General features: G+C 69.0%; 42 protein-coding genes and 2 tRNA genes. 42 read left to right on the top strand and 2 right to left on the bottom strand.

Going from position 1 to position 44650, the window contains the following annotated elements; translation table 11 throughout:
- Nucleotide 1 precedes the first annotated feature (1 nt).
- From VFI59_10355 to VFI59_10390, 8 genes are all read left to right on the top strand, one after another.
- A tRNA-Val gene (locus VFI59_10355) sits at nt 2–73 on the top strand.
- A 68-nt stretch (nt 74–141) separates the two neighbouring features.
- On the top strand, nt 142–546 hold the full coding sequence (locus VFI59_10360; protein HET6714099.1) for a cyclic nucleotide-binding domain-containing protein: 405 nt from the start codon (nt 142–144) through the stop codon (nt 544–546).
- Nucleotides 547–725: 179 nt separating this feature from the next.
- Nucleotides 726–797, top strand: a tRNA-Val gene (locus tag VFI59_10365).
- Between the two features lie 95 nt (nt 798–892).
- Complete coding sequence (locus tag VFI59_10370; GenBank protein ID HET6714100.1) at nt 893–1645, top strand: ABC transporter ATP-binding protein; 753 nt, start codon at nt 893–895, stop codon at nt 1643–1645.
- Nucleotides 1646–1649: 4 nt separating this feature from the next.
- On the top strand, nt 1650–4217 hold the full coding sequence (locus VFI59_10375; protein ID HET6714101.1) for an FtsX-like permease family protein: 2568 nt from the start codon (nt 1650–1652) through the stop codon (nt 4215–4217).
- 31 nt (nt 4218–4248) lie between these two features.
- Complete coding sequence (gene thrS / locus VFI59_10380; protein HET6714102.1) at nt 4249–6198, top strand: threonine--tRNA ligase; 1950 nt, start codon at nt 4249–4251, stop codon at nt 6196–6198.
- Nucleotides 6199–6208: 10 nt separating this feature from the next.
- Nucleotides 6209–6697, top strand: a complete 489-nt coding sequence (locus VFI59_10385) for an HIT domain-containing protein (protein ID HET6714103.1) — start codon at nt 6209–6211, stop codon at nt 6695–6697.
- Nucleotides 6690–7514, top strand: a complete 825-nt coding sequence (locus VFI59_10390; protein HET6714104.1) for an alpha/beta fold hydrolase — start codon at nt 6690–6692, stop codon at nt 7512–7514. The genes VFI59_10385 and VFI59_10390 overlap by 8 nt, the downstream gene beginning before the upstream one ends.
- 45 nt (nt 7515–7559) lie before the next feature.
- Here VFI59_10390 and fusA read toward each other — a convergent pair whose 3' ends face one another.
- Nucleotides 7560–9644 carry an elongation factor G gene (gene fusA, locus VFI59_10395; GenBank protein ID HET6714105.1) on the bottom strand — a complete coding sequence of 695 codons (2085 nt, stop codon included), beginning with the start codon at nt 9642–9644 and terminating at the stop codon, nt 7560–7562.
- Nucleotides 9645–9741: 97 nt separating this feature from the next.
- Between fusA and VFI59_10400 the strand changes: the two genes are divergently transcribed.
- From VFI59_10400 to VFI59_10425, 6 genes are all read left to right on the top strand, one after another.
- Nucleotides 9742–10266, top strand: a complete 525-nt coding sequence (locus tag VFI59_10400) for a hypothetical protein (GenBank protein ID HET6714106.1) — start codon at nt 9742–9744, stop codon at nt 10264–10266.
- Nucleotides 10263–11156 carry a phosphatidylinositol mannoside acyltransferase gene (locus VFI59_10405; GenBank protein ID HET6714107.1) on the top strand — a complete coding sequence of 298 codons (894 nt, stop codon included), beginning with the start codon at nt 10263–10265 and terminating at the stop codon, nt 11154–11156. The genes VFI59_10400 and VFI59_10405 overlap by 4 nt, the downstream gene beginning before the upstream one ends.
- 4 nt (nt 11157–11160) lie before the next feature.
- A complete protein-coding gene (locus VFI59_10410; GenBank protein ID HET6714108.1) occupies nt 11161–12243 on the top strand; it encodes a glycosyltransferase family 4 protein in 1083 nt (360 codons plus the stop codon).
- 6 nt (nt 12244–12249) lie between these two features.
- Nucleotides 12250–12816, top strand: coding sequence for a LemA family protein (locus tag VFI59_10415; GenBank protein HET6714109.1), 567 nt, complete (start codon nt 12250–12252; stop codon nt 12814–12816).
- Nucleotides 12817–13722 (top strand): M48 family metalloprotease, encoded by a 906-nt coding sequence (locus tag VFI59_10420; protein ID HET6714110.1) that lies wholly within the window; start codon nt 12817–12819, stop codon nt 13720–13722.
- A gap of 135 nt (nt 13723–13857) precedes the next feature.
- Nucleotides 13858–14919, top strand: a complete 1062-nt coding sequence (locus VFI59_10425; protein HET6714111.1) for a DUF3048 domain-containing protein — start codon at nt 13858–13860, stop codon at nt 14917–14919.
- Between the two features lie 17 nt (nt 14920–14936).
- Here the strand turns inward: VFI59_10425 and VFI59_10430 are convergent, their stop codons facing one another.
- A complete protein-coding gene (locus VFI59_10430; protein HET6714112.1) occupies nt 14937–15653 on the bottom strand; it encodes a hypothetical protein in 717 nt (238 codons plus the stop codon).
- Nucleotides 15654–15784: 131 nt separating this feature from the next.
- On the opposite strand from VFI59_10430, the gene pdxS reads away from it, so the two are divergent.
- From pdxS to VFI59_10570, 28 genes are all read left to right on the top strand, one after another.
- A complete protein-coding gene (gene pdxS, locus VFI59_10435; protein ID HET6714113.1) occupies nt 15785–16666 on the top strand; it encodes a pyridoxal 5'-phosphate synthase lyase subunit PdxS in 882 nt (293 codons plus the stop codon).
- A gap of 15 nt (nt 16667–16681) precedes the next feature.
- Nucleotides 16682–17248: a pyridoxal 5'-phosphate synthase glutaminase subunit PdxT gene (gene pdxT / locus VFI59_10440; protein HET6714114.1), complete on the top strand. Its 567-nt coding sequence runs from the start codon at nt 16682–16684 to the stop codon at nt 17246–17248.
- An 18-nt stretch (nt 17249–17266) separates the two neighbouring features.
- The gene (locus VFI59_10445) at nt 17267–18019 is read left to right on the top strand and encodes a YebC/PmpR family DNA-binding transcriptional regulator (protein HET6714115.1); all 753 of its coding nucleotides are present in this window, start codon (nt 17267–17269) and stop codon (nt 18017–18019) included.
- A gap of 172 nt (nt 18020–18191) precedes the next feature.
- Nucleotides 18192–18704 (top strand): crossover junction endodeoxyribonuclease RuvC, encoded by a 513-nt coding sequence (locus VFI59_10450; GenBank protein HET6714116.1) that lies wholly within the window; start codon nt 18192–18194, stop codon nt 18702–18704.
- The gene (gene ruvA / locus VFI59_10455) at nt 18701–19270 is read left to right on the top strand and encodes a Holliday junction branch migration protein RuvA (GenBank protein ID HET6714117.1); all 570 of its coding nucleotides are present in this window, start codon (nt 18701–18703) and stop codon (nt 19268–19270) included. Before VFI59_10450 ends, ruvA begins: the two co-directional genes overlap by 4 nt.
- 1 nt (nt 19271) lies before the next feature.
- Nucleotides 19272–20288 (top strand): Holliday junction branch migration DNA helicase RuvB, encoded by a 1017-nt coding sequence (gene ruvB, locus VFI59_10460; GenBank protein HET6714118.1) that lies wholly within the window; start codon nt 19272–19274, stop codon nt 20286–20288.
- A gap of 81 nt (nt 20289–20369) precedes the next feature.
- The gene (gene yajC, locus VFI59_10465) at nt 20370–20723 is read left to right on the top strand and encodes a preprotein translocase subunit YajC (GenBank protein ID HET6714119.1); all 354 of its coding nucleotides are present in this window, start codon (nt 20370–20372) and stop codon (nt 20721–20723) included.
- A complete protein-coding gene (locus VFI59_10470) occupies nt 20720–21517 on the top strand; it encodes an HD domain-containing protein (GenBank protein ID HET6714120.1) in 798 nt (265 codons plus the stop codon). The genes yajC and VFI59_10470 overlap by 4 nt, the downstream gene beginning before the upstream one ends.
- Nucleotides 21514–23643, top strand: a complete 2130-nt coding sequence (gene secD, locus VFI59_10475; GenBank protein ID HET6714121.1) for a protein translocase subunit SecD — start codon at nt 21514–21516, stop codon at nt 23641–23643. Before VFI59_10470 ends, secD begins: the two co-directional genes overlap by 4 nt.
- A complete protein-coding gene (gene secF / locus VFI59_10480) occupies nt 23640–24749 on the top strand; it encodes a protein translocase subunit SecF (protein ID HET6714122.1) in 1110 nt (369 codons plus the stop codon). Before secD ends, secF begins: the two co-directional genes overlap by 4 nt.
- 28 nt (nt 24750–24777) lie before the next feature.
- On the top strand, nt 24778–25299 hold the full coding sequence (locus tag VFI59_10485; protein HET6714123.1) for an adenine phosphoribosyltransferase: 522 nt from the start codon (nt 24778–24780) through the stop codon (nt 25297–25299).
- 61 nt (nt 25300–25360) lie between these two features.
- Complete coding sequence (locus tag VFI59_10490) at nt 25361–27628, top strand: bifunctional (p)ppGpp synthetase/guanosine-3',5'-bis(diphosphate) 3'-pyrophosphohydrolase (GenBank protein ID HET6714124.1); 2268 nt, start codon at nt 25361–25363, stop codon at nt 27626–27628.
- Between the two features lie 2 nt (nt 27629–27630).
- Entirely contained in the window at nt 27631–28077 is a 447-nt protein-coding gene (gene dtd, locus VFI59_10495) for a D-aminoacyl-tRNA deacylase (GenBank protein ID HET6714125.1), read from the top strand.
- Between the two features lie 47 nt (nt 28078–28124).
- Nucleotides 28125–28748, top strand: coding sequence for an MBL fold metallo-hydrolase (locus VFI59_10500; protein HET6714126.1), 624 nt, complete (start codon nt 28125–28127; stop codon nt 28746–28748).
- Nucleotides 28748–30031 (top strand): histidine--tRNA ligase, encoded by a 1284-nt coding sequence (gene hisS / locus VFI59_10505; GenBank protein ID HET6714127.1) that lies wholly within the window; start codon nt 28748–28750, stop codon nt 30029–30031. The genes VFI59_10500 and hisS overlap by 1 nt, the downstream gene beginning before the upstream one ends.
- Nucleotides 30028–31839, top strand: coding sequence for an aspartate--tRNA ligase (gene aspS / locus VFI59_10510; protein HET6714128.1), 1812 nt, complete (start codon nt 30028–30030; stop codon nt 31837–31839). The genes hisS and aspS overlap by 4 nt, the downstream gene beginning before the upstream one ends.
- Before the next feature lie 28 nt (nt 31840–31867).
- Nucleotides 31868–33109, top strand: a complete 1242-nt coding sequence (locus VFI59_10515; protein HET6714129.1) for a replication-associated recombination protein A — start codon at nt 31868–31870, stop codon at nt 33107–33109.
- 73 nt (nt 33110–33182) lie between these two features.
- Nucleotides 33183–33557, top strand: a complete 375-nt coding sequence (locus VFI59_10520) for a DUF948 domain-containing protein (protein ID HET6714130.1) — start codon at nt 33183–33185, stop codon at nt 33555–33557.
- Entirely contained in the window at nt 33554–33805 is a 252-nt protein-coding gene (locus tag VFI59_10525; GenBank protein ID HET6714131.1) for a hypothetical protein, read from the top strand. The genes VFI59_10520 and VFI59_10525 overlap by 4 nt, the downstream gene beginning before the upstream one ends.
- Nucleotides 33806–33854: 49 nt before the next feature.
- Nucleotides 33855–36455, top strand: a complete 2601-nt coding sequence (alaS, locus tag VFI59_10530; GenBank protein ID HET6714132.1) for an alanine--tRNA ligase — start codon at nt 33855–33857, stop codon at nt 36453–36455.
- Nucleotide 36456: 1 nt separating this feature from the next.
- Entirely contained in the window at nt 36457–36915 is a 459-nt protein-coding gene (gene ruvX, locus VFI59_10535; protein HET6714133.1) for a Holliday junction resolvase RuvX, read from the top strand.
- Nucleotides 36916–36951: 36 nt separating this feature from the next.
- Nucleotides 36952–38016, top strand: coding sequence for an endolytic transglycosylase MltG (gene mltG / locus VFI59_10540; protein ID HET6714134.1), 1065 nt, complete (start codon nt 36952–36954; stop codon nt 38014–38016).
- Nucleotides 38017–38026: 10 nt separating this feature from the next.
- Nucleotides 38027–38875, top strand: a complete 849-nt coding sequence (gene aroE / locus VFI59_10545) for a shikimate dehydrogenase (GenBank protein ID HET6714135.1) — start codon at nt 38027–38029, stop codon at nt 38873–38875.
- Between the two features lie 101 nt (nt 38876–38976).
- On the top strand, nt 38977–39693 hold the full coding sequence (locus tag VFI59_10550) for a hypothetical protein (GenBank protein ID HET6714136.1): 717 nt from the start codon (nt 38977–38979) through the stop codon (nt 39691–39693).
- 32 nt (nt 39694–39725) lie between these two features.
- Entirely contained in the window at nt 39726–41411 is a 1686-nt protein-coding gene (locus tag VFI59_10555; GenBank protein HET6714137.1) for an ATPase, T2SS/T4P/T4SS family, read from the top strand.
- Between the two features lie 7 nt (nt 41412–41418).
- Nucleotides 41419–42579 (top strand): type IV pilus twitching motility protein PilT, encoded by a 1161-nt coding sequence (locus VFI59_10560; GenBank protein HET6714138.1) that lies wholly within the window; start codon nt 41419–41421, stop codon nt 42577–42579.
- 12 nt (nt 42580–42591) lie between these two features.
- The gene (locus VFI59_10565; GenBank protein ID HET6714139.1) at nt 42592–43803 is read left to right on the top strand and encodes a type II secretion system F family protein; all 1212 of its coding nucleotides are present in this window, start codon (nt 42592–42594) and stop codon (nt 43801–43803) included.
- A 228-nt stretch (nt 43804–44031) separates the two neighbouring features.
- Nucleotides 44032–44535 carry a type II secretion system protein gene (locus tag VFI59_10570; protein ID HET6714140.1) on the top strand — a complete coding sequence of 168 codons (504 nt, stop codon included), beginning with the start codon at nt 44032–44034 and terminating at the stop codon, nt 44533–44535.
- Nucleotides 44536–44650: the final 115 nt, after the last annotated feature.

Here is a 44650-nt window from a genome sequence, read left to right on the forward strand (position 1 = left end):
CGGGCGCTTAGCTCAGGGGGAGAGCGCTTCCTTGACGCGGAAGAGGTCAGAGGTTCAAATCCTCTAGCGCCCACCGGTGGAGCCCGCTGCTCACAGCGGGTGTGGCACGCGTTGTCGACGTCTACCGCGAGGAGAGCACACGTGATCGACGCCGCGCGACTCCGATCCGTGCCGCTCTTCGGGGATCTCGACGAGTACGACCTCGCCCACGTGGCTCGGTGGGTCGTGGAGGTCCGGGCTGAACCCGGCGAATCGCTGATCGAGCAGGGAAGCATGCCGTACGAACTCTTCGTCATCGAAGAGGGAACGGTCGACGTGGTTCGCGACGGGGAACCCTTGGCGACGCTCGGGGTGGGAGATGTCGTCGGCGAGATCGCGCTGCTCGCGCGGCACCGTCGGATGGCCTCGGTGGTCGCCCGGACCCCGGTCCGCGCCCTCGCGCTGCACGTCGATGCACTGCAGGAACTCACCGAGGAGATGCCTGAGTTGGGCGACGAGCTTCGCGCCTTGATGGAACGGCGACGCGCCGAGAACGACCCAGGCTGAGCGCTCCCCGCGGCATTGCACCGACCTTGCGGATGTCGTGTCATCGTGAAACACTCCGGTCTTCGATGGGTGTCCGGGCTCCGGCTCGGGCTGACGGCGGCACGACGCGGGCACGTGCCGCCGTCACTTCGTTCGGGCTCGGCCCCGGTCGGCGCTCATGTTGCTATCGTGGCTGACCCGGGCGCGTAGCTCAGCGGGAGAGCGCTCGCCTCACACGCGAGAGGTCGCAGGTTCAAAACCTGCCGCGCCCACCGGATCCGACGACGCACACGAGTACAGGGTGGTCGTTGCCTGCGCCTTCGATAGGGTGAAGTGCGAACCGTTCCCGACCGCGAAAGGCTCTGCGATGGATACCGCTCTGCCCTCCGCGCCAGTCGGCGCAGCTGCCCGCGCCGATGAGTTGCGCAAGCTGTACGGCGAAGGCGATGCCGCCGTCGAAGCCCTGCGAGGCATCTCGATCGAGTTCGCGCGGGGGGCGTTCACGGCGATCATGGGGCCATCGGGCTCGGGGAAGTCGACCCTCCTGCACTGCCTGGCCGGACTCGACAGCCCGACGTCGGGCAGCGTCTGGATCGGTGACGTCGACCTCACGACGCTGAGCGAGAAGCTGCTCACCGCCCTGCGCCGGGACAAGGTCGGGTTCGTCTTCCAGGCCTTCAACCTCGTGCCGACGCTCACGGCGTCCGAGAACATCACGCTGCCGCTCGATATCGCAGGGCGCGACGTCGACGGCGCCTGGTACGACCAGGTGGTCGACACCATCGGGCTGCGCGACCGGCTCACGCATCGACCCAGCGAGCTCTCGGGCGGCCAGCAGCAGCGCGTCGCCGGTGCCCGTGCGCTCGTGAGCCGGCCGGAGATCGTGTTCGCGGACGAGCCGACCGGCAACCTCGACTCGCGCTCGGGCGCGGAGCTCCTGGGATTCTTCCGCGAGGCGGTCACGACATACGGTCAGACGACCATCATGGTCACGCATGACGCGAACGCCGCGAGCTATGCCGACCGTGTCGTGTTCCTGGCCGATGGGCACGTGGTCGACGAGATGCGGGAGCCGACCGCCGCGAGCGTCCTCGACCAGCTGAAGTCGCTGGAGTCGTAGCGCCGTGTGGCGAGCGACCTTCAAGAGCCTGCTCGCGAAGAAGCTCCGGTTGGTGCTCACGGCGGTCTCCGTCGTGCTCGGCATCGGGTTCGTCTCGGGCACCTACGTACTGACCGACACGATGAACGCGGCGTTCGAGGAGCTCTTCGCCCAGACGTCGGGTGCGTCCGACGTCGTCGTGCGCTCGGCCTCGGCCTTCGACTCCACGGCCGCGGGTCCCGGAGGCGGCAGCGGCAGCGACGACCGTGAGCCGTTGGCGGAGAGCGTGCTCGACGAGGTGGCGGCCGTGCCCGGCGTGGCGATCGCGGTCGGCGATGTGCAGGGCTACGCCCAGATGGTCGATCCGGCGACCGATGAGGTGATCGGCGGGGTGGGCCCTCCCACGATCGGCACGAACTGGAACGAGCTTGCCGATGAGATCTTGTCGCTGCGCGGAGACAGCGTGCCGCCGACCGGGCCGGACGAGGTGCTGATCGATGCCGCCACGGCCAGCAACGCAGGGTTGGAGATCGGCGATCGCATCCGCATCCTGTTCCAGGGGCCGCCGCAGGAATTCTCGATCGTGGGCATCGCGGGCTTCGGTGAGGCCGACAACCTGGGCGGCGCCACACTCGCGGTGTTCGACACCGAGACCGCCCAAGACGTGCTCCGCAAGCGAGGCGTCTTCGATGCGATCAGCGTGGTCGGCGACGAGGGCGTCGCGGCGTCGAAGCTGCGTGCCTCGGTCGCCGCGGTGCTGCCCGAGGGAGCCGAGGCCGTCACGTCGACCACCGTCGCCGACGAGGCGTCGCAGATCCTGCAAGAGGGTCTCGGATTCTTCCGCACGGCCCTGCTTGTGTTCGCGGCCGTGGCGCTCTTCGTCGGGTCGTTCATCATCTTCAACACGTTCTCGATCATCGTGGCGCAGCGCACGCGTGAGCTGGCCTTGCTCAGGGCGCTCGGGGCGTCGAGGCGACAGGTCGTGGTCTCGGTCGTGGTCGAGGCATTCGTGGTCGGGCTCGTCGCCTCCGTGGTGGGCATACTGGCGGGTATCGGCATCGCGATCGGGCTCCAGGGCCTGCTGGGCGCCTTCAACATCGACCTGCCGAGCACCGCGATCCAGCTGCTGCCACGCACGATCATCGTCTCCCTCGTGCTTGGGGTGGTCGTGACCGTGGTCGCCTCGGTGCTGCCCGCCCGCAGAGCGGGCTCGGTGGCGCCGATCCAGGCGCTGCGCGAGGCCGCCGACGCGCCGCCTCCGCGGGGCCTCGTCGGGCGCCGGCTCGCGATCGCGGTGGCCGTGACCGCTCTGGGGGCCGGCACCCTCGCCTATGGGCTCTTCGGCGCCGAGACCAACGGCGCATCCGTGGTGGGCGCGGGCGCCGCGATCACGTTCATCGGCGTCGCGATGCTCTCCCCGCTGGCCGCCAGGCCGATCGCCGGTGCCCTGGGCGCCCCGATCAAGCGGCTGTCGATCCAGGCGCGTCTCGGGCGCGAGAACGCGATGCGAAGCCCGAGACGGACCGCCTCTACGGCGACCGCCCTCATGATCGGCCTCGGCCTCGTGTCGATGGTGGCGATCCTGGCCTCGTCGCTCAAGGCGTCGTTCGACGCCGCGCTGACGGAGACGCTGAAGGCGGACTACACGCTTTCGACGAGCTCGTTCACATCGTTCAGTCCGGAGGTCGCCGCCCGAGTGGCGGCCCTGCCGGAGGTCGGCGCCGCGTCGGTCTTCCGGCAGAACGGGTTCCGGGTCGACGGGGCCACGTCGTTCGTGACCGCGGTCGACCCCACGACCGTGGAGGAGGTGGCCACCCTCGATGTCTCCGGGGGCTCGGTCGCGTCGTTGTCCGAGGCCACCGAGACCGTGCTCGTGCATCGCGAGCTCGCGCAGGACAACGGATGGGCGCTCGGTGACGATCTCCCAGCCGAGTTCGGCTCATCCGGCGACGTGCCGCTCACGATCGTCGGGATCTTCGACGAGAACCGACTGGTGGGCGACTATGTCATCTCGCTCGAGTCGTACGAGGGGCTCTACAGCGAACAGCTCGATTCCTTCGTCTTGGTGAAAGCCGCCGAGGGGGTGCCGCTCGACGAGGTCGACGCTGCGATCCAGGAGGCGGTCGCCGAGTTCCCCAACGTGCAGGTGCAGGATCAGGCCGCGTTCCGCGAACAGCAGGCGGGGTTCATCGACCAGCTGCTCGGCCTGGTCACGGCGCTGCTCGCGATGGCGATCGTGATCGCGCTCTTCGGCATCGTGAACACGCTCGGGCTCTCGATCTACGAACGGACCCACGAGCTGGGATTGCTCAGAGCGGTTGGGATGAGCCGGCGACAGGTCAAGCGCATGATCCGGTGGGAGGCGATCATCATCGCCGTCTTCGGTGCCGTACTCGGCGTCGCGATCGGCGTGCTGTTCGGGTGGGCGCTGCAGCAGGCGCTGCGGAACGAGGGCGTCACCGAGTTCGTGGTGCCGGTGGGCCAGCTCGTCGTCTACCTGATCCTCGCCGGGCTCGCGGGGGTGCTCGCGGCGATCTGGCCGGCCCGACGGGCGGCCAAGTTGAACGTGCTCGAAGCGATCTCCTACGAGTAGGGGAGGCGCGCGCGGTCGCTATCATGCCCGCATGCCGACCCTGACACTGCCTGAGGGGGTGCACGTCGAGCTCCCCGACGGGGAGCCGGTCGGGGCCGCGCTGCCGAAGGGCACGATCGCGTCACGCGTCGACGGGACGTTGCGCGACCTGTCGTACACGCCTGACGACGATGCGTACGTCGAACCGATCTCGCCACACTCCGATGACGGCCTCCACGTGCTGCGTCACTCCACCGCGCACGTGCTCGCACAGGCTGTCTGGGACCTGTATCCGGGGGCGAAGTACGCGATCGGGCCCGCCGTCGCCGACGGCTTCTACTACGACTTCGAGCTGCCCGAACCGGTGCACGCCGGCGACCTCGCGAAGATCGACCGTCGGATGCGGCAGATCGCGAAGCGGAACCAGCGCTTCGTCCGCGAGGAGGTCTCGCGCGACGAGGCCATCGAGCGCCTGCGAGATCAGCCGTTCAAGGTCGAGATCATCGAGGGCATCGGGGACGACCCCGAGACGGCGGGCGAGACCGGCGCCGGGGAGGTCGTGTCGCTCTACTCGAACGACGGATGGACCGACCTGTGCATGGGCCCGCACGTGCCGCACACGGGCATGCTCGGGGCGTTCAAGCTCACGAACGTGGCCGGCGCCTACTGGCGCGGCGACGAGAAGAACCCGCAGCTGACCCGCATCTACGGCACCGCGTGGGCGACCCAGGACGATCTCGATGCCTACCTGCACCGTCTCGAGGAGGCCGAGCGACGCGACCACCGCAAGGTGGGGGCGGACCTCGACCTGTTCTCGTTCCCCGAGGAGATCGGGTCGGGACTCGCCGTGTTCCACCCCAAGGGCGGGCTCGTGCGACGGCTGATGGAGGACTACTCGCGTCGGCGGCACGAGGAGGCCGGCTACGACTTCGTCTACACGCCACACATCACGAAGTCGATCCTGTTCGAGATCAGCGGACACCTGTCGTGGTTCGCCGACGGCATGTTCCCGCCGATGGAGCTCGACGGCGGCACGCAGTACTACCTGAAGCCCATGAACTGTCCGATGCACATCCTGATCTACAAGAGCCGAACCCGGAGCTACCGCGAGCTGCCGATGCGGCTCTTCGAGTTCGGCACGGTGTATCGCTACGAGCTCTCGGGCGTGGTCCACGGGCTCACGCGCGTCCGCGGGATGACGATGGACGACGCCCACATCTTCACCACGAAAGAGCAGGTGGGGGAGGAGCTCAGGTCGGTGCTCACGTTCGTGCTCGACCTGCTGCGTGACTACGGGCTCGACGACTTCTACATGGAACTGTCGACCCGCCCCGAGGGGAAGGCGGTCGGCACGCAGGAGGAGTGGGACGAGGCCACCGAGACGTTGCGGCAGGCCGCCGAGGCGATGGACGTGCCGCTCGTGATGGACCCGGGCGGTGGCGCCTTCTACGGGCCTAAGATCAGCGTGCAGGCCAGGGACGCGATCGGACGCACGTGGCAGATGTCGACGATCCAGGTCGACTTCCAGCTGCCGCAGCGGTTCGAGATGGAGTACTCGGGCGACGACAACGCCCGGCATCGGCCGGTCATGATCCACCGAGCGCTGTTCGGCTCGGTGGAGCGGTTCTTCGGCGTGCTGACCGAGCACTACGCGGGCGCGTTCCCGCTCTGGCTCGCACCCGAGCAGCTGCGGTTCGTCCCGGTCGCCGACCGGCACGTCGAGCACTGCGAGAAGCTCGCCGCCCGGGCCGAGGACGCCGGACTGCGAGCCGTCGTCGACGACTCCAAGGAAAGCGTCGGCAAGAAGATCCGCGCGTCACAGCTCGCCAAGACCCCGTACACGCTCGTGGTGGGTGATCAGGAGCTCGAGTCCGATGCGTACACCGTTCGCGACCGAGCCGGCACCGAGTTCACCGGCGTGACCTTCGATCGGGTCGTCGATGCGCTCGTCGCGGAAGACTCGAGCCGCGCGCTCGAACAGACCGATTTCGGATCGCCCTGAGGGAGTGATCGTGGATCACCTGTGGAGCCCATGGCGCATGCAGTACATCGCCACGGCCCGCGAGGAGCTCGAGGAAGACGGCGGTTGCGTCTTCTGCGCCGTGCCGGCGCGAGAGCCCGAGCGCGTCCTGGCGCGGAGCGACCTAGCCTATGTGGTGCTGAACAAGTTCCCGTACAACCCGGGGCACATGCTGATCGTGCCCATGCGCCATACCGGTGACGTCGAGGACCTCACCCCGGACGAGAACGCCGAGCTGCAGGTGCTGCTGCAGCGGTCGATCCGAGCGCTGCGCGAGGAATCGGAACCGCATGGGTTCAACGTGGGGATGAATCTCGGGTCGACCTCAGGGGCGGGCATCCCCGATCATCTGCACTGGCACCTCGTGCCCCGGTGGAACGGCGACACGAACTTCATGCCGGTCGTCGGGGAGGTCCGGGTGCTGCCCGAGCTGCTCGCCGACACCGCTCGCCGCCTCGGCCCGAGGTTCGCCGATGCGTGAAGGCGAGGATGGCTTCGCCGACCTGCCCCACGGTGGACGGCTCCACTACGAGATCGCCGGCGACCCGGCGAGCCCCGCCGTCACCCTGCTGCATCCGGGATTGTGGGACGCGCGGACGTGGGACCCGCACTTCGAACGGTGGGCCGAGCGGCTCCGCGTGATGCGCTACGACCAGCGAGGGTACGGGGGATCGTCGAGGCCAGACGGCTCCCCCTACTCCCACGTTCGCGACCTCGTGGCGCTCCTCGACCATCTGGGCATCGAGCGCACGGCGCTGGTGGGCTGCTCGATGGGCGGGGGGCTCGCGATCGACGCCACGTTGACGGTGCCCGAGCGTGTCTGGGCCCTCGTGCCGATCGCTCCCGGGCTCGGCGGGTTCGAGGACAACGAGGAGGAAGAAGCCTGGTGGGACGAGCTGGCTCCCCCGATCGACGCGGCGATCGAGGCGGGCGAGTACGAGCGCGCGCAGGACTTGTTGCTGGAGATCTGGGCGCCGTTGGGGGTCGACGACCCGGCGGGAGCACGCATCAAGCAGATCGCCCGAGACAACATCCACGAGATGACGATGGACGAGTCAGCCGAAGAGTCACTCGATCCGCCCGCTGCGCTGCGACTCGCCGAGATCGACGTGCCGACCCTGGTCGTCGACGCGTCGAAGGACCCGCCGGACATGCGGCGCGCATCGCAACTCATCGCGCGCGAGGTGCTGGACGGAAGGCTCGTGACGATCGAGGCCGACCACGTGGTGAACCTTCGCGCCCCGGGTGCGTTCGACGATGCGGTGCTGCCGTTCCTGGAAGCGCACGCGCCGGAGTGAGCAGCCCGACCTGGCTCGTGTCGAACGTGCTCGTCGCGTGCTGAGCTACTTCTTCTCGGCCTTCGCCGCCTGGTACTCGTCGATCACCTTCTGCGCGAGGTGTTGCGGCATCTCTTCGTAGTGGGAGAACGTCGCCGTGTAGGCACCTCTCCCGCCGGTCATCGATCGCAGGTCGATCACGTAGCGCGCCACCTCGGCCTGAGGCACCTGTGCGTTGATGCGCGACTTCCCGCCGCCGACCTGGTCCATGCCGGCGATCTTGCCGCGCTTGGAGTTCAGGTCACCCATGATGTCGCCCGTGTAGGACTCCGGCACGACCACCTCGAGGTCGACGATCGGCTCGAGGAGCGCGACGCCCGCCTGCTCGACCGCGTCCTTCAACGCCATCGAGCCCGCGATCTGGAACGCCATGTCGCTCGAGTCCACCGGGTGGAACTTCCCGTCGACGAGCGTGACCTTCAGGTCGACCATGGGGTTCCCGCTGATCACGCCATCGGCCATCGTCCTGACGATGCCTTTCTCGATCGACGGGATGAACTGTTGCGGGATCGCGCCGCCGAAGATCTTGTCCTCGTACACGAACCCCTCGCCGTGGCCGAGCGGCTCGATCTCGATGTTGCAGACGGCGTACTGACCGTGACCGCCCGTCTGCTTCACGTGGCGGCCGAGGCCCTTCGCGCTGCCCCGGATCGTCTCGCGGTACGCGATCTTCGCGGGGGCCGTCGTCACCTCGACGCCGAACTTGCGCTTGAGGCGTTCGATCATCACCTCGAGATGGGCCTCGCCCATGCCGTGCATCACGGTCTCGTGCGTCTCCTCGTTCCGGGAGACACGAAGGGTCGGGTCCTCCTCACGCAATCGCGCGAGACCGGTCGCAAGCTTGTTCTCGTCGCCCTTCGTCTTCGGAGCGATCGCGTACGCGAGCAGCGGCTCGGGCAGGTCGAGAGCCGGTACGTGCACCGGCGCATCCTTCGGGGCGAACGTGTCGCCGGTGTGGGCCTGTTGCAGCTTCGCCACGGCGCCGATGTCGCCGGCCGTGACCTCCGGGACGGAGTCGTGCTCCTTCCCGACGAGGGTGAAGAGCTGGCCGATGCGCTCGTCGATGCCCTGGGTCGCGTTGTGGAGGGTGGAGTCGGGGCGCACGGCACCGCTGAAGACACGGAACATCGTGATGTGGCCGACGAACGGGTCCGACAGGGTCTTGAACACGAACGCGGTGAGGGGGCCGGACACGTCGGTCGGCCGTTCCGACTCCGCGCCGTCCTTCGCGAACACCGTGACGGGGGCGCGATCGAGCGGCGACGGGAACTCCTCGACGATGAAGTCCAGCAACCGGTCGATGCCGATCGCCTTGGCCGCGGACCCTACGATCACGGGCGCGAGGCGCGCGTTCGCGAACCCCAGTTTGGCGCCCGACACGATGTGCTCCTCGGGCAGCGTGCCCTCCTCGAGGTACTCCTCGATCAAGGCGTCGTCGGACTCGGCGACAGCCTCGATCAACTTCTCCCGGGCCGGGTCGGCCATCGCATGGATCTCGTCGGGCCACTCCGACTCCTCGGCCTTGGGGCCCGACGGGTAGACGTCGGCCTTTTCGTGGAGCAGGTCGGCGACCCCTTCGAACTCGTGCTCGGCGCCGATCGGCAGTTCGAACGGCGCGACCTGGTTCCCGAACGCGGCGACGAGCTGATCCAAGGTGGACTGGAAGTCGGATCGCTCCCGATCGAGCTTGTTCACGAAGATCGCGCGAGGCAGCCCAGCCTCGACCGCGAGCTCCCACGCGACCTCGGTCTGCACCTCGACGCCGTCGACCGCGGAGACGACGACGATCACGGCGTCGGCGGCCCGGATCGCGGAGCGCACGTCGCCGATGAAGTCGGCGTACCCGGGGGCATCGAGCATGTTGATCTTGACGCCGTTCCACTCGATCGGTGCCATCGAGAGCGAGACCGAGATGCCCTTGCGCTGCTCGTCGGGGTCGTGGTCGCTGACGGTGTTGCCGTCCTCGACGACGCCCATGCGCGTGATCGCGCCGGCCGCGAACAGCATGGCCTCGAGCAGGGTGGTCTTTCCCGACCCCCCGTGGCCGACCAGCAGGACGTTGCGGATATCCTTCGCGTCGTAGGTCTTCAACGCGCGCTCCTTCAGCTTCGGCGGGTCATCAGGTGGGCGAGGTCTGGGCATCCTACCCAAGTGGCGAGTTGCTACGCTCGCCCGGTCCTCGCCCATGGTGCGATTCGAACGACAACCGCCGGGCACCGCGATCACCCGCACGACCCTGTCGGTGGGCGCGCTGCTCGCCGCCCTGGCGGCATGGCTCGTGGTCGCCCGGGAACCGGAGCTGGCCGCCGTCGCGGCGCTCGGGTCGGGGGCCCTGCTCCTGCTCGGTGGTCACCGAGCGAACCACGGAGCGGGCGGGCCCACCGACCGCATGCTCGACGAACTGCTCGACCGCGTCTGGGACGGTGCGGTGCTCGGCTCGATGGCGTGGGTCGCGAGGACCGAAGACCCGAGCCTGGCGATCGCGACCCTCGCGGCGCTCTGCCTGAGCGGGCTCTCGGCGTACGTGCGCGCTCGAGGCGCATCGCTCTCCTACAGCCTGGAGGAGAGCCATCTCACGAGGGGGTTGCACTACGCCCTCGTCGTCGTGGGCCTCGGCTTCGACCTGACCTGGGTGATCTGGGTGGCCGTGAGCGTGTCCGCGCTCGCCGTGGTAGTGCGCACGTCGCAGGTCGCCCGCGAGGAGCGCGGATGACGTCGGGCGACGAGACCTGGCGAGAGACGATCGCGTTCCTCGTCTACGGCTCCGTGGCCTGGCTCGCGCGGGTGCTACCGAAAGACGTCGGACGACGGCTGTTCCGCCTCGGGGGCAAGCTCGCGTTCGAGCTCGCCCCCGGGACCCGGGCCGTGGTGGCGCGCAACCAGGCGCAGGTGCTCGGTCGCGCACCGTCCGATCCCATCGTTCGTGCCGCGACGCGGGAGGCGTTCGACGCGTACGCGCGGTACTGGTTCGACTCGTTCCGGTTCGCCGTGATGCCGCCCGATGAGGTGGCCTCGCGGTTCGAGTCCGTCGACGCCGACCATCTGTGGCATGCGCTCGATGAGGGAAAGGGCGCGATCGTGGCGCTTCCCCACGTCGGTAACTGGGACGCCGCGGGTCCGTGGCTGCGCTCGCTCGACCGGCCGATCGTCGCGGTGGCCGAGCAGCTGCGGCCACCTCGCCTGTACGAGCTGTTCGTCGCGAATCGAGCAGCGTTCGGTGTCGAGGTGGTCGGCTTGGGAGACGAGGGCATCGCCAGGACCCTCGCCGGCAAGCTCGCCGACGGCTACATCGTCGCGCTCGTCGCCGACCGCGACCTGACCGGCCGTGGCGTGGTGGTGACGATGTTCGGCAGGAAGCGTCGCCTGCCGGCAGGACCCGCGCTGCTGTCGATCACCACCGGGGCGCCACTGATCGTCACCCCCGTCTTTCAGACCCAGCGAGGGTGGCGATGCGTGATGACGCCGCCGCTCACGGTCGACGCGACGGGCGACCGCCGTGCCGACGTCACCGCCCTCACTCAGCGCATGGCCGAGGCGTTCGAGCGCGCGATCGCCTCGGCGCCGACCGACTGGCACATGTTCCAGCCGGCCTGGGAGGACTGACCTCATGCGCGTGGCACTCGTGTGCGCTTACGACCTCGACGCGCCCGGCGGCGTGCAGGTACACGTCGGCGAGTTGGCCGACCAGCTGCGGACACGAGGACACGAGGTGGCGGTCCTCGGACCCGGGCGGGGAGGCCTGGGGAAGCCGATCCGCGTGTCGTATCGAGGCACGGTGGCGCCGATCGCCCCGTGGCCCGCGGGCGTGGAGCTGGCCCGCCGGACCTTCGAGGGGTTCGCTCCCGACGTGGTGCACGTGCACGAGCCCTTCACGCCGAGCGCCTCGATGTGGGCGACGATGGCCGCGACCGTGCCGGTCGTGGCGACGTTCCACGCGTGGCTCGATCGCTCTCGCATCTACGAGGTGGCCGGACCGCTGCTCCGGCGTGTGGGGCGCCGGCTGGCCGCGACGATCGCCGTCTCGGACGCTGCCGCGGACTTCGTCCGTCGAGCGATGCCTGATCTCGAACCGGTGGTGATCCCGAACGGGGTGGCGGTGGCGCGATTCGCGGACGCGACACCGCGTGTGTGGCCGTTCGGAGCCCGCATCGTGTGGGCGCATCGGCTCGACCGCCAGAAGGGGTTCCCGGTGTTGGTCGAGGCGTTCACCCTGCTCGCCGAGGACCGGTCCGACCTGCTCCTGACCGTCGTCGGCGACGGGGCGGACCGCGCAGCGGTGGAGCGCTTGTCGCCGTCGACGCGGTCCCGGGTAGCGATGCTCGGCCGGCTCGACCATGGCGACGTGCCCTCGGTCCTCGCCGAGGCCCGGGTGGCTGTCGCCGCAGCCACCGGTCAGGAGAGCTTCGGCTACTCCGTCGTGGAGGCCATGGCCGCCGGGGTCCCGGTCGTCGCCACCGACATCGAGGGCTATCGACAGGTCGCGACCGATGACCTCGACGCACTGCTCGTGGCGCCAGGCGACGCCGGTGCCCTCGCATCGGCCATCGGCCGGGTCATCGACGACGAGGACCTCGCGCGGCGGCTCGCGGCGGCGGGTCGCGAGAGGGCGGCCACCTTCGACTGGGGCGTCGTGGTCGATCGCATCGAGGACGTCTATCGGTCGGCCCTCGACGGACCGTCGCTACGATAGGGCTCCATGTCACCGGTCATCTGGGTCGTGCTCGGGCTCGGCGTCGTCGCCCTGCTGGCGCTCGTCTGGCTCTACAACCGACTGGTGCGCCTGCGCACCCGCGCCGACGATGGATGGGCGACGATCGACGTGCAGCTGCGACGCCGGTACGACCTGATCCCGAACCTGGTCGAGACGGTGCAAGGGTACGCGACCCATGAGCGCGAGCTCTTCGAGCGCGTCACCGAGGCGAGGACCCGGGCGATCGCGGCCGCCGGCGTGCCCGATCAGGTCACCGCTGAGAACGCCGTGACCGCCGGCCTCGGGCGGCTGATGGCGGTCGTCGAGGCGTACCCGGAGCTCAAGGCCGATCAGCACTTCCTCGCCCTGCAGGAGGAGCTCGTCGGCACCGAGTCGAAGATCGCCTACGCGCGTCAGTTCTACAACGACCAGGTCCGGCGCCTCAACACCGCGATCGACACGTTCCCGTCGAACCTCGTCGCGAACGCGTTCGGCTTCCGGGAGCGGGCGTTCTTCGACATCGACGACCCCGTGAGCGAGCCCGTGCACGTCGACCTCGGGCGGGACGAGTAGATGCACGAGCAGATCGCGGCGAACAAACGGAAGTCGGTGCTGCTCGTGGTCGGCGCGTTCGTCTTCTTCGGCCTCGTCGGCATGGCGCTGGGCTATGTCTTCGGCACCGGCGTGACCGGCCTCGTGGTCGCGCTGGTGATCGCGACCGTGCTCTCGGTCAGCTCCTACCTCTACGGCGACCGGTTGGTGCTCGCGTCGTCACGGGCGCGGGAGGTGACCGCGCAGGACGAGCCGCGCCTGCACAACCTCGTCGAGGGGCTCGCGATCGCAGCGGGCATCCCGAAGCCGCGGATCTACGTGGTGCCCGAGCAGGCCCCCAACGCGTTCGCGACCGGGCGCGACCCTGAGCACGCCTCGATCGCGGTCACCCAGGGCCTGCTCGCCACGATGAACCGCGTGGAGCTCGAGGGCGTGATCGGCCATGAGCTCGCCCACGTGCTCGACCGAGACATGCTGCTCGGCACGATCGTCGCCACGCTCGTGGGCGCGGTCGTGCTGATGTCGGAGTTCCTGATGCGCTCGTGGTTGTGGGGCGGCATCGGCGGGCGTCGTGGCAACGACAGCAACGGAGGTCCGGCCACGCTGATCCTCTTCGGCATCGGGTTCGCGCTGATGGTGATCGCGCCGCTCGCGGGGGAGATCATCAAGCGCGCCGTGTCGCGCAATCGGGAATTCCTGGCCGACGCGCAGGGCGCGATGCTGACCCGCTATCCCCCGGGACTGGCGGCGGCCTTGCGCAAGATCGCCGCGTCCCCGACGGCGATGCACTCGGCGAACAACGCCACCGCGCATCTGTGGCTCTCCCAGCCCTCCCGCATCGAAGGTGAGAAGCTCGGGCCGTTGGAGCGGATCTTCGCGACGCACCCTCCGATCGCCGAGCGGATCCAGCGTCTGGAGGAGATGTGACGTTCGTGTCGAACTGCTCCTAGGTGTTTGGAACACCTCGATCCCGGGTCTAGCATCGCTGTGCCGATCCCCGTCGGGGGTCGATCCCACTCGCTCATCATTCCGACACGATCCGTCCCAGGAGGTCCCCTCACCGTGGCTCTCACCTCACGCGGCAAGGCACTCGTCGCCGGCGGCGCGGTCGTCGCCGTGCTCGGCGGCGGCATGGCGGCGCTGGCGCTGTCAGGGAATGCCCCTGCGCCGATCCAGAAGGCGCTGAGCGACATCGGTGTCGCTCCCGAGCCGATCGAGCCCTGCCCGCTCACCGGCGAGATGCTTCCCGGCGACAAGCAACCGCCGAACCGTCCGGTGCTCGCGGTGAAGGTCGAGAACACCCCCGACGCACAGCCGCTCGCCGGCTTGCAGGGCGCCGACATCGTCTACGAGGAGGTCGTCGAGGGGGGCATCACGCGCTTCGTCGTGCTGTTCAACTGCGACGAGGCCAACCGGGTCGGTCCGGTACGCAGCATCCGCACGACCGATCCCGAGATCCTCGCGCCGTTCAGCGAACACCCGCTGCTCGCGTTCAGCGGCGGGTCGAAGGGCGTCCGCGCGGTCGTCGAGGACGCCGGCATGACGGCGATGGACGAGGACAGCGCCGCCAAGGCGTTCACCCGTGACGACGCGCGCATCGTGCCGCACAACCTGTTCACGTCGACGAAGCCGCTGTGGGCCAAGGGGAAGTCGCTCGCGAAGGGTGAGCCGGCCCCCGCCTCGCCGTTCGTCTACACCGACGACGTGCCCACGCCGAGCAAGAAGGCGCGGCGCGCAACCGTCGTGTTCTCCGGTCTCGCGACCGCCGAGTGGCGCTGGTCCAAGGGACAGTGGGTCCGCTACCTCGACGGGTCGCCCATGACGCTCGAGAGCGGCGATCCGATCACCGCCGACAACGTGGTGATCCAGGTCGTGAAGACGACCGAGAGCGAGTTCCACGACGTCGCCGGCTACCCGTCGCCCGAGGTGCACACGGTCGGCAAGGGGAAGGCGTGGGTCCTGCGCGACGGCAAGCTGGTCGTCGGGAAGTGGGAGCGTTCCGACGAGGGCGAGTTCACCACGTTCCTCACAAAGTCGGGCGAGGAGATCACGCTCAAGCCGGGCACTACGTTCGTCGAGCTCGCCCCCGTCGGCATGTTCGACGCTGAGATCTCCTTCGGCTGAACGAAGCGGTCCCCGCGTCACACACCGGGGAGCAGCGCCCGGTACAGGGCGTGCGCATCCGCCAACGTCGTCGGTGGGATCTCGCGGCGAACCCGCTGCTCGACCTCCGCCTTGAGAACGTCACGAGACGATGAGGGACGTGGGATCACGGCCTCGAGCCGCTCCCCGGAGCCCTCGCGCGCCCGGTAATCCGCCTCGATCTCACCCTCGATGCGCGCCACGTGCTCCGGGGTGTGCTCGAACGGGACGAACGTGGTGCCGAACCGGGCGTTGAGCCGCTCGATCGCGGTGCCGAACGACCCCACGACCTCGTCGAACGTCGCGGTCACGAACCCGCTCCGCAGCGCGAGGAGCGGTCCGTAGAAGCGGAGGTATCCGCGCATCGAGGTCCGGGCGCCGAGATCGGGGCTGCGGATCAGGTGGGAGACGATCGCGTCGACCGCGGGCCGCACGAGCACCATCGTCGGGAGCCCACGACGCACCCCTTCCATCACCTGCGCGGGCATGTGCGTGTGGTGCGCGATGTTCGTCGGGTTCGGCTCCTGGGCCAGACGGAACGCCGCCACCGCGAACGACGACGCGCATCGCGGGAAGGCCTCGATCACGACCCGGGTGTCGTCGTCGATCAGCTCGCCGCGAGCACGGATCCGCTGCATCGGCAGGGCGATCACGGGGAACCGGGCGAGCGATGTCTTCGCGTCGTAGAGCGCGTCGGCGGCGACGTGGCGGAGCACGGGCCGACCCTAGCAGGGGCCGCCTGCAGCTCCGTCGGCGAGGTCTGAGGCTTCAGGTTGCGCGTTCGCCTCCGGTACACTCGGATGGTCGGTCCTGGTTCCCGCAGGGCCCCGATCAGGAGGCGATATCCGTGCAGCGCGAGACCGGCACCTTCACCGTGAAGTCCGGCCTGGCCGAGATGCTCAAGGGCGGCGTGATCATGGACGTCACGACCGCCGAGCAGGCGAAGATCGCCGAGGACGCCGGTGCGTGCGCCGTGATGGCCCTGGAGCGTGTGCCGGCCGATATCCGTCGCGACGGCGGCGTCGCGCGGATGGCCGATGCCACCAAGGTCGAGGAGATCCAGCAGGCCGTCACGATCCCCGTCATGGCGAAGGCGCGCATCGGACACTTCGTCGAGGCCCAGATCCTGCAGTCGCTCGGTGTCGACTACATCGACGAGTCCGAGGTGCTCACCCCGGCCGACGAGGAATTCCACATCGACAAGTGGGCGTTCACGGTTCCCTTCGTCTGTGGTGCGAGGAACCTCGGAGAGGCCTTGCGCCGCATCGCCGAGGGCGCCGCGATGATCCGTACCAAGGGGGAGGCGGGCACGGGCAACGTCGTGGAAGCCGTGCGGCACGAGCGCGCGATCCTGCGCGAGATCGCCGAGGTCACGACGCTGCGCCCGGAGCAGTACGTGACGAAGGCGAAGGAGCTCGGGGCGCCCGTCGAGCTCGTGCGCACGGTGGCCGAGCAGGGCCGCTTGCCGGTCGTGAACTTCTCAGCCGGGGGCATCGCGACCCCCGCCGACGCGGCGCTGATGATGCAGCTCGGCGTCGACGGTGTCTTCGTGGGATCCGGCATCTTCAAGAGCGAGGAGCCGGCCACGATGGCCAGGGCGATCGTCGAGGCGACGACGAACTTCGAGAACGCCGACGTGCTCGCGAAGCTCTCGCACGGGCTCGGCGACCCGATGGCCGGGCTCGAGATCGGATCGCTCGAGACACGCATGCAAGAGCGCGGCTGGTAGGTCGCGCCGAGCGGTGTGTCCGACGTGAAGGCCGGCGTCCTCGCGCTGCAGGGAGACTTCCGGGAGCACGGCCGCATGCTCGCCGCCGCCGGGGCCACGCCGGTCGAGGTACGCGATGCCGACGAGCTCGCGGGCGTCGACTGCCTCGTGATCCCGGGGGGCGAGTCGACCACGATCGGCAAGCTCGCCAGGGCCTACGATCTCGTCGAGCCCGTACGGGCGCGAGTCGCCGCCGGGATGCCGGTGTTCGGAACATGCGCCGGCATGATCGTGCTCGCCGAGCGGGTGCTGCGTGGCGCCCCGTTGTTCGCCGTGATGGACATCGGCGTCGAGCGCAACGCCTACGGGCGCCAGGTCGAGTCGTTCGAGGCCGACGTGGTGGTCGCGGGCATCGAGCATCCCGTACGAGGCGTGTTCATCCGTGCGCCGCGCATCACTGACGTGGGCACGGGCGTTCGGGTGCTCGCCGAGTACGAGGGGGCACCGGTCGTGCTCGAACAGGGCAACCTGCTCGTATCATCGTTCCATCCGGAGCTGATCGGCGAGACGCGACTCCACCGCTACCTGCTCGAGAAGCTCTGAGCCTCGGGAGGGAACGAGATGTCCGGCCATTCGAAGTGGGCCACGATCAAGCGGAAGAAGGCCGCGAACGACGCGAAGCGGTCGAACCAGTACGCGAAGCTGCTGCGCGCGGTCGAGGTCGCGGCGCGCGAGGGCGGCAGCGGCGACGTCGCGGCGAACATGACGCTCGCGTCGGCGGTCGAGAAGGCCAAGAGCTTCTCGGTGCCGACCGAGAATATCGAGCGCGCGATCAAGCGGGGCACCGGGGCCGACGACTCCGGCGCTCGTTACGACGAGATCAGCTACGAGGGGTACGCCGCCGGCGGCATCGCGCTCTATGTGGAGGCGCTCACCGACAACCGCAACCGTACGGCCCAGGAGGTCCGCCATGCGTTCACCCGTCACGGTGGGAACCTGGGGGAGACGGGCTCGACCGCGTGGATGTTCACTCGCAGGGGCGTCGTGGTGGTCGAGAAGGACCGGGCGCCCGACGAGGAGCGGCTCCTCGAGCTCGCCCTGGAAGGCGGCGCCGAGGATCTGCGCGACTCCGAGAGCTCGTGGGACATCATCAGCGATCCGGTCGCGTTCAAGGACGTCCGCGACTCGTTGGAAGCCGCCGGCGTCGAGGTGTTCTCAGCCGAGATCTCGATGGTGCCGCAGTCCACGATCCCCGTCGACGGCGGGGAGGCGAAGCAGGTGCTGAACCTGATCGAGGCGCTCGAAGAACTCGACGACGTGCAGAACGTTTACGCGAACTTCGACATCCCCGAAGAGGTCATGGCTTCGCTCTGAGGCTCAGTCCGCGCACCAGGTGGTGGCATCCCCCGGCCTCGCTGCAGCTCGGGATCCCCATCGGAGACGGTCCGTCCCATGCATGTCGACACGAGCATCTCGTTCGCGACATGAGGAATCCGGCTCCTGGCTGCTTGCCCCGCCAGACCCCGGCACTAAACTGCACGAACGGATGTTCGATTCCTGCGTACTCGGCGTGGACCCCGGCGTGGCGAAGCTCGGCCTCGCCGCGGTCGCCCGTGATGGTCGACGACCCATCTTGCTCTGGGCCGATACCGTGACGACCGGTGCCGACGTGCCCGAGGCGGAGCGGCTGTGGGCCGTGGCCGAAGCCGTGCGCACGGCGATCACAACCCATGCACCGCTGAGCCTCGCAGTGGAGCGCGTGGCGTTCAATCGGAATCAGGTGAGCGCTCTGACCGTTGCCCGCGCGACCGGCGCGGTGATGGTGGTCGCCGTCGAGGCAGGGATCGACATCGAGGAGTACAGCCCGACGGAGGTGAAGAGCGCCGTCACCGGCATGGGCAACGCCGACAAGGCTCAGGTACGCCACGCGCTCGTGCGCGTGCACGGCTTGCGCGATCTGCCGACGAAGCCCGATGCCGTGGACGCAGCCGCGATCGCGTTGACGCATCTGGTGGGGGCTCGGCTGAAGGCGGCCACGCGCGCTGGAGGCGCCCGATGATCTCGTTCCTCGAAGGCGAGGTCGTCCACAAGGGAGCCACGAGCGTGGTGCTCGCGGTCGGCGGCGTCGGCTACGACGTCTCGGTGCCGACCTCCGTCGTGAGCCGGCTCCCCGCCGTTGGGAAGGCCGCGCGCGTGCACACCCGCATGGTGGTCCGCGACGACTCGATGACCCTGTACGGATTCTCCACGACCGACGAACGTGAGCTCTTCGATCTGCTCACGGGCGTGACCGGCGTCGGCCCCAAGGTCGGTCTGTCCTTCCTGTCAGCGCTCTCCGCCGATGCGCTCCGACGCGCCGTGATCGCCGGCGACGCCGACGCCCTCACGGTCGTACCGGGCGTCGGCACGAGGGTCGCGCAGCGCGTCGTCGTGGACCTGCGCGACCGGCTCGGTGGAGAGTCCGAGCTCCCGAGCGAAGGCGGACCGATCGTCGACGTGCGCGAGGCGCTCGTCTCGCTCGGCCTGACGCCGCACGAGGCCGCGGAGGCGACCCGCGACGTCGACGCCGACGGGCGCGAACTCGATGACATGCTCCGCGAGGCGCTGCAGAAGGTCGGCCGATAGCGTGGACGACGATCGCCTGATCGAGGCCGCCGTCGTCGATCCGGAGGATCGCGAGTTCGACGTCGCTTTGCGGCCGACGTCGCTCACCGACTTCGTTGGGCAGGACCGCGTGAAGGAGCAGCTCCAACTGCTGATCGACGGTGCCCGGCGCCGCGGCGAGCCCGTCGACCACCTGCTCTTCAGCGGCCCGCCGGGGCTCGGCAAGACCACGCTCGCCCAGATCGTCGCGAACGCGATGGGGGCGGGGTTCCAACCCACGAGCGGGCCCGCCCTCGACCGCCCGAGCGATCTGGCCGCGATCCTCACGAACCTCGAGGACGGCGACGTTCTCTTCGTCGACGAGGTCCACCGCATGCCGAGGCCGGTCGAGGAGGTCCTGTACCCGGCGCTCGAGGACTTTGTGCTCGACGTCGTGCTCGGCAAGGGTCCGACCGCCAGGTCGATCCGGCTCGAGCTCCCGAAGTTCACGCTCGTCGCCGCCACGACACGGCCCGGGCGCATCACGCTTCCGCTCCGGGAGCGCTTCGGGTTCTCACCTCGGCTCGACTACTACCCGGTCGACGATCTCTCGCGCATCGTCGGGCGGTCCGCGGGCATCCTGGAGGTGCGGCTCGACGAGCAGGGTGCGGCCGAGATCGCTCGTCGCTCGCGTGGCACGCCCCGCATCGGGAACCGGCTGCTCCGCCGCGTGCGAGACTTCGCCGAGGTGCGTCACGACGGCGCGATCACGGGCGAGGTTGCCCGGGCCGGCCTCGAGGTGTTCGAGGTCGACGAGGAAGGGCTTGACCGTCTCGACCACGCGATCCTGCAGGCGATCGTGCAGCGTTTCGGCGGCGGTCCGGTCGGGCTCTCGACCCTCGCCGCCTCGGTCGGTGAGGAGCCCGACACGGTCGAGGACGTGGTCGAGCCGTACCTGCTCCAGCTCGGATTCCTGCATCGCACGCCGCGGGGTCGCGTCGCGACCGAGCGTGCATATCACCACCTGGGCACCCAGCCGCCGGGCACGCTACCGCTCTAGCCTCGGGCGCCGCCCGGGGCGGTAGACTCGGCCGGTCGGCGACACGCCCGGCACCCTCGGACGCCAACGAAAGGTCGACCCATGTTCGAACTCCTCGCCCAGGAATCATCGGGAGGCGGCAGCCTGGTCGCGTTCCTGCCGCTGCTGCTGATGGGCGTCATCTTCTACTTCCTGCTCATCCGGCCGCAGCAACGGCGAGCCCGCGCGCAGCGGGAGCTGCTGAGCAGCGTGGAGGTCGGTGACGAGGTCGTCACCACCTCCGGCATGTTCGGCACCGTGATCGACATCGACGAGGAGGACGACATCCTGACGCTCGAGATCGCCCCCGGAACGCGCGTGCGCATCCTGCGAGCGGGCATCGGTCGCATCGTCGTCGACGAGGCGATCGAGGGAGACGCGCCCGACGGCCAGGACGGGCCGTTCCAGCAGACGTGATCGGCGAGCCAGATCCGGCGGACGGCGTCGTGTCGGGAGAGACGAGCGACGCATCGACGGTCGTCGCGTCCGACACGACGCCTGAGCCCGCCCCCTTGCCCGTCGAGCCGGTGCCGCCGACCGGCGTCGACGTCGCGACGATCACCCTCGAGGACGTCCAAGCCAACGAGGAGCTTTCGCGTTTCATCGCATCGGCCGACCGCGTGATGGACGCGATGGGGTTCACCGAGCACGGCTTCCGCCACGCCAACCTCGTGGCGCGCATCTCCTATCAGGTGCTCTCACGGCTGGGCTACGGCGAGCGTGACGCGACCCTCGCCTGCGTGGCGGGGTACCTGCACGACGTCGGGAACGCCCTCGCCCGGGACGCACACGGCCAGACAGGCGCCGTCCTCGTGCACCACGCGCTCCGAGACTCCGTGGCCGCGGCCGACCTGATGCCGATCATCGCCGCGATCGCCAACCACGAGGAGACGGAGGGCACCGCGGTGTCGCCGATCTCCGCGGCGGTGATCCTGGCCGACAAATCCGACGTGCATCGCAGCCGCGTGCGGACCACCGGACAGATCGATCTCGACATCCACGACCGGGTCAACTACGCCGTGGAACAGTCGTTCCTTCGGGTAGACTCCGCTGCCCGCACCGTCAGCCTCGAGCTGACGATCGACACGGGCATCAGTCAGGTCATGGAGTACTTCGAGATCTTCCTCGGACGGATGCAGCTCTGCCGCGTCGCGGCCGAGCACCTCGATGCTCGCTTCCGCCTGGTCGTGAACGGGGCGGAACTGGCGTGAAGCGGACCCGCGGCCTCTGGGCCTCGATCTTCTTCGTGCTCGCGCTGACGCTCGCGTCGCTGATCGGGTTCGCGACCGGGGCGTTGCAGCCGATCCTCGGACTCGACCTCGAAGGGGGAGTCTCGGTCACGCTCTCGGCGCCCGACGGCACGCCCACCGAGGTGATGGAGCGGGCACGCACGAACATCTCGAACCGGGTCGATGCGTTCGGGGTCGGTGAGCCCGACATCGCTGTCTCGGGCAACACGATCGAGGTGCAGATTCCCGGTCTGGCCCAGGGCACGATCGAGCAGCGGGCGGAGACCAGGTACTGCCTCGTCGGTCCTGATGGCGAGAACTACGGGTGCGCCGCTTCGCAGCAGGCCGCCGACGATGCGCTGGCCGAGCTGACGGTCGTGCCCCAGGTCGCCGAGGCGTGTCTCATCGGTCCCGACGGCGAACAGGTGGAGTGTTACGCGACGGAGGAGCTTGCCCAGGCCTCGAAGGCGGCGATCACGGTCGCTCCCCGAGCCGACGTGACACCGACCGCCACGCCCGGCGCGTCTGCGTCGCCGGCAGCGACCGAGGACGGCTTCTGCCTGGTGAGTGCGGCGGGGGAACAGCTCGACTGCTTCCCGACGAAGAAGGAGGCGGAGGCCGCCCAGAAGGCCCTTGAGATCGAGGTGACGGAGCGGACGTACTGCGTGACGGATGGCGAAGGGAAGGGCGCGACCGAGGAGCCGACGACCTCCCCGTCGCCTTCGGCCTCGGTCTCACCATCGGCGTCGCCGTCGCCCGAGCCGACCGCCTTCTCGGGCCTTTCGTTGGGAGCCAACGGTCTCCCGTGTGGCCTGGCGTCGAAGGACGCTGCCGCTTCGGCGATCGACGACACACGAGTGGAGACGGTCGAGGCGCTCTTCTGCGTGGTCAGCTCAGCCGGCGAGAACCTCGGGTGCTACATCGACCGAACCTCGGCCGAGGAGCGGCGACGGTCCACCGGGCAGCAACGGCTGCTCGACGTGATCGGTCAGACCGCACGCCTCGAGGAACGACCCGTGCTCGCGATCGTCCCTCCCGGCGACCCGGCCTACTCCACGACGCCGGTGACCTGCCCCACCGACGAGGATCGCCAGACGAAGGAGTGCTCGTTCTCCGCGCTGGAAGACCAGGAGGCCGTCTACGAGGACGAGGCCGGGAACCGGTACCGCCTGGCGCCGGCAGTCATCGCCGGCGGCGACGTCGCCGAGGCGAACGCGATCCTGGGCGGTGCGACCGGGTCGGAGTGGACCGTCAACTTCCAGCTCACCGGCGATGCCGCCGATCGGTTCGCCGAGGCCACGACGACCGCGGTATCGTTGCCGCCGCCGCAGAACCAGATCGCGATCGTCGTCGACCGGGTCGTCATCTCCGCGCCGACCGTCCAGAGCCCGATCACCGGCGGCACCGGCGAGATCACCGGTGGGTTCGCCGAGGCGGAGGCACGCGACCTTGCGACCGTGCTGAACGCGGGCGCCCTGCCCGTCGAGCTGACCCGCCAGCAGGTGCAGACCGTGAGTCCCACGCTCGGCTCCGAGTCGCTGCGCCAGGGCATCGTCGCCGGGCTCGTCGGACTCGCGTTGCTCCTCCTCTACCTGCTCTTCTACTACCGGCTCCTCGGCATCGTGGCATGGTTCGGCATGACGATCTGGGCGATCCTCGCGATCGCGCTGATCTCGCTCGCGGGCGTCCAATTCGGGTACGCGCTCACCCTGGCGGGCGTCGCCGGGCTCGTGATCTCCCTCGGGGTGACCGCCGACTCCTACATCGTGTTCTTCGAGCGGTTGAAGGACGAGGTGAGGGCGGGCAAGAGCGCCCGTGCGGCGGTGCAGCCGGCCTTCGCCCGGTCGTACAAGACGATCATCGCGGCCGACGTCGTCGCGGGGATCGCCGCGGTGGTCCTGTACCTCACCGCGGTGAGCTCGGTGCGCGGGTTCGCCCTCACCCTCGGCGTGGCCACGCTGCTCGACCTGTTCGTCGTGTACTTCTTCAAGCGGCCGACGGTGTTCCTCGTCGCCCGGAACCAGCGCCTCGTCTCGCTCAAGGGATTCGGGCTCGAGGCGGGGGTCGCCGGTGAGGCCGACGACGCTGCCGAGGGAGCGGGAGCGTGACCACCCTGCACCACGCGCTCGAGACCTACCGCGGTCACACGATCCCGCACTTCCGATTCGTCGAACGCCGACGGGTCTTCTTCGCGTTCTCGGGCGCGCTGATCGCGCTGTCGATCCTGGGGCTCGTCGTCGGCGGGCTGAATTACTCGATCGACTTCGACGGCGGCGCGAAGATCCAGTTCCCGCTCGAGGCCGATGTCAGCGTGGCCGACATCCAGGCGGCGATGTCCGATGCGGGTCGCGAGGGCGCCGAGGTGCAAATCGTGGGCGGCGACCAGGTCGCGATCCGGACCGAGTCGCTCGCCGATGCCGGCGACAGCGACGCCTTGCTCCGGGGCCTCGCCGATCAGGCGGGCATCGACGTGAACGACGTGAGCGTCGAGGACATCGGTCCCACGTTCGGCGCCGAGGTGCGGAGGCAGGCGATCACGGGACTGATCATCGTGCTGGCCGCGATCTCGCTCTACATCGCGATCCGCTTCGAGCCCAAGATGGCGATCGGCGCCATGATCGCGCTCGTCCATGACGTGGTGATCACGGCGGGCCTGTACGCGCTGGTCGGACGGGAGGTCACTCCCGAGACGGTCATCGCGATCCTCACGATCCTCGGCTACTCGCTGTACGACACCGTCGTGATCTACGACAAGATCAAGGAGAACACGGAGTCCAGCGCGCTCGTGTCACGCCTCGGGTACGCAGGGGTCGTCGACCTGTCGCTGAACCAGGTGCTGATGCGGTCGGTGAACACGTCGTTGGTCGTGTTGTTGCCGATCCTGTCCCTTCTCCTGTTCGGCGGCGACACGCTGAAGGACTTCGCGTTCGCGATGTTCGTCGGGGTCGCGATCGGTGCTTACTCGTCGATCTTCCTCGCCGCTCCGTTGCTCGCGGTGCTGAAGATGCGGGAGAGGCGTTATCAGCAGATGGAAGCACGCCGGACGGCTCGCTCGCGGATCGGCGCCTCGCCGGAGGGCGATGAGGCCCCGACCGCGAGGGTGAGCGCCGCGCAGACGTCGGACGCCGCCGCACGAGCGGCGACGGCCCGCACCGGCTCGCGCCCCCGTCCGAAGAGCAAGCGACGTCCGCCCGCGAAGCGGAAGCGGCGATAACGGAACCCGGTCGACGCGGAGGGAGCGCATGGACATCGAACAGATCAAGGGCCTGATCCGCGACGTGCCCGACTTCCCGGAGCCGGGCATCGTCTTCAAGGACATCACACCGGTGCTCGCCGACCCGATCGCGTTCTCGACGATCACCGACCTGATCGTGGTGCGGTTCGGGCGAGGCAACGTGGACAAGGTCGTCGGCATCGAGGCGCGCGGGTTCATCATCGCCTCGCCGGTCGCGTATCACTTCGGCGCCGGCTTCGTGCCGATCCGCAAGCAGGGGAAGCTGCCGTCGGTCACCGTCGACGAGGACTACGCGCTCGAATACGGCAGGGCCACGTTGGAGCTGCACGTCGACGGCATCAACCCGGGGGAGCGGGTGCTGATCGTCGACGACGTGCTCGCGACCGGTGGCACGGCCCAGGCCGCCGCGTCGCTCGTGGAGCAGGTCGGCGGCAAGGTCTGCGGCATCGCCACGGTGATCGAGCTCGACTTCCTGCACGGGCGCGAACGGCTCGTCGAGCACGAGCTGTACACCTTGATCCACTACTGACCGGTCTCGACTGACCGGTCGCGCCGTCTCCACCCCCTACACTTGCGGGGAAGGAGGTGCGGTGGACAGCAGGGAAGACCTCAAGGCTGAGCAGCCCCCCGCACGGCGGAGTACTCGTCTTCCACGCCCGCGCCTGCGCCGGGGAGACACCGGCGCGCCGTCGCCGATCGACCCAGTGCTGAAGAAGGTCCGCGGCTACAACCCGAAGGCCGACGTCCGGGAGATCGCCCGCGCCTATGCGTTCGCCGAGGCCTCGCACGAGGGGCAGAAGCGGAAGTCTGGAGAGGACTTCATCACCCATCCCCTCGCCGTCACCGAGATCCTCGCCGACCTCCGGCTCGACACCACGACCCTCGAGGCGGCGTTGCTGCACGACACGGTCGAGGACACCGAAGTCAGCCTCGCCGACATCGAAGAGGAGTTCAGCCCCGAGGTCGCGCGCATCGTCGACGGACTGACCAAGCTCGACCGGCTCGAGTTCCACTCGCGCGAGCAGGAGCAGGCGGAGAACGTCCGCAAGATGATCGTCGCGATGGCCGGCGACATCCGCGTGCTGCTGATCAAGCTCGCCGACCGGCTCCACAACATGCGCACGCTCGGCGTGTTCCCCGAGGCGAAGCAGCGGCGGATCGCGACCGAGACCCTCGAGATCTACGCCCCGCTCGCACATCGCCTCGGCGTGCAGGAGATCAAGTGGGAGCTCGAGGACCTGTCGTTCAAGACCCTGCACCCCGGGCCGTACCGCGAGATCGCGAGTCTGGTCGACGCCAGGCGGGGCGAGCGGACCGCCCTGATCGAGCAGGTCACGAAGGAGGCGCGGGCGAAGCTCAAGGAGCTCGGCGTGAAGGCCGAAGTGGAGGGCCGCCCGAAGCACCTGTACTCGATCTACGAGAAGATGGTGATCCGCGGCAAGGAGTTCAACGAGATCTACGACCTCGTCGGGGTCCGCATCCTCGTCGACTCGCTGCGCGACACCTACGCCGCGCTGGGGGCGGTGCACGCCCTCTGGAAGCCCATCCCCGGCCGCTTCAAGGACTACGTGGCGATGCCCAAGTCCAACATGTACCAGTCGCTGCACACGACGGTGGTCGGGCCGGGGGGCAAGCCGCTCGAGATCCAGATCCGCACCCGCGACATGCACCGCACGGCGAAGTACGGCATCGCCGCTCACTGGCGGTACAAGGAGGGCAGCAAGCAAGCCAAGGAGGCCTCCGCCGAGGCCGCGTGGCTCGGACAGATGATGGACTGGCTGAAGGACATGGCCGACCCGCGCGAGTTCATGGACTCGCTGCGGATCGACCTGTACGGGGGCCAGGTCTTCGTCTTCACCCCCAAGGGCGACGTGGTGAACCTGCCGGCGGGCGCGACCCCGGTCGACTTCGCCTACGCGATCCATACCGACGTCGGCCACCGCACGATCGGCGCGAAGATCGGTGGCAAGCTCGTGCCGCTCGACTACGAGCTGCGTACCGGCGATACGGTCGAGGTCCTCACGTCGCGCGCGCAAGGCGAAGGGCCATCACAGGACTGGCTCCAGTTCGTGAAGACGCCGCGCGCGCGGTCCAAGATCCGCCAGTGGTTCTCTCGCGGGCGTCGTGAGGACGCCCTGGAGCAGGGCCGCGACGCGGTCACGCGCCTGATGCGCAAACAGAACCTTCCGATCAAGCGCCTGGCGACGACCGAGTCGCTCGCCACCGTCGCCGAGGAACTCAAGTACCAGAACCTCGAGGCGCTCTACGTCGCCGTCGGCGAGGGGCACGTCTCCCCGCAATCGATCGTCGCGCGCGTCTCCCGCCTCGTGGTCGGCGACACCGACGAGGAACACGTCGCCGAGGTTCCGCTCGCCCGGCCGGTGAGGATCGCCCGCGACGACGACATCTCGAAGGGCGTGGTCGTGCGAGGGCTGCCCGACGTCTGGGTGCGTCTCAGCCGCTGCTGTACCCCCGTGCCGGGCGACGAGATCCTCGGGTTCGTGACGAAGGGCCAGGGCGTCAGCGTGCACCGCACCGACTGTCCGAACGTCGCCTCCCTGCGCAAGCAGCCCGAGCGGTTGATCGAAGTGACCTGGGCCGAAGGCAAGCCGACCTCCTTCGTCGTGGCGATCCAGGTCGAGGCCCTCGACCGCAGACGGCTCCTCTCGGACGTGGCCACGGTGCTCTCCGACAACCACGTGAACATCCTCTCGGCGACCTCGGCGACCGGGAAGGACCGCATCACGCGCCTGCGGTTCACGTTCGAGCTCGCCGACATCGCCCACCTATCGAGCGTGCTCGCGGCGGTGAAGCGCGTGGAGAGCGTCTACGACGCGTACCGCGTCGTGCCGAGCTGACCGTGCGGCTCGTGCTCCAACGGGTCGCCAGGGCGTCGGTCTCGGTCGACGGCGCCGAGGTGGCCGGCATCGGCCGGGGGTACCTCCTGCTGGTGGGGGTCGGGCACGACGACGGATACGCAGAGGCTCGACGTCTCGCCGGGAAGGTCTCGACCCTGCGCGTGTTCGCCGACGACGCCGGGAAGATGAACCTCGCGCTCACCGACGTCGGCGGCGAGGCGCTGGTGGTGTCGCAGTTCACGCTCTACGCCGATCTGCGCAAGGGCCGCCGTCCCTCGTGGACCGATGCCGCCGAACCCGTGCGGGCCGCCGAACTCGTGGAATCGTTCGCCTCGGCGCTGGAGCGTGCTGGACTCCCGGTCGCGAGGGGGGTGTTCGGCGCCCACATGCAGGTCGAGCTCCTGAACGACGGCCCGGTCACGCTGGTGCTCGACACCGCCACCCTCTAGCGACGTCGGCAGGGCACGAGTTGGTGTCAGCTAGCATGGGCGGCCTGATGTGGCTCGACGTCTTCAACGCCAACCCGTACGGCACGAACTGCTGGGTGTTGTCGTCCGACGCGAGCACCGACGCGGTGGTCGTCGATCCTGGGTTCTCGCCGGAGGGGGTACACGGCCTCCTCGCCGCCGCCGGGAAGACCCCGGTCGCCGTGCTGGCGACCCACGCCCACCTCGATCACGTGGGTGAGGCGGGCGACTTCGCCGGCGAGATGCCGGTCTTCATCCACGAGGCCGACGCGGTGGCCTTCACCGACGAGCCCGCCTGGCGGGCCGGGTTCCCCAACCCGCTGGCACCGGTGAAGGAGCTCCGGACGGTCGCAGACCGCGATGTGTTGCGGCTCGCGGGCCTCGAGATCGAGGTGATGCACACGCCCGGACACACGCCAGGTCACTGCTCGTTCCGCATCGACACGGACGCCGTCCTCTGCTCGGGCGATCTCGTGTTCGCAGGCTCGATCGGCCGCTCGGACTTCCCGAACTCCGATCCCGGCGCGATGCAGGCGAGCCTGCGCCGATTCCTCGAGCTTCCAGACGAGCTTCCTGTGCTTCCCGGACACGGCCCCGAGACGACCGTGGGCCGTGAACGATCGACCAACCCCTTCCTCTCGGAGCTGGTCTGATGGAGCTCACGCCGCCCCGCGGCACCCAGGACCTGCTGCCCGACCGGGCCGACGCGATGCTCGGCCTCTATGAGGACGCGCATCGCGTCGCGCGGTTGTACGGCTACCGCTACCTGGAGACACCGACCTTCGAGCAGACGGAGCTGTTCTCCCGCACGTCGGGCGAGACCTCCGATGTCGTGACGAAGGAGATGTACACGTTCGAGGACAAGGGTGGACGGTCCGTCACCCTCCGGCCCGAGAGCACCGCGGGGGTCGTGCGCGCCTACCTCACCCACGCTCAGGCGTTGCCGAACCCGTTCAAGGGCTACTACGTCGCATCGGAGTTCCGGCACGGGCGTCCGCAGGCAGGACGGATGCGGGAGTTCCGGCAGTTCGGGGTCGAGGTGATCGGCACCGATGCGCCTGGGGCCGACGTCGAGGTGATCGCGCTCGGCGACCGTTTCCTGCGGTCGCGTGGGCTCACCGACGTCACGCTCCACCTCAACTCGATCGGCGACGAGGTATGCCGCCCGGCCTATCGCGAGCGGTTGATCGCTCACCTCGAGCCCTTCCGCGACCAGCTCGACCAGGACTGCCGCACGCGGCTCGCGCGGAACCCCCTGCGGGTGTTCGACTGCAAGGTCGACGGCGACAAGGACTTCGTCCTCGCCGCGCCGACGATCGTCGACCACCTCTGTGAGGACTGCGCCTCGCACTTCGCTGCCGTGCGTGAGAGGCTCGACGCGGCCGGGGTCGCGTACGTGCTCGATCCGCGCATGGTCCGCGGACTCGACTATTACACCCGCACCGCGTTCGAGTGGATCTCCGGCGTGCTGGCGGTGAACAAGGCCGGAACGGTCAACGCCGGTGGCCGATACGACGGGCTCGCGGAGACGCTCGGCGGTCCGCCCACGCCCGGGGTCGGGTTCGCGATGGGCCTCGACCGCGTGCTGCTCGCGCTGGAGGGCGAGGGGCGAGCCGTGCCGCCCGCGCGCGCCCCGACCTGCTTCGTGGTCGCGCTGGGTGAGGACGCCCGCGACGCAGGAACGCGGCTGGTCGACGCGCTCCGAACCGAGGGTGTCGCGGCGGCACACGCGTTCGAAGAGCGTCCCCTCAAGGCGCAGCTCAAGATGGCGGATCGTGCCGGCGCGGCGTTCGCGGCCATCGTCGGGGAGCGGGAGCTCGCCGGCGGCACGATCACGTTGCGCCGGCTCGTCGACGGCGTGCAGAAGTCGGTGCCGCGCGACGACGTGGCCGACTGGCTCGCGAAGCTCGACGACCGGATGGACGGATCCGCATGACCACACCGTTCGCGACGACGATGCGGTCGCACGCCTGTGGCGAGCTGCGAGCCGGCCACGACGGCCGGGGCGTGACGCTCTGCGGGTGGGTGGGACACCGCCGTGACCACGGGGGTGTGACGTTCATCGACCTGCGCGACCGTGAGGGCGTCGTCCAGGTCGTCTTCCATCCCGAAGACGCCGCCGACGCCCATGCCGCCGCGCAGCGGCTCGGGGCCGAGGACGTGGTGCGTGTCGTCGGCTCCGTGCGACGTCGGCCCGACGGCATGCAGAACCCCGACCTCGCGACCGGAGACGTCGAGGTCGCAGCATCCGCGCTCGAGGTGCTGAACGCCTCAGAGACACCGCCGTTCCCGATCGAGGACCGCATCGAGGCCGGTGAGGATCTGCGGTTGCGCTTCCGCTACCTCGACCTCCGTCGTCCCGAGATGACGAAGGTGCTGGCGATGCGCGCGCACATCGTGCGGCTGATGCGCGAGCACATGGACGGGCAGGGCTTCGTCGAGATCGAGACGCCGATCCTCACCCGGTCGACGCCCGAAGGGTCGCGCGACTTCCTCGTGCCGAGCCGGCTGTGGCCGGGCACGTTCTACGCCCTGCCGCAGTCCCCGCAACAGCTCAAGCAGCTGCTCATGGTGGGCGGCCAGGACCGCTACTACCAGATCGTGCGGTGCTTGCGCGACGAGGCTGCGCGCGCCGACCGAGGGTTCGAGTTCACTCAGCTCGACGTGGAGATGTCGTTCGTCACCGAGGAGGACCTGATCGCGCTGATCGAGCCGCTGTACGCGAGCATCGTGCGCGAGACCGCGGGGGCCGAGGTCGCGACGCCCTTCCCGCGCCTCACGTATGGCGAGATGATGGACCGGTACGGCTCCGACAAGCCCGACCTGCGCTACGACATGGAGCTCGTCGACCTCGGCCCGGTCTTCGCGTCGACCGCTTTCAACGCGTTCGCGAAGGTGCTGGGCGAGGGAGGGGTGATCAAGGCGCTCGCCGCGCCGGGCGCGGGGTCGTCCTCGCGCAAGGAGCTCGACCGACTGATCGAGGATGCCAAGGGGCGCGGTGCCGCGGGGCTCGTCTGGATGGCCGTCGGCTCCGGCGGCTCGGTCCGCTCGCCCGTCGAGAAGTTCCTCACGCCCGAGGAGCTCGCAGGGGTCGTGGAGCGGACCGGCGCCGCCGACGGCGACCTCGTCTGCATCGTCGCCGACCAGGAGGACCGGGTCAACGTGGCGCTCGACGGTCTCCGCCGCGAGATGGCGGCGCGGCTCGGGCTGATCCCCGACGATGCCTGGTCGTTCTGTTGGATGGTCGAGCCGCCGTTGTTCGAGTACAGCGCCGAGGAGGACCGGTGGGTCTCGGTGCACCATCCGTTCACCTCTCCCGCCTCCGACGATCTGTCCCCGCGGACCGCCAGAGCGCGTGCGTACGACCTCGTGCTGAACGGATTCGAGATCGGCGGGGGCAGCATCCGCATCCACGATGAGGCGACCCAACGGGGGGTCTTCGAGGCCCTCCAGCTTCCACCCGAGGACGTCGAGGAGCAGTTCGGGCACCTGCTGCGCGCCCTCGCGCTCGGGGCTCCGCCTCACGGGGGTATCGCGATGGGCGTCGATCGCCTCGTGATGATCCTCGCCGGCAAGGAGGCGATCCGCGACGTGATCGCGTTCCCGAAGTCGCAGTCGGGGAGCGACCCACTCACCGGAGCCCCCGCCCCCGTCGACGCCGCCCAGCTGCGGGAGCTCGGCCTCGTATCGATCGTCGAGGCGCCGGCCGCGCCCCACGAGCCGCCGGCGCCGCGGGACGGTTGACGTGGGCGACGTGCCCCTCGCGGCGCGCATGCGTCCCCGATCGTTCGAGGAGTTCGTGGGTCAGGGTCATCTGGTCGGAGAGGGAAGGGCGCTCACGCGTGTGCTGTCGAGGGGCACGCTCCCGTCGATCATCCTGTGGGGACCGGCGGGCACGGGCAAGACGACCCTCGCCTATCTGCTGGCCGATGCGGTCGGCGCCGAGCTCGTGCAGCTCTCGGCCGTGAACTCCGGCGTGGCCGACGCCCGCAAGGTGATGGACGGCGCTCGAGGCGGGCTCTTCCGCACCGTGCTCTTCGTCGACGAGGTGCACCGGTGGTCGAAGGCCCAGCAGGACGTGTTGCTTCCCGCGGTGGAAGAGGGCACCGTCACGCTGATCGGCGCCACGACCGAGAACCCGTACTTCTCGCTCAACACGCCGTTGCTCTCCCGATGCCTGCTGCTCCGTCTCGAGCCGCTCGACGACGAGGCGGTCGCCGTCCTGCTCCGGCGGGCGCTCGACGACGACGATCGGGGTCTCGGACGCGCAGGCCTCACGATCGCCGACGACGCGCTGGAACATCTCGTCACCATCGCCGGCGGCGACGCGCGCATGGCGCTCACCGGGCTCGAGGCCGCCGCCGAAGCCGCTCGGGCCGCCGACACGACTGAGATCACCCGGGAGATCGCCGCCGACGCCGTGCAGAAGAAGGCGATCGTCTATGACCGACAGGGCGACGCCCACTATGACGTGATCAGCGCGTTCATCAAGTCGATCCGTGGCTCGGATCCCGACGCGGCGTTGTTCTGGCTCGCCCGCATGATCGAGGCGGGGGAGGACCCTCGCTTCATCGCTCGCCGTCTGATCGTGCACGCCAGCGAAGACATCGGCATGGCCGACTCGAACGCGCTGGTCGTGGCCGTCGCGGCGGCCCAGGCGGTCGAGCACGTCGGGCTCCCGGAAGTACGCCTGAACCTCGCGCACGCGACCGTGTACCTGGCCACCGCGCCGAAGTCGAACAGTATCTACACCGCGATCGCGGCGGCGTTCGAGGACGCACGGTCCGCCGAGCCCGTGCCACTGCACCTTCGCGACGCGAGCTACCGGGGGGCGAAACGGCTCGGACACGGCGAGGGCTACCGGTACCCTCACGACTTCCCGGGGCATTCGGTGGAGCAGCAGTATCGGCCGGCGGGCGTGCCGAACCGCCGCTACTACGAGCCGTCGGGCCAGGGGGACGACGTCGAGCGGGAGCCCGGCACCGGGCGCCGGACCGATCCCGGCCGAGCCTGAGCACGGCTCCCTGCCTGGCAGATGGGTCGGGTAGGCTAGGCCCTCACGCGACCACGACCACGGAGGCTCGACGATGACGCTCCTCGCGATCACCGGCGGTGACACCGCCCTCATCATCCTGGCGGCCTTCTGGGGCTTGTTGGTGCTGGCCCTGTGCGTCGTGCTGCTGAACACGTTCCGGGTGCTCGAGAGCACGAAGATGACGATCGACACGATGCGCGAGGAGACGGTGCCGTTGCTGCGCGAGGTCAGGGGGTCGGTCGAACGAGCGAACCGCGAGCTCGACCGGGTCGACACGATGCTGGTGAGCGCCACCGACATCGTCGGCCGCGTCGAGAAGCTCTCAGGGTTGGTCGAGCAGGCTGCGGCGAGCCCCTTGGTCAAGGTGATCAGCGTGGGCGCCGGGTTGCGCCAGGGCTTCGCGAAGGCGCGGGGCCGCAAGAAGTGAAACGGGGCTTCTGGGTCGCGCTCGGGCTCGGCGCCGGGGCGACCGGAGCGATCATCGCCTCGCGTTGGACCCGCAAGCAGGCCCAACGCGTCGCGCCCCAGACGCTCGCCCGCGAGGCCAAGGGCGGTCTGATGGATCTCTCGAAGCTCGTCTCCGAATCGATCCAGGAGGGGAAGAAGGCGATGGACGAGCGCGAGGCCGAGCTGCGCCGCGAGAGCGGCCTCGACGAGACCCGGCCTCGGTCCTAGGAACGGGGCCCCGGTCTCGCCGCACGGGCCCCGCCGGTAGACTCGCCGGATGGACGGCGCGCGCATCCGTGAGACCTTCCTGGCGTTCTTCGAGGAACGCGGGCACGCACGTGTCCGGTCCTCGTCGCTCATCCCGCCGCCCGAATCGGGGTTGCTGCTCGCGAACGCGGGCATGAACCAGTTCATCCCGTACTTCCTCGGACAGGCGGAGCCGCCGTTCCCGAGAGCGACGAGCGTGCAGAAGTGCTTCCGCGCGAACGACATCGAGAACGTCGGACACACGGATCGCCACCTCACGATGTTCGAGATGCTCGGCAACTTCTCGTTCGGCGACTACTTCAAGGCGGAGTCGTGCGCGTGGGGCCTCGAGCTCGTGACCGAAGGCTACGGCATCGACCTCGACCGTCTGTGGACGACGGTCTACGAGACCGACGACGAGACGATCGATATCTGGCAGGACCTGGGCATCCCGCCGGAGCGCATCGTGCGCCGCGGCAAAGCCGACAACTACTGGTTCGTCTCGGCCGGCCCGGCCGGGCCGTGCAGTGAGATCTTCGTGGATCGGGGAGCCGAGCACGGCGCCGAGGGCGGCCCTGAGGTCGACGAGGACCGCTACATGGAGATCTGGAACCACGTCTTCATGCAGGAACAGGTCGACGAGCACGCGGAGGTCGTCGGGGAGCTACCGAAGAAGAACATCGATACCGGGGCGAGCATCGAGCGCATCGCGGTCGCGCTCCAGGGCACCGGGAGCTTCTTCGAGACCGACCTGTTCGCGCCGTTGCTCGAGGCGGTTGAGTCGATGTCCGGGAAGCACTACGGCGCCGACGAGCGCAACGACATCGCGATCAGGGTGATCGGCGAGCACGCGCGCGCCACGGCCTTCCTCGTGGCCGACGGCGTCCAGGCCTCGAACGAGGGGCGCGGATACATCCTGCGGCGCATGGTGCGGCGGGTCGTCTCGAGGGCTCGCCAGTTGGGCGTGCAGGGTGAGGTGCTGCGGCCGCTCGTCGACGTCGTGGTCGAGGGCTTCGGCGAGGCGTACCCGGAGCTCGTCGAGAACCGGGCCTTCGTCGAGCAGGTGCTGGGCTCGGAAGAGGAGCGTTTCAGCGCCACCCTGCGCCAGGGCATGGTGCTCTTCGACGAGGCGAGGGGTCGCGCACAGGGTCGCGAGGTGAGCGGCGCCGACGCGTTCAAGCTCTCCGACACGTTCGGGTTCCCGATCGAGCTGACGGTCGAGCTCGCAGCCGACGCCGGCCTGGCCGTCGACGAGCAGGGGTTCCGAGAGTTGCTCGAGGAGCAACGCTCCCGCGCGCGGGCCGCGGCGAAGAAGGTTGCGCTCGGCCTCGACGCCGGCGCAGTGCCGCCGAGCGAGTTCCTGGGGTACACGCAGCCCGAGGCCGAGTCACCGATCCGCCTGCTCCTCGACGCCGAGCACGGGGAGCTCGATGCTGCACAGGAAGGCGACGAGGTGGCGCTGTTCCTCGACCGCACACCGTTCTACGCCGAGTCGGGGGGGCAGGTCGGCGATCACGGGGAGATCCGCACGCACACGGGCACCGTGCGCGTGCACGACGCTCAGTGGGCGGGCCCCTCATCGATCATGCACGTCGGCACCGTGACCTCGGGGGAGATCCGCGCCGGGCAGGACGCGATCGCCGAGATCGACCGCCAGCGCCGTGAGGCGACGGCTCGGTCGCACACGTCGACCCACGTCGTGCACTGGACCCTGAAGCACATCCTGGGCGAGCACGCCCGTCAGGCCGGCTCGCTCGTCGCCCCGGGGCGGCTCCGGTTCGATTTCCCGAACCCGGGGGCAGTGTCGAACGATGTGCTCGAGCAGGCCGAGCTCGAGGCGAACCGACTGCTCGCGCGCGACGACGCACCGCACATCTTCGAGACCTCGATGGACGAGGCCAAGGCCCTCGGCGCGACGATGCTGTTCGACGAGAAGTACGGCGACGTCGTGCGCGTGGTCGAGATCGGTGACTACTCGCGTGAGCTCTGTGGCGGCACCCACGTCGAGCGCACCGGTCGCATCGGCGTGCTCCGGATCCTGCACGAAGGCTCGATCGGCTCCGGCATGCGCCGCGTCGAGGCGCTCGTCGGTCCGGATGCTCTGCGCGAGATCAACGCCGAACGCGAGCTGCTGCGCGGTCTGGTCGAGGCGCTCGGGAGCAAGGACGCCGCCGCCGCCCTCGATCACGCCCGCCGGGTGGTCGAGGAGAACAAGCGCCTGAGGAACGAGCTCGGACGGTTGTCGCAACAGCAGGCGGCGGGTCGGGTCGACGAGATCGTCGCGGCTGCCTCGAACGTCGACGGGGTGCGCCTGGTCGCCACGGTGACCGACGACGACGCCGACACGCTGCGTGACCTCGCCCAGAAGACGGTCGGCAAGCTCGGGGGCGAGGCCGCGGTGGTGCTCGGTTCCGCGCAGGGAGGGAAGGCGCTGCTCGTGGCCGCGTGTTCGAAGCCACTCACCGACCGTGGAGTGACCGCCCCGGCTCTGCTCGAACACGCGGCGGCCGTGATCGGCGGCGGTGCGGGCGGCAAGCCCGGGCTCGGGTTCGCCGGGGGCAAGCTCGCCGAGGGGGTCGTGCCCGCCGTCGAGAGCATCGCGGCACGCCTCGAGGAGCTCCTCGACGCGTGAGATGACGTCCGCACCTGCCGGAGACGGCCCCGGGGAGACCGCGGCGCCGGGGAGGGTGCTCGGCCTCGACCTCGGCGATGCCCGCGTCGGCGTTGCGATCTCGGACCCGGAGCGGCGCGTCGCGGTTCCCCACGGGACGATCAGGGTGGGACAGCCGCCGGGCGAGCTCAAGGCCGTCGCCGCCCTCGTCCACGACCTGGGTGTCGCCGTGGTCGTCGTCGGCCATCCCAGGTCGATGTCGGGCGCGTCGGGACCTCGCGCCCAGCAGGCGGAGGCCTTCGCCGAGGCGCTCGGATCGATCGTCGGGGTGCCTGTCGAGCTGCAGGACGAACGCCTGAGCACCGTCGAGGCCGAGCGTGCGCTCCGAGAGGCCGGGGTCACCGGGGCGCGACGGCGCCGCGTCGTCGACCAGAGCGCGGCCACCGTGATCCTCGGTGCCTGGCTCGATGCGCACCGATGACACATCGCCACCACGACTGACCGGTATCCTCGGCCGGTGCAGACGACCACGCCGCGACGTGCGGACCGCCATGCGCAGCCTGACCGTCCTCGGCGGACGACTTCCCTCCTGATCCTATTCGTCGTGCTCGCGGGGCTCACGGTGGGTCTCGTGATGGCGAGCAGGCACTACGAGCGCTGTCAGGGAGCGGCGGAAGGGCCGAAGCGCCCCGTGTCGTTCACCGTCGACGACGGCGTCACCGCGGAGCGGGTCGTGGAGGATCTGGCGGCGGAACGCGTGATCCCCTGCAGCGGCTTCATCGGGAACCTGTTGATGCGGGGCACCGGGCGCTCCGACGAGATCAGGGCAGGGACCTTCACGCTCACGACCGGCATGACCCTCGACGAGGCCGTCGACGTGCTCACCACGCCTCCGAAGCAGATCCCCACCGCCGATCTGTTGGTGCCGCCCGGGTATCGCGTCAGCCAGATCGCCGACGCGGTCGAGGAGTCGCTCGGCATCCCAGCCGACGAGTTCCTCGCCCGCGTCGAGACGGGCAGGTTCGATCGCCCGGCCGCGCTTCCCGCCGGTGCGTCGCTGGAGGGGTTCCTGTGGCCCGAGACGTATCGCATCCCGATGAGGGACGACGCCGACGCGGTGATCCAGCGTCTGCTGACCCAGTTCTCCGAGGAGACGTCGAGCCTTCCGTGGGAGCGGGCCCAGGACCTCGGCGTGACGCCCTACGAGATCGTCGTGATCGCCTCGATGATCGAGAAGGAAGCGGCCGTGCAGCGCGACCGGCCGCTGATCGCAGGCGTGATCTACAACCGCCTGCGGGACGGGATGGCCCTGGGCATCGATGCCACGTTGCTGTACGACGACCCGACCCCCGACGGAGAGCTGTCGACGGCCGACATCGAGACCGACGGTCCGTACAACACCCGGATGCGCACCGGGCTGCCGCCGACCCCGATCGCGAGCCCCTACCTCTGGTCGCTGCGGGCTGCACTGAACCCTGCCGACACGCCGTACTACTACTACGTGCTCTGCGGCGACGACGGGGGGCACCGATTCGCCGTGACGTACGACGAACATCTGGCGAACGTCGATGCCTGCCTCTGATGACCTTCGGGTGCCCATCTCGATCGGGGGAGGCACGCATGTCGTCGGGGTGATCGGTTGGCCCGTCGAGCACAGCCTCTCGCCGGCGATCCACAACGCGGCGTTCGCATCGCTCGGCATGGATTGGGTCTACGTACCCCTTCCGGTGGCGCCCGGCGCGATGCGCGCGGCCGCCGACGGGCTGGTGGGTCTCGGGCTCCGTGGCGCCAACGTCACGATGCCGCACAAGACCGAGAGCGCCGATCTCGCCGACGAGCTGTCCGAGGATGCGCGGCGACTGCGAGCGGTCAACACGTTCGTGGTGGCCGGAGACCGGCTGGTCGGGCACAACACCGACACGCCCGGGTTCGATCGGTTCCTGCGGCGCGACGCAGGGTTCGACGCCGCCGGACGGTCCGCGCTCGTGCTGGGTGCGGGTGGTGCCGCACGGGCGGTCGCACTCGCCCTGGCGCTCGCGGGCGCCGCCGAACTGTGCGTCGCCGTGCGGGACGCCGGACGCGCCGACGACCTCCTCCTCGCGATCGAGGGGACGGACCTCGCGGTCGAGGTGGTGCCGTTCGACGAGGCGGCGGCCCGGCGTGCCGATCTCGTCGTGAACGCCACCCCGGTCGGCGCCGACGGTCGATCGTTCCCGCCCATTCCCGTGCTCGGGCCGGATGTGCTGGTGATCGATCTCCTCTACCGGCCGGTGGTGACCCCCCTCCAGGTGCGCGCTCGCGAGGCGGGGGCCGAGTCGTTCGGGGGACTCGGACTGCTCCTGCATCAGGCCGCGCTGTCGTTCGAGCTGTGGACCGGGACCCCGGCGCCGCTCGACGTGATGTCGGCGGCGGCCGTGGCCACGGTTGCCGAGCACGACTGACCGGCCCGCCGTCGGCGCTGGTCTCTGACCACCCTCGGTTCGGCTGCCATCGCCGGCTCTCTCTCAAGGGCGGTCGTCGCGCCGTCGATGCAGCTCGTGAGATGGACGACTACTCCGCGCTCGCGCAGCGGATCTCCGTGAGCGTGAGCGGGGTGTCGGGCGCCCTCATCCTGTCGAGGGACGGGCTGGTGCTCGGCGCCCACCCGAACGAGGACGAGAGCCTCGCCAAACCGGCGTGGCTCAAGTTCGTCACGCTCGGCGAGCCCGACCGGAGCTTCGTGGAGTTCCCCGATCAGGTGTGGGCCTACGTCAAGCGCGGACCGTACGCGGCCTTCGCCACGGCGCAAGCGGGGACCCGACCGGGCATCCTCGTCGACCAGATGGAGCAAGTGCTCCTGATCGCGGAGGACGGACGGGCACGTCGTGACACGCTCAGGGTCCCCGATTCGAACGCGGCCCCTTCAGGCAAGCCACGGACGTCGCTCCATCCGTCGGCGGACAACCCATCGCCCGTGGAGGTCACGGCGGGTCCTCGAGAACGAGGCGCGACCGCGGCTTTCCAGCCCGACCGTCGCGGCTTCTCCCAGGATCCAGGCGGGAAGGGAGGCAAGGAGACGTTCGTCGCCGCAGGCGATCCGGAGGGGGCACCGGTGGCCGACGTGGCCCCCTCGACGCTGAAGAAGAAGCACCGGAAGCTCGCCGGCACGGGCGGTGACTTGGGCTTCGACGAGGACGCGGAGGTGGACCGGGTCCTCCTGGCCAAAGAGTTCTCGGGATTGCTTCAGGTGGATTCGGAGGATGACGAAGGAAGTTCTTGAGACCTAAGCCCAACGGGAGCACAAGGACGGCGATGACTACGGTCAAGCGCAAGTCGAAACAGCTGGGTCAGATCCTGATCGAGCTGGGCATGATCACGCCCGAACAGCTGGAAACGGCGCTCGAGGAGCATCGACGCACGCCCAAGTCGTTGGGTCGCGTGCTGATCGACATGGGCATGATCAAGGAAGGCGACCTGGTGCGCGCCCTCGCCGAGCAGGTCGGACTCGAGTTCGTCGACCTCTCCGAGCACCAGATCGACCCCACGGCGACGACCCTGCTGCCCGAGGCGCTGGCCCGTCGGTACCGGGCGATCCCGATCGGCGAGCGCGACGGCAAGCTGCTCGTGGCGATGTCGGATCCGGCCAACGTCTACGCGCTCGACGACATCCGCACGATCACGAACCGCGACGTCCAGCCCCTGGTGGCCACGGCCGCCGACGTCGAGCGTGCGATCCAGAAGTTCGCGGGCATCGACGGGCAGGTCGAGGCGCTCGCGAGCGTCGCGGCCGACGCGATCGAGTCCGAGGACGAGCAGCTGGAAGCCGCCCTCGAGGACGCCCCCATCGTCAAGCTCGTGAACGCGATCATGACCCAGGCGGTCGGCGACCGAGCCTCCGACGTGCATATCGAACCCGCCGAGAAGAACGTCCGCATCCGCTTCCGCGTCGACGGCGTGCTCCACGAGCCGATGCCGCCGGCCCCCAAGAACATCCAGGGCGGCCTGATCTCCCGGTTGAAGGTCATGGCCGAGCTCAACATCGCGGAGAAGCGCGTGCCGCAGGACGGACGCATCTCGATGAAGGTCGGCGGGAAGCAGCTCGACCTGCGTCTCGCGACCCTGCCGACGGTCTTCGGCGAGAAGGTCGTGATCCGCATCCTGGACAAGTCCCAGGCGCTGCTGAGGCTCGAGGATCTCGGCTTCCTCGAGGACCCCTACAAGCGGTTCGCCCAGTCGTTCCGCAAGCCCTACGGCGCGATCCTCGTGACCGGTCCCACCGGCTCGGGCAAGTCGACCACGATGTACTCGACGCTCAACATCCTGAACGAGGAAGACAAGAACATCATCACGGTCGAGGACCCGGTCGAGTACCGGCTGAACGGCGTGAACCAGATGCAGGTGAACCCGAAGGCCGGTCTCACGTTCGCGAGCGCCCTGCGGTCGATCCTGCGCGCCGACCCCGACATCGTGCTGATCGGTGAGGTCCGGGACCGAGAGACCGCGACGATCGCGATCGAGGCCGCGCTGACGGGTCACCTCGTCCTGACCTCGCTGCACACGAACGACGCTCCGAGCGCGATCACGAGGCTGACCGAGATGGACGTCGAGACCTTCCTCGTGGCCTCGGCGATCGACTCGGTCGTCGCCCAGCGACTCGCCCGCAAGCTGTGCGAGCGCTGCAAGGTCGCCTACCGGCCCGAGGAGCCCGAGCTCCAGGCGGCGGGCTTCCCCCAGTGGCTGTGGCCGGAGATCACCGAGATCTACCGGGCGCAGGGATGCGCGGCGTGTGCCAACACCGGCTACCGCGGCCGGATGGGTCTCTACGAAGTGATGCCGATGACCGAAGAGATCGAGCGTCTGACCGTCGAGCGAGCCTCCTCGGACGTGATCAAGGCCACGGCGATCCAGCAGGGCATGATCAGCCTGCGGGACGACGGCCTCGAGAAGGTTCGCATGGGCGTCACCTCGATCGAGGAAGTCGCGAGGGTGGTGAAGTGACGTGAGCATGGCTGTGCAGCAGGAGGAAGACGTCCAGATCCCGATCCCGGAACTGCTGGGGGCGCTGCTGGACCATGGCGGTTCCGACCTGCACCTCACGGCCGGTTCCGCACCGGTCGTGCGGGTCCACGGTGAGCTGGAGCGCGTCGACGGATACCCCGCACTGTCGCCCAGGGCGCTGCAGGGCATGATCTACGCGATCCTTCCCCAGAAGCTCCGGGAACGGTTCGAGCAGGAGCTCGAGCTCGACATGTCGTACTCGTTGCCGGGCCGGGCCCGGTTCCGTGTCAACGTGTACATGCAGCGCGACGCGATCGGCGCGGCGTTCCGCGTGATCCCGTTCGAGATCAAGCAGATCGACGAGCTCGGCCTGCCCTCGGTGGTCGCCGACCTGGCCCGATTCCAGCGTGGGTTCGTGGTCGTGACCGGCCCGACCGGCTCGGGCAAGTCGACGACGCTGGCATCGATGGTCGACGTGGTGAACACGGAGCGGCGGGGCCACATCATGACCGTCGAGGACCCGATCGAGTTCCTGCACAAGCACAAGAACTGCATCGTGAACCAGCGTGAGGTGGGGGCCGACACGCACGGCTTCTCGAACGCGCTCAAACACGTGCTGCGCCAGGACCCCGACGTGATCCTGGTCGGTGAGATGCGTGACCTCGAGACGATCTCGACGGCGATCACCGCCGCGGAGACCGGTCACCTCGTGTTCGCGACCCTGCACACGCAGGACGCGCCGCAGACGATCGACCGCATCATCGACGTGTTCCCGCCGCACCAGCAGCAGCAGGTGCGGGTGCAGCTGTCGACGACGCTGCAGGGTGTCGTGACCCAGCAGCTGATCCCGACCTCCGACGGTCAGGGCCGTGCGGTCGCGTGCGAGGTGCTCGTGACCACACCGGCGGTCCGCAACCTGATCCGAGAGGGAAAGGTGCACCAGATCTACTCGTCGATGCAGGCGGGCGGTCGCTACGGCATGCAGACGATGGACATGTCGCTGGCCCAGCACGTGAAGGCCGGCCGCATCACCCAGCAGCTCGCCTTCGAGCGCTGCCACGACCCCGAGGAGCTCCAGCGGCTGATGGGCGGAACCCTCGGCGGCCTGGGGTCCGAGGGCGGCGGCGCGATGGACATGGGCGGCGGCATGGTCATGGGCGGGATGTAAGGGAGACCCTCGATGGCTCAGACCTTCCAGTACAAGGTCCGCGACAGGGCGGGCAACATGGTCACCGGCACGCTGGTGGCCGACAGCGAGATGCTCGTGCTCCAGCGCCTGCGCGAGATGGGGTACACGCCGCTCGAGGTCGGCAAGGAGAAGAAGGGACTCAACCTCGAGATCAACGTCAGGAAGGCCAAGGTCAAGCTGAAGGACCTCTCGGTCTTCTCGCGGCAGTTCGCGACGATGATCAACTCGGGCCTGCCGATCCTGCGGGCGCTGGCGATCCTGTCGGAGCAGACCGAGAACAAGCTGCTCGCCGAGACGCTCACGGCCTGTCGCATGGACGTCGAGCAGGGCTCTTCGCTCTCTGGTGCGATGCAGAAGCACCCGAAGGTCTTCAACGACCTCTACATCTCGATGGTGAAGTCCGGTGAGATGGGAGGCTCGCTCGACACGACCCTGCTGAAGCTCGCCGCGATGCTCGAGCGAGAGGTGCACCTGCGGGGCAAGATCAAGTCGGCGATGACCTATCCGGTCGCCGTGCTCGGCCTCGTGTTGCTGATCATGTCGGCGATGCTGCTGTTCGTCGTGCCGCAGTTCAAGGGCATCTACGGGCAGCTCGGCGGCACGCTCCCGCTCCCGACCCGCGCGCTGATCACGATGTCCGACCTGATGAAGCAGTTCTGGTACATCTTCGTCGCAGGGTTCTTCATCGCACGGTTCTTCTTCCGCCGGTACAAGAAGACCGAGAACGGTCGCACGCAGGTCGACCGCCTGAAGCTGCGGGCGCCGGTGTTCGGGCCCCTGTTCCACAAGACGGCGCTGTCGCGGTTCTCGAGCACCCTTGCGATGCTGCTCTCGGCCGGCGTGCCGATCCTTCAGGCCCTCGACATCGTCGCCGACACGGTCAACAACAAGATCATCTCCCGGGCGGTCACCGACGTGCAGTCGAGCGTGCGCGAAGGCGAGTCGATCGCGAAGCCGCTTTCGAAGCATGAGGTGTTCCCACCCATGGTCGTCCAGATGATCGCGGTGGGCGAGGAAACCGGGCAGGTCGACACGATGCTCACGAAGGTGGCGCAGTTCTACGACCAGGAGGTCGAGGCGTCGGTCGACGCCCTGACGTCGTTGATCGAGCCGCTGCTGATCGCGGTGATCGGCGGCTTCGTGGGCGCGGCCGTGATCGCCCTGTACATGCCGATGTTCAACATCATCAAGCTGATCAAGTAGAGCACCCCGTCGAGTTAGGTCCAAGAGCCCGGCGCCCATGCGCCGGGCTCCTTCCATCTCCGCTTCGACCGACCGCCTCTGAAGTCACTACCCGGTTGCTGGTAGGTCCGATGGCGGATGAGGAACCTCCACCCTCTGGTGGCTTCAGGTCGGGTCAGACGCGACCGACAACATCACGGAACGCACACCGACGTGGTGTGCACGAGCAAGGAAAGGAGTTGACAGCACATGCTCAAGCGCTTGATGAAGCGCGCAGATGAGGAGCAGGGTTTCACCCTCATCGAGCTGATGGTGGTCGTTCTGATCATCGGCATCCTGATCGCCATCGCGCTGCCGACGTTCCTCGGCGCCCGCGAGCGGGCGCAGAACCGCGCTGCTCAGTCGAGCCTGCGGAACGCTTTGGCCGCCGCGAAGACGGCCTACACGGACACGAGCGACTTCTCGGGAGCCACGCACGCGGCGGGGGATCTTCCCGCCATCGAGCCCTCGCTCGGATACGTGGTTGGTACTGCGACGTCAACTGGGCCTTCGTCCGTCTCCGTCTACCTTGACGGGACTGTTGATGACCAGGTGTGGGCAGCGGCCGCACTTTCCGAGAGTGGCAACTGCTACTACATCCATGAGGTTGCCAGCGGTGGTACGGCGGGGACGTTCTATGACTTCATCCCGGATGCCGTGGGTAACTGCCTCGGTGACAACGCAACTGGGGCGGACGCGACGACGTCCTGGTAACACACAGTAGGACGACGGAGTTGAGAGGGGGACGGTCTCCGGGCCGCCCCCCTCTCGGCGTTTCTTGGACCGCCCCCGTTTGAGCGGGGCTCGGCGAATGGCGTCGGTGAGATGG

It is taken from the genome of Actinomycetota bacterium (assembly GCA_035697485.1).
Lineage (GTDB): Bacteria > Actinomycetota > UBA4738 > UBA4738 > HRBIN12 > JAOUEA01.

What these genes read in the sequence shown, in the direction of transcription:
- VFI59_10370 (HET6714100.1), top strand. Translation starts at nt 893, where the DNA reads ATGGATACCGCTCTGCCCTCCGCGCCAGTCGGCGCAGCTGCCCGCGCC.
- thrS (HET6714102.1), top strand. Translation starts at nt 4,249, where the DNA reads ATGCCGACCCTGACACTGCCTGAGGGGGTGCACGTCGAGCTCCCCGAC.
- VFI59_10390 (HET6714104.1), top strand. Translation starts at nt 6,690, where the DNA reads ATGCGTGAAGGCGAGGATGGCTTCGCCGACCTGCCCCACGGTGGACGG.
- VFI59_10405 (HET6714107.1), top strand. Translation starts at nt 10,263, where the DNA reads ATGACGTCGGGCGACGAGACCTGGCGAGAGACGATCGCGTTCCTCGTC.
- VFI59_10410 (HET6714108.1), top strand. Translation starts at nt 11,161, where the DNA reads ATGCGCGTGGCACTCGTGTGCGCTTACGACCTCGACGCGCCCGGCGGC.
- VFI59_10415 (HET6714109.1), top strand. Translation starts at nt 12,250, where the DNA reads ATGTCACCGGTCATCTGGGTCGTGCTCGGGCTCGGCGTCGTCGCCCTG.
- VFI59_10420 (HET6714110.1), top strand. Translation starts at nt 12,817, where the DNA reads ATGCACGAGCAGATCGCGGCGAACAAACGGAAGTCGGTGCTGCTCGTG.
- VFI59_10445 (HET6714115.1), top strand. Translation starts at nt 17,267, where the DNA reads ATGTCCGGCCATTCGAAGTGGGCCACGATCAAGCGGAAGAAGGCCGCG.
- VFI59_10450 (HET6714116.1), top strand. Translation starts at nt 18,192, where the DNA reads ATGTTCGATTCCTGCGTACTCGGCGTGGACCCCGGCGTGGCGAAGCTC.
- ruvA (HET6714117.1), top strand. Translation starts at nt 18,701, where the DNA reads ATGATCTCGTTCCTCGAAGGCGAGGTCGTCCACAAGGGAGCCACGAGC.
- yajC (HET6714119.1), top strand. Translation starts at nt 20,370, where the DNA reads ATGTTCGAACTCCTCGCCCAGGAATCATCGGGAGGCGGCAGCCTGGTC.
- VFI59_10485 (HET6714123.1), top strand. Translation starts at nt 24,778, where the DNA reads ATGGACATCGAACAGATCAAGGGCCTGATCCGCGACGTGCCCGACTTC.
- VFI59_10500 (HET6714126.1), top strand. Translation starts at nt 28,125, where the DNA reads ATGTGGCTCGACGTCTTCAACGCCAACCCGTACGGCACGAACTGCTGG.
- hisS (HET6714127.1), top strand. Translation starts at nt 28,748, where the DNA reads ATGGAGCTCACGCCGCCCCGCGGCACCCAGGACCTGCTGCCCGACCGG.
- aspS (HET6714128.1), top strand. Translation starts at nt 30,028, where the DNA reads ATGACCACACCGTTCGCGACGACGATGCGGTCGCACGCCTGTGGCGAG.
- VFI59_10515 (HET6714129.1), top strand. Translation starts at nt 31,868, where the DNA reads ATGCGTCCCCGATCGTTCGAGGAGTTCGTGGGTCAGGGTCATCTGGTC.
- VFI59_10520 (HET6714130.1), top strand. Translation starts at nt 33,183, where the DNA reads ATGACGCTCCTCGCGATCACCGGCGGTGACACCGCCCTCATCATCCTG.
- alaS (HET6714132.1), top strand. Translation starts at nt 33,855, where the DNA reads ATGGACGGCGCGCGCATCCGTGAGACCTTCCTGGCGTTCTTCGAGGAA.
- ruvX (HET6714133.1), top strand. Translation starts at nt 36,457, where the DNA reads ATGACGTCCGCACCTGCCGGAGACGGCCCCGGGGAGACCGCGGCGCCG.
- VFI59_10550 (HET6714136.1), top strand. Translation starts at nt 38,977, where the DNA reads ATGGACGACTACTCCGCGCTCGCGCAGCGGATCTCCGTGAGCGTGAGC.
- VFI59_10555 (HET6714137.1), top strand. Translation starts at nt 39,726, where the DNA reads ATGACTACGGTCAAGCGCAAGTCGAAACAGCTGGGTCAGATCCTGATC.
- VFI59_10560 (HET6714138.1), top strand. Translation starts at nt 41,419, where the DNA reads ATGGCTGTGCAGCAGGAGGAAGACGTCCAGATCCCGATCCCGGAACTG.
- VFI59_10565 (HET6714139.1), top strand. Translation starts at nt 42,592, where the DNA reads ATGGCTCAGACCTTCCAGTACAAGGTCCGCGACAGGGCGGGCAACATG.
- VFI59_10570 (HET6714140.1), top strand. Translation starts at nt 44,032, where the DNA reads ATGCTCAAGCGCTTGATGAAGCGCGCAGATGAGGAGCAGGGTTTCACC.